We start from the raw sequence: 55,145 nt of genomic DNA, 5'->3' as shown, positions 1-55,145 counted from the left end.
GGATGCTCGCGCCCGCCCCGTGCACCATCAAGGTCGACGGCAGGCAGGTGGCCGACAACCAGGGCGGCAAGTCGGCCGCGCCCTGCACGTACAAGCTCACGGACTGACGGCGCAGCGGTGGCGGTGCGGCGGAGCGGGCAGGCACCTGCTCTGCCGCGTGCCGCCACCGACTCGGGCCGGCCCGGACGCGGGCGGTCAGCCGGTGCCTTCGATGATGCGGAAGTCGCGCTGCACGCCGTCGGGGAGAGCCGTCAGCGCCTTCTGGTATGCCTCGCTCTCGTATGCAGCGACGGCCTGTTCAAAACTGTCGAACTCGATCAGGACGACGCGTTGCGTGATACCGGTCTCGTGGGCGACGACTCGGTCGCCACGGGACAGGAGGCGTCCGCCCGCAGCCCGGACGGCCGGACCGGCCAGTTCGTCGTAGGCGCTCAGCCCCTCAGCGGCGGAAACGGCGGGGTAGACACTGACCCAATAGCCCTTGACCATGGAAAACCTCCTGTATTCGGCCGGACCCCATATGCGCAGGCTAGGGCCTGTTCCACGGCCGGGGGAAAGACCGGTACGGGATAGGCTCAGAGCGGATCGCTATCAATCGGCGGGGAGGGCACGTGGCGCCGGATACGGTGAGCCTGCGGTACTTCCTGGTGCTGGCGCAGGAGTTGAACTTCACCCGCGCGGCGGCACGGATCGGTATCGCACAGCCCGCACTCAGCGCCCGGATACGCCGATTGGAGGCGGAACTCGGCACGGCCCTGCTGGTCCGCAACACGCGGAGCGTCGTATTGACCACGGCCGGTGCGGCTTTGGCGGAGTCCGCGCCGCCCGCACTGGCCGCACTGGACCGGGCGTGGGAGACCGCCCGTAGCGCGGCGGCCGGTCAACTGGGCACGCTGCGCATCGGATCAGCCTCAGCGCCGGGGCCGAGACGGCGCCGGCCCTGGTGGACAGGCTGATGCGCGACAACAGCGGACTTGAGGTCGGCGCGGTCCCGATGGCGACACCGGAGATCTCCCCGGCGGTCGCCGACGGCCGCATCGATGCCGGGATCACCCGTGGGGAACAGCCGGGCCGTGGCGTGCGCCGGTTCCTGCTGCGCCGTCAGCGCGTCGGGGTCCAGCTGGCGCAGCACCATCCGCTGGCCGAACACCCGGAGGTCGAGATCGCCGACGCGGCCGCGTATCCGCTGCGGCTCCCGGACCGTGCGGCCAACCCCGTGATCCACGATCAGCTGGCCGCACTGTTCCGAGACACCCGGCCGCACCCCCGGTTCCACACGCCCGCGGTCTCTTTCGACATGGCCCAGCGCGACCTGCGCGACGGGGTCACCCTCGCGCCGGCCGGAGAAGCCGCGGCCGCGGCACAACCCGCCGGTCTCACCTGGCGACCGCTGCGGGGCGCGCCCACCCTGACGATCCACCTGGTCCTCCCCCGCGAGCAGTCGCCGCTGCACCGCCGCCTCCGCACCGTCGCCACAGCCCTGGCGCACGACCTGCACTGGCTACCGGACTGATCCGCAAGAGGCCAAACGGCACGGGCGCCTGCGGCGGCCAGGCCGAAGACCTTGCGCCGACGCCCGCTGTCCGAGCGGCCGTCGCGGACAACTCCCGCGGGGAGCACCTCGCCGAGGTGCTCGCCGCGTCCGCGGCCGCCTCAACGAGCCGCTCCCCATCGGGGAGCCGGGCCTCCGCGCTCGTCGGCGTCAGGTTGGCCGGGGTTGGCGGAGGCCCTGGAGGAGGAGGGCGATCAGGCGGCGGGGGTCGTAGCGGGGGTCGTCGTCGCGTCCGATGCAGAGGTTGCCGATGCCGCGCATCAGCTCGTACGGCTGCGTGCCGGGCCTGATCTCGCCGGCCTCGGCCGCGGCGTCGAGCAGGTGGGCGCAGACGGGCAGCAGGCGGTCGAGGAAGTGGGCGTGCAGCGTGGCGAAGCGGTCGCTGTCGGACTGCAGGGCGTCGGCGAGGCCGTGCTTGGTGACCAGAAAGCCGGCGAAGAGGTCGATCCACCGGCGCAGTGCGTCGAACGGGGAGTCGGTACTGGCCAGCAGGTTCGGGCCGGCTTCGGCGCATGCCTCGATCTGGTGCCGGTAGACGGCGGTGACGAGGTCCGCCCGGGTCGGGAAGTGGCGGTAGATCGTGGCCATGCCCACCCCCGCCCGGGCCGCGATCCGGCGGATCGGCGCGTCGACGCCGGAGGTGACGAACTCCTCGGCGGCGGCGGCGAGCACCGCCTCCCGGTTGCGCTGGGCATCGGCCCGCTTGCTGCGGGACGGCGAATCCCCTGCGGGACCCTCGGCGGCCATGACGTCTCCTTCGGCACCGGTTGACAAAACGGAGCACCGCTCCGGATAGTAAATGGAGCAGCGATCCGTTTCAGCTTAGCCGACGGCCTCGTCCGCCCGCCGGGCGGCAGGCTCCACCGAAGGGGAACCCGCACCGTGAACACCTCCAGCACCGCCGAAGCCCTGGGCGCGCCCGCCCCGGTCCTGTCCCTCAGCCCCGTGGTCCTGTCCGTGCCCGGACGTCCGGTGGATCTCCAGGTGCGCGTCTCCGCACCCGTCACCGGCACCGGCCTCCCCGTCATCCTCCTCTCCCACGGCCACGGCCCCTCGAACAACCTCTCCTCGCTCAACGGTTACGCACCGCTCGCCAACTTCTGGGCGGCACACGGGTTCGTCGTCGTCCAGCCCACCCACCTCACCTCCAGGACACTGACCGACCTCGTCGCGGACGCCCCCGGAGCCCCCGACTTCTGGCGCTCGCGCGCCGAGGACATGACCCACGTCCTCGACCGGTTCGAGGTGATCGAGAACGCCGTGCCGCAGCTCGCCGGGCGGATCGACGCCGCAAAGGTCGCGGTCGCCGGACACTCGCTCGGCGGCTTCACCGCCGCCCTCCTGCTGGGAGCCGGAGTCACCGACCCCGACACCGGTGACCTGGTGCACCTCCTCGAACCGCGCATCAAGGCGGGCGTCCTGCTCGCCCCGCCCGGCAGGGGCGGCGACGTCTTCAACGGGCCCATGGCGCGGCAGTGGCCGGTCATCGGTGCCGTCGACTTCTCCACCATGACCACACCCGCGCTGGTCGTCACCGGTGACAAGGACGACCCCCGGAACTTCACGGACATGGGCCCGGACTGGCACGCCGACCCCTACACCCTCGCCCCCGGCCCCAAAACCCTGCTCACCCTGTTCGACGCGGAGCACGGCCTCGGCGGGATCGCCGGATACGACGCCGCCGAGACCACCGACGAGAGCCCGGAGCGGGTCGCCGCCCTCGGCCGGCTCACCGCGGCCTATCTCCGCACCCGGCTCCACCCCGGCGACGACGCCTGGCAGACCACCTGTGAGGCGCTCACGACCCGGCCCGACCTGGTGGGACGCGTCGCATCCAAGTAGCTCCGCACAGCCGGCCGCCGCGGCGTGACGCCGAAGCTTTACCCGGCCCGCCGCACGAACGGGCTTCCCGTGGGTAGGTGTCCGGCAGACCAGCCTGGTCTGGTGGGAGACCCCGCACCACCGGGCGGCTACGCGACGTGGCCGGTGGAAGGTACGGGTGGTCTCGCTCGGCTGTGCGCGGCACGACGTCGCGCGCTTGACGGCCCTTGAACCGCGTGTGCCGCGGGACGCCGACCGTGATGGGCTCCATCCCGGAAACGGCGAAACACCATGCACCTCACCGTGGGCGTGGACGTCACCCCGCGCACCCGTCACACCGTCGTCACCGTGTCGGGCGAACTCGACACCGACACCTCTCCCCTGGTCGCGCAGGCCACCAAGGAGCTGGTCCGGGGCGGCCGGACCCTCGTCCTCGACCTGGAGGCCGTGACCTTCATCGACGCGAGCGCCCTCAGCATGCTCCTCGCCCTGCGCCACCGCGCCCGTGCCCACGGCACGACCCTGCGGCTGCGCGCCGTCCCCGCCCAGGCACAGCACCTGCTGGAGCTCACCGGCACCGGACACCTCTTCACCTACTGTCACTGCCCCGCTCCGGCCCGCAGCGCCTGACCGCGATCGTCCGCGAACGCGGCGGGGGCGCGGGCGCGGGCTCAGTCGGAACCAGCGGTACGGGGGCTCACGCCGGGAACGTGTGCGTGGACCGTCTTGCCGCCCGCGGCCGCGGGCCGCACCTCGACCTCGGAGGCCAGCAGGTTGACCAGCGGCCAGCCGAACCCGCCCCCACCGCTCGGATCGGGCGGGCGCGCTCGCGGGGGGTGCGGGCTGCTGTCGGTCACGTCGATGTCGACCCCGTCGCCCGCCCAGGCCAGCTGAAGGGTGCACGGGCCACGGGTATGGCGGATGGCGTTGGTCACCATCTCCGAGGCCACCAGCAGCGCCGCCTCCCGCACGAACTCCGACACCATCCGCCCACCGGCCACACCGTCCGCGACGAAACGGAGCACCTCGGCACGCGCCCGCGCCGCGGCACCGACGCCACCGCAGACGCAGCGACGCCGCACAGGATGCCCCATCACCACTCCCGGCCCTGCTCAGCCGACCCCTCAGCCCACCCCTCACCTCCCTGGCCCCTACCCCCGCCGGCACCCGGCATGCGCCGCACCGCAGCCGAGCTCACCAGGGGACGACGCCGGCGTCCTCGAAGAACGAGCCGGTCGGTCCCCCGTCGGGCAGGGTGGCGAGCCGGATCGCCGTGGCCGCGCCCTGTTCGGGAGTGCGGGGCCCCTGGAAGCCCGTGAAGTCGGTCGCGACCAGGCCCGGGCAGGCGGCGTTGATCAGGATGTCCGTACCGGCGAACTTCCGGGCGTACTGCACGGTGACGGCGTTGAGGAACGACTTCGACGGCGCGTAGGCCGCCATGATCGGGCCGATCTCGATGTCGGGGTCCGCTTGCCGGGTCAGGGAACCGACGCTGCTGGAGACGTTGACGATGCGGGGCGAAGCCGAACGCCGCAGCAGGGGCAGCATCGCGTTGGTGACGCGGACGACACCCATGACGTTGGTGTCCACGACCCTGCGGAGCACCTCCAGGTCGAGCACGGTCGGGTCCTGGACCCACCCCGGGTCCATCTCACCCGAGATGCCGGCGTTGTTGACCAGTGCGTCCAGGCGCCCGGCCAGCCGTCCGACCAGCTCCGCGGCCTCGGTGACGCTGCGGTCGTCGGTCACGTCCAGCGGTACCCCGAACGCGTCCACGCCGGCGGCGCGCAGCTTCCCGACGGCGGTCTCGCGCCGCGTCTCGTCTCGGGCTCCCACGCCCACGCGGTACCCGAGGCCGCCCAGCCCGGCCGCGATCTCGTACCCGATGCCCTTGTTCGCGCCGGTCACCAGCGCGATCATCTTTTCGCTCATGCCGACGATGGTGGCTCGCGGACCGGTGGCGCGGCCAACACCGATGCGGTGCCCTGTCATACCTGCCGGGTATCACCGCGTATGCTGCGGCCGTGGACACCCTGGAGACCCGCGAGTTGAGGTACTTCGTGGCCGTCGCCGAGGAACTGCACTTCGGGCGTGCCGCCGAGCGCCTCGGCATGGCCCAGCCGCCGCTGTCGCGGGCGATCCAGCAGCTCGAACGGCGCCTCGGGGTCTGCCTGCTGGAGCGCAACCGCCGCGGTGTCCGCCTGACCGGTGCCGGAGAGGTGCTGCTGCACGAGGGACGGGCGGCCCTCGACGCGACCGCCGCCGCCGCTCGCCGCACCCGGCGCGCCGGCGGCGGTGACGGCCCCGGCGGTCCCGGCAACCGGCTGGTCCTCGCGGTGAAGGCCGCGGCCTCCCACGAACTGCTGCGGAAGCTCCTCGACGCCTACGCGGCCGAGCCCGACAGCGCCGAGGTCGAGGTGCTGCCGTGCGGCATCTCCGAGCAGGAGGAACTGCTGCGCGACGGACGCGCCGATGTCGCGCTCATGCACACGCCGTGGAACTCCCTCGCCGGGTTCGACAGCGAGGCGCTGGCGACCGAGGGGCAGGTCGCCGTCCTGCCGGCCGGGCACCCCCTCGCCGCCCGCGCGACCTTGTCCCTGGCCGAGGTCAGGGACGTCCCCGGTCTGCCGCTCGCCCGCTGGCCCAGCCACGGCACCTACGCACCCGGCCCGGGCCCCGAGATCCACAACCAGACGCAACTGGCCCAGCTGATCGCCCTCGGACGCACCGTGGCGGTCGTACCCGACTCCGCCCGCTCCTGGCTGTGGGCCGAGCACACGGCCGTCCCCCTGACCGACGCGCCTCCCGTCGTGACCCACATCGCCTGGCCCGCACACAGCCGCTCCCTCACCCTGGCGGCCCTGGTCCGTACGGCCGTACGGCTGTGACGGGGTCCTCCCTCCCTGGTTCGGCCCGGCGCACGCCCCGTCCCGTGCGCGCGGGGGCGGGGCCGGGACTCGCCGTCCCGCGCTCCGAACGGGCCGGATAGGCTCGCGGGATGCCGGACACCGCCCTGCTCGTCATCGACATGCAGACTGCCTTGTTGAGCGACGCCCACGACGTCGACACGTGCCTGCGCAGGGTCGCCCGCCTCACCGGGCGGGCTCGCTCCGCCGGCGTGCCGGTCGTCTACCTGCGGCAGCGGCTCCCCGGCCTGCCCGCCGGCCTCGGCGACGTCCACCCGGCGGTGGCGCCCCGGCCGGGAGACACCGTGCTGGACAAGGACAGCGCGGACTCCTTCCTCGACACCGGCCTCGGTGACCTGTTGAACGAGCGGGCGGTGCGCCGTGTGGTCGTCACCGGCTTCGCCACCGAGTACTGCGTCGACTCCACCAGCCGCAGCGCGCTTTCGCACGGCTACGACCTCGCCCTGGTCTCCGACGGACACACCACTCCCGAACGCCCGGCGGGCGCCGCGCCCTCGGCCGCTCAGGTCGTCGCCCACCACAACGCGACGTTCGCCGGCATCCAGTACGCCGGACGCACCATCACGGTCACGCCGGCCGCGCACATCCGCTTCGAGGCGGCCCCGGCACGCTGAGCCACGTGCCCGGTCGCGCGGGTCGGGATCACGGAGGAGTGAACGCAGGTCCGGGCTTCCGCGGGCGGGACGATACGAGGTCAGGCGGTGGGCCCCCCGGTGCGGTGGACGCGCAGTGCCCACAGGACGAGGGGGACCTGGAGCGGAAGCCGGGCGAGGGCGGCCGCCCGGAGCGGGGCGGGCCGGTGGCGCCAGTCGTAGGCCATCTTCACGTTCGCGGGGAACACGGCGGCGAAGAGGCCCGCTGCGGCCAGCGCGCCGGCCCGTCGTGTGCGAGGGGCGGCGACCGCGGCGCCGATCGCGATCTCCGCGAGCCCGCTCACGTGCGTCCACATGCGGGGCGTGCCGGGCAGGGCGCGCGGCACGATGGCATCGAACTGTCGCGGCGCCGCGAAATGCGCCGCACCGGCCGCTATCAGCAGGCCGCTGAGCAGTCGAGCGGAAGATCCGGATGCAGGCATGTCTCGTTCCCTCGTGTCGACCCGGTGTAGAGGACAGGCGGACTGGCTACTCGGCGGTAGCTTACGCTGCTCGGGGCCGATCGGGACCCTCAGCCCGAACCGGCGACCAGGGCCTCGCCGAGCGGGGTGCGCCGGTAGAGCACCGACCGTCCGGACCGGGCGCGGACGAGCAGGCCCGCGCCCCGCAGGATGGCGAGGTGGTCTCCCACCGCGCCGGGTGTCATGGCGAGGCTCCGGGCGAGGTGGCTGGTACTGGCCGGGGCGTCCAGCGCGACCAGCAGCCGGGCTCGGGCCCGGCCCACCAGAGCCGTCAGCGCGTCCGGCCGGGGGGCGGTCTCCTCTTCGCCCCACAGGGCGGCGGTGCCGCGGGCGCGGTAGACCAGGGTCCTGGGCCAGGGGTCCTCCATGTGGGCGGCGATGTTCCCGACGAACACCGACGGGATCAGCAGCAGCCCGTCGCCGGCGAGGCGGATCGTTCCGCCCCGGAAGAAGCCGATCTCGATACCGCCCGCGTGCCAGTCGATGCCCGGGTGCAGGCTCTCGATGGCCGCGGCCCAGCCGTGTTCGCCGATCACCCCCACGCGGTGCACGACGTCGCGCTCACAGATCGCGCGCAGTTGCGGCCAGTCCGCGGCGAGCAGCTCGTGCCACGCCCGGTCCATCGCCTCGGCGATCCTGGAGACGGCGTCCGGCGAGTCCAGCACCGCGCGTACGCGGGGATCACGGGCGGACGGGCCGGTCGCCGTGGCGGCGAACTCGTGACGGGCCGCTTCCAGTGGTGTGGCCCGGATCGCGTCCAGGTCGTCCGCCCAGGTCTGGTTGAGGCCGCGCGGGGGCGGGGCGACGAAGTTCGGTCCGCCGTGCCGGTTCTGCAGGGCGAGGGCGGCGTCCAGTTCGGTCTCGCGGCGAAGCCGTTCGAAGGCCGGCATGAGGCGGGTGGCCCAGGCTCGCGGCAGCGGCCGGTCCCGGCCGGCGAGCGAGCGCAGCAGCAGGCAGAGGTCCAACGCGGGCGACAGCGCGAAGCGGCTGCGCAGCAGGTCCTCGACGGAGACTTCGAAGCGCAGCACCCCGCCATGCTACCGGGGGCGTCCGTTTCGATTCGTCCAGCGACGAATCATTGGTGGGTGACGCGGGCGCACGGCGAGGCTCGGCGGCATGACCCCCACCGCCGCGCCCGTACGGCGCAACCACCGTGCCACCTACCGGGAGGTGCTGGCCGAGCCGCGATTCCGGCTGCTCTTCTCGGCGCGGACCGTCGCGATCACCGCGGGCTCGCTGCGGATCACCACGTTCTCGGTCCTGGTCTTCGCGGCCACCGGGTCCCCGCTGTTGAGCGCCCTGGCCTTCGGCATCGGCTTTCTCCCGCAGTTGTTCGGCTCGCTGCTGCTGGGCTCACTGGCCGACCGGCTGCCGCCCCGCGCGCTCATCGCCGGCGGCTACGCCCTGGAGGGCGCCGCCGCCGTGCTGCTCGCCCTGGTGCGGATGCCGATCGCGGCGAGCCTGGGCGTCATGGCCGTGGTCGCCCTCGTCACGCCGGTCTCCGGCGGCGCGTCGGGTCGGCTGGTCGCGCAGTGGCTGGAGGGCGACGCCTATGTGCTGGGCCGTTCACTGAACAACATCGCCTCCTCTGGCGCGCAGTTGTCCGGTCTGGCGCTGGGGGGCGCGGTCGTCGCCGTACTCGGCCCGCAGCGGGCGCTGGCGGTGAGCGCGGCGCTCTACCTCGGCTGCGCGCTCGCCGTCCGGGTCCGGCTGCCCCGGCTGGAGCCGGGCGGGTTCGGCGGCGCGCCCGGCGGCGCCCGGGGCGATGGCGGGGCCGTCCGGGCGAGCCTGCGCGGGGCCGGACTGCTGCTGCGCGGACGCACGGTGCGACGGCTGATGCTGGCCCAGTGGCTGCCGCCCGCGTTCGTAGCGGGCGCGGAGGGTCTGATCGTCGCCTACGCGGGTGGACGCCACTTCGCGCCCGGCTGGTACGCGGTGCTGATGGGCTGTCTGCCGGTCGGCATGCTGGTCGGTGACCTGCTGGTGGGCCGCCTGCTGGAGCCGGCCGCCCGGGAGCGGCTGGTCGTCCCGCTGGCCGCGCTGACGGGGCTGCCGCTGGCCGGCTTCGCCGCCGAGCCCGGAGTGGGCGTCTCGTCCTGTCTGCTGCTGCTCTGCGGCTTCGGGTTCGCCTACGCCCTCGGCCTGCAGCGTCCCTTCCTGGACGCCCTGCCGCACGACGGCCAGGGCCAGGCCTTCGGTCTGCTCGGCTCCGGCAGCATGACGTTGCAGGGCATCGTGCCGGTCTGCTTCGGCTCGGTGGCCGCGGCCACCGGAACGGGCGGCGCGATCGCCCTGGCGGGCGGCGCGGCGGTGCTCACCGCCGGCTGGATGCTCGCCTGGCACCCGCCCACCTCGCCGGTTCCCGTCCCGGCCCCCTCGACAGGGTCGTGAGTCCACCGACCCACCCACCCACCCACCTATGGAAAGGTTCCTGCCACATGCTCGACGAGGCCGCCAAAAACCACCTGCACGGGAGACTGCGCAGGGACCGCGAGGCGCTGCTCTGGAAACTCGACGGCCTGTCCGAATACGACGCCCGCCGCCCCTTGACCGCGACCGGCACCAACCTCCTCGGCCTGGTCAAGCACGTGGCGACCGTCGAGGCCCGGTATTTCGGCGAGGTCTTCGACCGTCCTTCGCCGGAACCGCTGCCCCGGTGGCAGGACTCCGACGGCAGCGATCAGTGGGCGGCCGGGGACGAGACCCGCGATCAGATCATCGCGTTCTACCGGCGCACGTGGGAACACTCGGACGCGACGATCACCGCGCTTTCCCTCGACTCCCCCGGCCATGTGCCGTGGTGGCCCCAGCCTCATGCCGACACGAACCTGTTCGCCGTCATGGTCCACGTCCTCGGCGAGTCCATCCGGCACGCCGGGCACGCCGACATCCTGCGCGAGGGCCTCGACGGCCGGACCGGACTGCGGCCCGAACACGAGCAGCCGATCGACGAGGCGGCCCGTGCGGCCCATCGCGCGAAGATCGAGCGGGCCGCGCGCGGTACGGGGCGTTGACGGCCGGTCGCATCAATCCGTGACGGGCAGGCACTCGGTGAGCAGGGCCACGATGTCACGCCAGGCCCGCTGTGCGTGCCGTGCGTGATAGCCGACGCCGGGAGGCGTGGGGTGGTCGACCGGTGGGTGGTGGAAGGCGTGGAGGGCTCCTCCGTAGACCACGAGGCGCCAGTCGACGCCGGCGGCCTGCATCTCCGCGGTGAACGCCTCCCGTTGCGCGGGCGGCATAATCGGGTCTTCCGAGCCGACCCCGGCCCATACCGGGCAGCGGATGCGTGCCGCCTCGCCCGGTCGGCCCGTGGTCAGTGCGTTGACCGTCCCGATCGCGCGCAGGTCGACGCCGGCGCGACCGAGTTCCAGTGCGACCGCGCCCCCGGTGCCGTAGCCGACGGCGGCGGTCCGTTCAGGGTCGGCCCGTGGTTCGGCGCGCAACACGTTGAGCGCGGCGTGACCGATTCCCCGCAGGCGGTCGGGATCGGCGAGCAGCGGCATGCACCGGCCCAGCATGTCCTCCGGGTCTTCCAGATAGCGTCCGCCGTGGAGGTCGAAGGCCAGCGCCACGTATCCCAGCTCGGCCAGGGCCTCGGCCCGCCGCCGCTCGACATCGCCGAGCCCCATCCCCTCGGGCCCGATCAGGACGGCGGGCCGGCGCCCGGCACCCGCCGGGAGCGCGAGGTGTCCGATCATCGTCAGGTTGTCGGCCGGGTACGCGACCGTACGGGTGGTGACCGTCGTCATACGACGGCACGGTAATGACCGTCGCGCCCGCCCGGGATGGTGTTCACCGACGGCAGACGCCGGTCCGCCCCGACGGCAAGGGCAGCCGACACCCCGCGGCGCGGGCGCCGTCAGGGTTCCTCGGCTGCTCGTTGGGTTGCCGCGCGGGCGAGTTGGAGGAAGTCGGATGCGGCGACGGCGGCGAGGGTGGCGGTCGCCAGGCGGGTGGGGCGCGGGGCCAGCACGGTTCCGGCCGTGATGCCCGTGGCGACCCACAGGCCGGTACAGAAGGGGCAGGTGAGCAGTTCGCCGATCGCCTTGCGGGCGCCCGTCCCCCGGACCTCTTCCCGCAGTTCGGCGGGCCCGGAGGTGCCCTCGAAGCGGGTGAACGGCGCGCGCAGCGGGCTGGTGACGGGGTCCTTGGTGATCAGACGGCTCAGCTGGTGGGTGGCCACGGCGTTGAGGACGACGTCCCAGGGGCCGGGTCGTGGCAGGGGGCGGCGGCCGGCCCACGCCGCGGCGCCGATGCCGAGCACGGTGCCCGCGTAGAGGCCCATGAGGCCGGCATAGGCGGCGAGCGGCCGGTCGGCGTCACCAGCGTAGGCCCGGGCCTCGCGGTGCAGGTTCATCGGCCGGGTCCCTCACCGTGCGGGACGTGCGGCTTCGCATTGGCGGACATCGGTCGGTCCTTCCCCCGGATCGGCGGATCACCCTGGTCTTCGGCCCCTGCCCTGCTGCGGGCCGCTCAACCGCGAACGCGCCGTACCGGCTCGCCGGGGTGACGGCGGCCCGCGGGCGGCGCCCCAGGAGGAAGGGGGCGCCGCCTCGCGGTCGCCTCCCGCGAGGGTCACCGGGACCGGGCGGGTGTCAGGCGGCGTGCTGGGGGCGCAGGAGCTGTGCCTGGCCGAAGAGGAGGGCCCAGCCGTCGGGGAGCTGGTCGAGGAGGCGGTGCAGGAGGTCCGGGCCGGCGAGGCGGGCCAGGACGCTCAGGACCGTTCCGGCCTCCCAGCGGGCGGTGGCGGGGGTGGCGTTCGTGCGGGTGGCGAGGTCCTTGACGAAGGCCCAGCCGGTGAGCTGCTCGGCGTCGGGGAGCTGGGTGTTGAGGGTGAGGGCAGCTTCGAGCGGGAGGCGGTCGGTGAGTTCGGCGCGCACTTCCCCGGTGAGCTGCCGGCCGAGCGCGGTCAGGACGTTGCGGACGGCTTGTTCGGCGCGTTCCCGGGTGGGGTAGGCGCCTTCGTACCTGACGGTTTCCAGCATGTGCCCGTACGTCATCTGCATCTGCGGGACCTGCGGGAGCGGTTCGGCGGGGTGGTGGGACACGGATGCCGCTTGCCTTTCGTGTCGGGGCCGGGGCCGTCGTGGGTTCAGGGCGACTGGGGGCGGCCGAAGAGGAGGTCGTAGCCGGCGGGGAGCTGGAGCAGGATCCGGCGGGTGAGGTCGTCGCCGGCGGCGTCGGCCGCCACGCTGAGGACCGCGCTGACGTCCCATGCCGCCGTGGCCTGTGAGGCGCCTTCGATCCAGGCTGCGGTGGCGCGTACGAAGCGCTCCGGGGAGAGCGGTTCGGCGGCCTGGAGGGGGTTGAGCAGGATCAGGGCGTAGGCCTCGGGGAGGCGGGCGGCGAGTTCGGCCCGGTCGGTGCCGACGAGGTGGGCGCCGAGGAGGCCGAGGACCACGCGGCACACGCGGTCGGCTTCTTCGGCGGTGTCGTATTCACCGCGTTCGCGGACGTGGTCGAGGAACGTTTCCCGTCGCAGTGTCATCGCGCGGCCCCCAGTGGGTGGGGGCGGAGGACGGGCTGCCGGAGGGGAGGGTGCGGCGGTTCGTCCTCCGCCCGTTCGGGCGGGATCGGATACGGGTCAGCCGGAGAGCTGCTTGCGGTCGTCGACGCCGCTGATGGTGATCTTGCGCGGCTTGGCGCGTTCGGCGATAGGGATCCGCAGGGTCAGTACGCCCGCCTCGTAGTCGGCGTCGATGTGCTCGGTGTCGAGGGTGTCGGCCAGCATGATCTGGCGGGAGAAGACACCCAGCGGCCGCTCGGAGAGCTCCATCTGGGCCTGGTCCGACTTCGCGGTCGGCCGGCGTTCGGCCTTGACGGTGAGCATGTTCCGTTCGACGTCGATGTCGATCGCGTCCTTGGCGACGCCCGGGACGTCGAAGGCGATGACGTACGTGTCGCCGTCGCGGTAGGCGTCCATCGGCATCGCGGACGGCCTCGACCAGGTTCCCGTGCCCGTCAGCTGCTGGGCGAGGCGGTCGAGCTCACGGAAGGGATCGGTGCGCATCAGCATGGAAACCTCCTGATGTGTCTGCAATGGGTGCCAGTGCGCTTCAGGTACCACCGTTGTAGCACGTCATCGAAACGATGACAAGCATGTGTGGCATCCGATGGATGACAGGCCTGTCAGTCGCCCTCGGCGCCGGGCGGCCGGTGCATCGCCCAGCGAATGGTGCGGGTCACCGCCGCCCCGGCGGGAGCGGCGCACCACCGTTCGGTCCGCGGCAGCAGGGGCAGGCCCAGGGGGTGCCGGGCCCAGGGCGGCAGCAGGGCCACCGCGGCCGCCGCGAGCATGGCGTACGGGGGCCGCGCCGGCCAGGGCAGCGGCGGCCGGAGCAGGATGAAGCGGGCCGCGGCACGGGCTTCCCGCGTGCCTCGCAGCTCCGGCCGGAAGGCTTCGATCCGCTCCGCCAGTTCCCGCGCCGTGCGGGGCGGCCGCCCCACGCCCAGGGCCCGGCCGACCCGGGCCGCCGAGGCGACGTAGGCGTCGCATTCTCCGGCGTCCAGGCGGCGGGCGCCGTACCGCTGGTGGGCCCGCAGGAAGCTGTCGACCTCGGCGACGTGCACCCACTCCAGCAGGTGCGGGTCATCGGCGCGGTACGGCTCGCCGTCGGGGCTGCGGCCCCGGACGCGGGCGTGCACCGCCCGTACGCCGTCCACCGCGCGCTGCGCGTCCTCGGCGGTGCCGTACGTGGTGACGGCCAGGAAGGTGCTGGTGCGCTGGAGACGGCCCCAGGGATCCCCCCGGTACCCGGAGTGGGCAGCCACCGCGGCCATCGCGCGCGGGTGCAGGGACTGCAGGAGCAGCGCGCTCAGCCCCCCGACGAACATCGAGGCGTCGCCGTGGACACGGCGGATCGGCTCCTCGGGCGCGAACCACCGGGGGCCGGGAGTGTCGTGGATCCTCGCCCGGTTCTCCGCGCCCGACGGACCGGCGACATGCCGGAAGAGGGCGTCGCCGAGGCGCTCGCGGGCCCGTGACGGCGCCAGCCGGTCCAGTCCTGCCAGTCGGTTCACCGTTCAATTCTCACGCCGCCGCCCGGTTCGGGGCAGCCCGTCGGCAGCCGGGGCGCGAGCGGTCGCGGCGCGCCCTCGGGCGCGCCCGCTTCGGCGGCACGGACGGACCTGGGCGGTCAGCGTGCGGACGGGACGTGCGGTCGTCCGCCCGGGGCCGGTGCGGCCGGCTCGACCGTCATCGTGATGCCCGTCGCGGTCAGCGCGCTGACCAGGGCGAGGCCGATGGCCAGCCGGCGCGGACGCGAGGGCCCCCTGTGTCGGGCGTTCCTCCGTCGGCCCGGCGGGCGCGGCCCGGCGGGGCGGTGAGCGGCGGTCTCGGGGGCGGGCGCCCCAGGGGCGGCGTGCGGCTGCGGCGACGGCGCCGGCGGCGGGTGCTCCCCGGGGTTCACGGGCTGGTTCATCGCCAGGATCAGGTCCTCGGTCTCAGTGGGTGAAGCACTCGGAATGGATCCGCCCGGCGGGCACACCCGCCCGGACCAGCGCCGCCGTCGTGGCGTCCGTCATGCCGGGCGGCCCGCAGAGGTACACGTCGTGGTCGGCCAGCTCGGGCACGAGCGAGCGCAGGGCCTGCGGGGCGAGCGGGTCGTACGCCTCGTCGGAGCGTCCCACCAGGTAGTGCAGGACGGCTTGGCGCTCCGCGGCGATGACCTCCAGCTCGTCCCGCAGAACCAGCTGGCCGGCGTCACCGGCCCGGTAGAGCAGCGTGAGGTCACCCGGACCGGCGGGCAGCGCCTCGAACAGGGCCCGCATCGGTGTGATCCCGATGCCTCCGGCGATCAGCAGGACCTTGGAGCGGGTGCGCCGCCACCGGGTGAGCGCGCCGAACGGGCCGGTCGCCAGCACCCGGGTGCCGGGGCGCAGCCTCCGCACCCGCCGGGAATGGGCGCCGAGCGCCTTGACCGTGATCCGCAGGCGGTCTTCGTGGACGGGCGCGGAGAGCGAGAACGGCAGGGCGGTGTGCCACAGGCCGCGCCGCAGGAAGCGCCAGCGGAAGAACTGGCCCGGCTCGGCACGCAGCTCGCGGAGCCGGCCGCCGCGGATGGTCACGGAGACCACGTCCGGGCCCTCGCGTTCGACGGCGGCGACGCGCAGACCGTGCCGCAGGGCCTGGCGTACGGGGACGACACCCCGGTACCAGACGAGCAGGACGGCGACGACGGTGTGCAGCAGGGCCCAGAACCAGGTGGCCACGAAGGTGACGGCGACATCGGGGCCGGCCAGCTGGTGGACGAAGCCGAGGGCGGCGGCGACGTAGGCGAGCAGGTGGATCCCGCGCCACGTCTCGTGCGGGATCCGGCGGCGTACGGCCCTGGCGGACACCAGGCCCACGCAGGCGAGGAGGGCGGCTCCGGCGTAGGCGGCGGCCACGGCCGGGTACCCGAGCAGGTCCCTGTTGGCCGTGACCAGGTCGGTCCCGCTGCGCAGGGCGTACACGAGGAGGGCGAGCAGGCCGTGGGCGGCGCAGAGGGACAGCGCCCAGCGGCCGCCGAAGGCGTGCCAGCGGGCGAGGCGGTCGGCGCCGACGCCGTGTTCGACCGCCGGGACGCGCGCCATCAGGAAGAGCATGACCAGGATGCCGTAGCCGGCGAGGAGTCCGGTGAGGTGCGCGCCCGCGCCGATGAGGTCGTCGGGACGGGCGGACGGCCTCACCTGGGCGGCCCACAGCAGGACGACTGCGGCCGCTCCGGCGGCCAGGCCGGCGCGCAGCCGCTGGGGAGCGGTCTTCATCGGCGCACGTCCCTTCCCCTGGGTGGTCGGCGTGGTCTCCGACCGTGGCGCGGGATTCCCCTGATCGGCCGGCGGGAGCGATAGCAGTGGCAACTATGTGCAAATTCGCTCACGCCAGGCAATGACGATCTCCGCGCAATGACTTCTGTCACGCGCACCAATGGGGGTTAAGTGTCCCGTTATGCGGAGTTATGGAGCCCTCCCGTCGTACCCCGCCCGTGTACCGTCCTCGTCCCTTGGGCTTTGCGTTTCCGCAGGACAGGCACATCGGGGCAAGGCGTCTACCACGCCCCGACGGGCCGCTTTGGGGAACTCTTTACGTTTCGGGTGCCCGTTCTCCCAGCCGGACGGCGGCATCGGCGGACCGGTGGGCTGCCGCGGCGTCCGTGACGTCCAGGAAGACCTGGTCCAGCTCGGGCCAGCGCCGCTTCAGCTCGGTGCGCACGCGGACCATCGCGTCCTCGACGGTCTCGCTGTCGTACCCGGCCGTCAGATCGATGCCGGCGGCGAGCAGCACCGCGTCGGAACCCAGGCGCATGGTCAGCAGGGCCGTCACCGAGTCGATCTCGGACTGCCCGTCGAGGAAGGCGCGGACCTCGTCCCGCAGGCGCGGGTCGGCGGCCTCTCCGATCAGGTGGGCCCGGGCGCCCTTGCCGAGCACGTACGCCACGTACACGAGCAGGACGCCGATGAGGATGGAGGCGCAGGCCTCGTACGCCACCTGCCCGGTCGCCAGGTGGAGAGCCATCCCCGCCATCGCCAGGAGTACACCCACACAGGCCGTGCCGTCCTCGGCGAGCACGGTCCGCAGGGCCGGATCGCGGCCTGCCCGCACCTCCTCGGCCATCCCGTGGCCGGCGTCCCGTGCGGCCCGCCGTACCTGGAGGACGGCGCGCAGCAGTGAGCCGCCTTCGGCGAGGAGGGCGACGAACAGGACCGTCAGGCCGATGACGTACCCCTCGTGCGTTTCCCCGCCGCCACCGCGGAAGGCCTCCACCCCCTGGAACACCGAAAAGCACCCGCCCGTGACGAAGATCCCGACCGCGGCGAGCAGGGACCAGAAGAACCGCTCCTTGCCGTAGCCGAAGGGGTGCCGCTCGTCGGCCGGACGCCTGCTGCGGCGGACCGAGGCCAGGAGGAACACCTCGTTGAGGCTGTCGGCCACCGAGTGGGCGGCCTCCGAGAGCAGGGCCGGCGATCCGGCGATCACCCCTCCGACGGCTTTGGCCCCGCAGATCACGAGGTTCGCGGCGAGGGCCACCCACACCGTGACCCGTGTCTCGCCGTCCCGTCCGGCGTGCGCGTCCGGGGGCGCCGCCGGGCGCCGCGGGTCGCGGACACGGGCGTCCGGGGGGCCGGCCACAGCCGTACGACGGTACGAACGTTGCGCCATGATCCGCTCCTTCGCCCCGACCGCGGGCGCTCGGCCGCCTCCGCGCGTCCCTCTCGCCGGTGCTCGCTGGGCCCCGGTTCAAACCTCCGGTACCGCGGCCGGTGGTCGCCGCGTTCCGGTGGCACCGCGCCCGGGACGGCGGCGGGCGTGGCGGGATCGCGGACGGCAGACACCGGCGGCCGCCGCTACCGCAACGGATGCCCCGTCAGTTCGCGGCCGTACGGACGCGGTTGTGTCCGCGCGGGGTGCGTCGGCCCCCTGCGGCGGGGTACACGCGCCTGCACGGTACGAAGCCGGTCACGGAGGGAGCGGTCGATGGACGTGCGCGGAAAACCCGCCGCGGTGCGCTGGACCAAGTGGAAGCGGTGGACGGAGGGGGCGGGGGCGGAGCGGACCCGCACGGCGGAGACGGCGGAGACGGTGGCGGGGGCGGCGGGGGCGCGGGAGCCCGCCCCCGCCGTACGGCCTCCCGCCCGCCCCGTGCCGCGCGCACTGGCGATGCTGGCCGCCTTCGCCGGAACGGTGCTGTTCAGCCTGGTCCTGGCCCACCTCACCCTGGAGCCCTCGGCGGCCTCGGCCGGGCTGGTGCACAGCAACACCCGCCCGGGCGCCTCCATCGGCCCGTACCTCGACCGCGCACCCCTCAGGGAGGCCGCCGAGCAGCTCGGCGGGAACGTCCTGCTCGGCGTTCCCTTCGGGGTGCTGCTCCCGGTCCTCCTCCCGCAGGCCCGCGGGCTGCTGAGGGTGGCGGCGGTGACGGCCGTGGTGATGACGCTCGTCGAACTGATCCAGGGCGCCCTGGTCACCGGGCGCGCCTTCGACGTGGACGACGTCATCCTCAACACCGCCGGAGCACTGCTCGGCTACCTCCTCCTCGGCCGCCGGATGGGCCGGGCCGTCCACCCGCGCCGCCGCCACTGGTGGCACCGCCTGACCCGCCGCGGCGGCCGCGTCGGCGGGTCGCCGGCACCGCCGGCCGGATAGGGCCCACCGGGTTCGAAGCCCGCCGGCGCCACCCGATCGGCCCCACGGGCGGTGCGTACTCTCGGGTGGCTCCTTGAACGGGCCGGGCCCGCGAGGTCGGATCTATCCTGGAGACGGCGGCCGGATGTGCGAGCGGCCTCTCGGCCGCCGGGCCCGGGCACGCGCGCGCACCCCTCTCCGTAACACAGCGCCCGCGTGCCGGCTCAGCACCCCGGCGACCAGGCGGCCGTCCCCCGGAGTCGGCGCAGGCGGGAGGATTCGGACCGTGCCGGAACAGAGCGCAGGCGAGCGCCGGATGGTGCTGGTCAGGCATGCCAAGGCGGTGCCCAAGCACGTCACGGAGGACTTCGACCGCGCGCTCTCCGACCGCGGCTCCCACGACGCGCCCCTGGCGGGTGAGTGGCTGGAACGGTCCGGCTTCGCCGTCGACCTGGCCCTGTGTTCCCCTGCCCGACGGACCCGCCAGACCTGGCAGCTCATGCTGCCCCGGCTGAGCCAGCCGCCGCCGACCCTCTACCAGGACCGCCTGTACGAGGGCGATGCGGACGATCTGCTTTCCGCCGTGGGGGAGGTGGCGGCCGAGGTGACCGGCCTGGCGCTGGTGGGCCACAACCCGGCGGTCCACGACCTCGCCAAGAGCCTCTGCGGCGGCGGCCCGGAAGAGCTCGTGGAGCATCTGCGGACCGCTTTCCCCAAGTCCGCCGTCGCCGTGCTGGCCCTGGACGGCGGCTGGGGCGATGTCGCGCCGGGCACGGCGCGCCTGGCCGCCTTCTGGACGCCGGGCGACGACGACTGACGGCTCAGGCGACGAGCAGGCGCAGCCCGAGCTCGGCCGCTCCGAGCGCGACGAGGTCGCAGACGGGCGGCGGGGAGCAGGGACCAGGCCGAGGCGGGGACCTTCCCCACTCAAGCCCCGAGGCCGGGTTCCGGGGTGTCGGGGGCGAGCTCACGGGCTGTGGCGCCGAGGTGGTGGCCGAGCGCGCGGTAGGCGTCGAACTGGGCGTGGTCGAACCACTGGTCGAAGGTGGCCTGGCGGGGGAAGGCCGGCTCGCGCAGGGCGTAGCTCAGCAGTTCCTCCGGCATGTCGGGGGTCAGGGTGGCCTTCATGAAGATGATCGTTCCCGTCGTGGTCTTCGGGGTGCCCGGCGAGAACTCGACCTCCTCCGGGTACTCGATCGTGCCGCGCACCACGCACGCCGCGGAGAAGCGGGCGTTCAGGGCGGCCATCGGTGTCTCGGGCGAGAGCGGTTTCCCGCTGCCGGGCACCAGGTCCAGCAGGTTCCGGCCCTGTTCCCTGTTGAACGTGATCTTCACGCCGAGGTCCTCGTAGGCGAGCGTCACCGCCTGTGCGAGGGTCGTGGCCAGGGGCGGGGTGTCCCCGGAGGCGTCGACGACGTAGACGGTCCGGCAGCGGAGCCGCAGCATCTCGACCAGGCCGAGGTTGTCGAAGTGTCCGCCGTCGGTGCACAGCAGCAGGGGTGTGGTGTCCGAGAACCAGCCCACCAGTTCCTGGAGCTGGTACCGCAGCCGTCGTACGCGCGGCAGCCGCGGCATGATCCGGTCGGGCCCGTACTTCGCCAGCTCCGCGATGTAGAGGGGATTCGGAATCCAGGCGCCCAGCCGTACGTTGGTCAGCGCGAGCAGCCGCTCCATGAACATCGTCTGGGATCCCATCGCCGAGGCGAAGGCGGCTCCCGACACGGCGACGGCGGACTGCACGGTCAGGTCGCGCCCGATCAGCTCCGGGACGGTCTTCTGCAGGGTGTCGGTGCGGACCCAGCCGATGTCGGGGCCGCCGCAGTAGTCGGAGGCGAAGGTGAAGGGCACGGCCGGGCGCCCGGGTGCGGTCCGGTTGCGCAGTGAGACCGCCGCCGACGCGGCGAAGACGACCTGGGGGAAACCGGCCACCCGCTCCGCGTAGGGGGACAGCGGGGTCGGCTCGTGGTTGTAGTCGTACGGCAGGGCGCCCACCGAGCCGCCCTTCAGCACCGCGCGGCGGACGGCGAAGGCCCCGGCCAGCCGCTGGCGGTAGAAGGGGTGCAGGCTGAAGGTGGTCTGGTCGATCACGAGCGACAGCACGATCAGGGCGATCGGGATCCCCGCCTGCCACCAGATGCTCCACGTGCCCGCGTAGACGGCCGTCCAGGTCATGAGGGCGAGGTAGAAGAACGCGACCAGGAACAGCACCAGCCAGCACACCACGGCCTTCACCCAGCCGCCGCCGACCTGGACGACGAGGGACGGTCCGCCCTTGCGGAAGAGGCCGGTCCGTGCGCCGTCGGGCGTCAGCTGCTTCACCGTCCTGTGCACGACGGTGAACCAGGTCCCGAGCGCCGCCGCCGCCCCGGTGAGCGCGGCGAGCAGGGACAGCCCCCTGCCGTCCCCGTACACCACGCCCTGCTCGTGAGCCAGCCAGGCGAAGAACCAGATCACCGCCGGGAGGACGATGGACAGCACGGCGACCACCAGGGCCGTCGCCACGATCGCCTTGACGATGCTGCGCAGCCAGGCGGGACGGGACGCCTTGGTCCAGGCTCCGGCGAAGGCGAAGGCCACGGACACCAGGCCGGCCAGGCCGAACAGGGCGAGGACGGGCTGCCAGGCGTTCGGGTACAGGTGGAAGGGCGGCAGGTACGTCTCCGGCGGCCCGGGACACACCGGGAGCGCCGGGTTCCGGCAGGTCGGCACGAACACCTTCGGCCGCGGGACGAAGCGGTGGAGGTCGGTCAGCGGGAGCCGCGAGTAGAACGCGTTCAGGAACTGGCCCGCCACGGTGAAGACCAGGGCCAGCATGCCGAAGGAGACGGCCATCCCCCGCAGCACCGTCCCCGCGGCGTGCAGCCTCTCCTTGGGGGCGTCGGCCAGGTATTTCGCGTGCCGGCGGATGTGGTCCTCCTCGGGGCTGCCCGGCGCGAAGGCGTCCGCGGGCTGTGCGAGACCGGGCCGCCGCACCGAGGGCATGCCCGTCGCGTCCACGAACCGTGCGTCCGTCAGGGCGAGTTGGAAGGCACCGGCGGTGTACCCGCCGCCGGAGACCGAGACCAGGTAGTCCGCCCGGACGAGTTCGGCGCGCAGCGCCTGCAGAGCCCCGAGGGTGACCGACGCCGACCGGATGCCGCCGCCGGACACGCAGAAGCCGAGCTCCCCCGGTTTCCGGGTGGGCGGCTGGTACCGCCGATCGCGCCAGCGGGCCGACGCGGTGTCCTGCGGGCTCGCGGTCAGGCGTGGTCTCGCCGGGTCGGGAGCGGTCCACTCGGACAGGGGTTCCCAGTCGTGGGGCGCGGCGGGCGGGAGGATCACGTCCGGCAGGCCGGTCCGGTCCGCCGCGGGCTGATCGGCGAACTCCACGACGGGGCGGCGGCGGTCCTCGGTCGTGCTCCGCACCAGGGAGGGGGCCGCCACGCGGCGGGCGCAGAGGGTGGCCACGATCAGGAGGGCCGCTGCCACCAGCGGGATGACGAGCGCCCATTTCAGCTGGGCGAAGTGGCTCGCCCACTGGAGATCCCGTTCCGGATCAGGACCGGTCGGGCCGGCCTTCATGCGGTCCAGGGCCTTCCAGAGGAAGACGTTCTCCATGCAGTCCGCCGCCACCGCCACGGGGGTGAGGAAGAGGGCCCGCAGGGCCCACAGCCGCGTGGCCTTCCGGTAGAGCAGCAGACGGCCGAGTCCGAACGCCCCGGCGAGGGCCGCCGCGTACCCGGGGACGAACCAGCACCAGTCCAGTACGAGCCCTTCCCGGAAGAGCTCCGGTCCGCCTCCGGCCCTCACGATGGCGCGGGCCGCCTCGGCGGTCCCGGGGAACTGCAGCAGCAGCTCCCCGTCCCCCGGGGGCCTGTCCCCGAACGGCGGTGCCGCCATGTACCAGAGCACCATCGAGAGACCGGCGGCGAGCCCGAACAGGCACAGCCCGACCGCCCAGCCCGGCACTTCCCGCAATTTCAACTGCGCCTGAGCATTCGGCATGCACGAAGAGTAATGATCCGGATGCGCCCGGTGCCGCCACCAGCGGCGGTCAGGGGGGAACAGGACCCGCTCGGCCCCTCCCGGGAGGAGGCGCGGCGGGCGGGATCGGACGCCACCCGTCTGCGCCGTTCCGCGCGACGCCGCCGCACCGCTGCGTCAGGGTTGCCGTGGGTAACGGAGGTGCCCGCAGGCCCGGTCCCCGGCCTCGGGCAGCCGCGCGGCGCCACCCCCGGCACGGCCACCGGTTTCACGTTCGGCCGACGGGTGCGCCTTGGCGAAGAGGCACACATGGACGAGATCGGCCGGTACGAACGGTACGTGGGCGGGCACCCGGACGTGGAACGGCTCCATTTCGAACGGCTCGCCCGTGACCTCATGCGGGTCCAGCTCACGTCCCGGAAACGCAGTGGCGCCGCCGACATCGCGCGGACGTTCCACGCCAAGGGGATCCTCGGCGTGGAGAACGCGCGCCTGCGGTTCGGCGACGACCTGCCGCCGGACCTGCGGACCGGGTTCGCGCGCCCCGGCGCCGAGTATCCCGCCACCGTACGGCTCTCGAACGCGAGCGGCACCCGCCGGCCGGACCACGCCCCCGATCTGCGCGGGGCGGCAGTGCGCGTCGCGGCAGGGCCGGACGAGGCACACGACCTGCTCATGGCGAGCCATCCGGTCTCGCACGCACGCGACGCGCGCGAGTTCGTCGCCTTCGCCAAGGCGACGGCGGGCGCCGACTCCGCACCGCGCGAGGCCTTCGCGCTGTTCGTCACGCTGCCGCTCGCGGTCGGATGGTCCACCGCCGCGCGCATGCGCCGCACCGTGCGTGCCGGTACGCGCCGCACCGTGCGCAGCCTGGCCCTGGAGACGTACTGGAGCCCCGGGGCCATCCTGTGGGGCAGCGCGGGGCCGGTCCGGTACCAGCTGCGCCCGGCCGGGGACGCCCCGCCGGCCCCGGACCCCTCCCCCGGCGACCCCGACCACCTGCACCACGAACTCGCCCGGCGGCTGAAGGAGGCGGACGTCGTCTTCGAGCTGTACCTCCAGCGCTACGTCGACGCCCGCCGCACACCCGTCGAGGACGGCACGGCCGAATGGAAGGAGCAGGACACCCCGCCCGTCCGCGTGGCCACGCTCACCGTCCCGCGCCAGGACATCGACTCCTCGGGGGCCCGGGCCGCGGCCGCACGGGTCGAGCAGCTCGCCTTCAACCCGTGGAACAGCACCGGGGCGTTCCGGCCCCTCGGGAACCTCAACCGCGCACGCAAGGCCGCCTACGAGGCCGGCAGCGCCCACCGCCTGGGCCAGCGGTTCCCCCATGTCCAGCCCAGGCGCAACACCGTACTGGGCGTGCCGTTGCGCAGCGCCTTCCGCGGCCTCAACCGGTTCGTCCCCTGGCACCGGCTGCCCGTGCCCCTCGGCCTGCTGAACCTCGTGGCCCTGCGGCAGCAGCTGCGGCGGTCCAACCTGATCGACACCGACCCGCACGAGGCTCCGCCCAGGACCCGGCCCGTGCCGGCGGCCATCGACGAGGACATGCGGGTCGCGCGGAGCTACGACGGCACCTACAACGACCTGTCCGCGCCGCAGATGGGCGCCATCGGGGCCGCCTTCGGCCGCAACCTGCCCCCGGTGTACCGGCCGGACCTGTTCGACGTGCCCAACCCGGTCACGGTCAGCCGGGAACTGCTGCACCGCGACGCCTTCATCCCGGCGCGTTCGCTCAACATCCTGGCCGCCGCCTGGATCCAGTTCCAGGTCCACGACTGGGTCAACCACAAGCGCCACCCGACCGGTACGAAGACCGTCGACGTACCGCTCCCGTCCGGGGTCACCTGGCGGAACACCCCGGGCGGACCTCCGGAGCGGGTGATGCGCTTCGCCGAGAACGAAGGGCTGCACCCGGCCGACGGCGGCGGACCGCCCACGCTCTTCGCCAACGCGGCGTCCCACTGGTGGGACGGCTCGGAGATCTACGGCGGCGACATGCGAACCGGCATGTCACTGCGGGAACCGGACGGTGGCGCCAACCTGCGGCTCGACGACGGTCACCTTCCGGTCGGGCCGAACGGCCTCCCGCTGACGGGGTTCGCGGAGAGCTGGTGGTTCGGGCTCAGCGCCATGCAGACCCTCTTCGCCCGGGAGCACAACGTCGTGTGCGAGGCGTTGCGGCGGGAGTACCCCCGCCTCGGCGAGGAGCGCGTCTACCAGACGGCGCGCCTGGTCGTCTCGGCCCTCATCGCGAAGATCCACACGGTGGAGTGGACTCCCGCGATCCTCGCCACCGAAGTGATCGACATCGGGCTGACGGCCAACTGGCAGGGACCGCCGAACAAATGGCTCGACCGCCTGGGGCTGTGGCTCTTCGAATCGCATGCGCTGACCGGCATTCCCGAGACCCTGCCGGACCACCATGCCGCGCCGTACTCCCTCACCGAGGACTTCGTCACCGTCTACCGCATGCACCCGCTGCTCCCCGACGACTTCGAGATCGTGGACCACCGGCTCGGGCGGCACCTGGACACCCTCGGCTTCGACGACGTCCAGGGCACCGCCACGGAAGCGCTGATGCGCAAGACCGGTCTGGCCGACTCGCTGTACTCGCTCGGCACGGCCCACCCCGGTGCGATCACCCTGCACAACTACCCGCGGGCGCTCCAGGCGTTCGAGCGGGACGGCGAGATCATCGACCTGTCCGTGGTCGACCTGGTGCGGACCCGGCGCCGCGGGGTTCCCCGGTACAACGACTTCCGGGCCGGCCTGCACAAGCCGCGCCTGCGGCGGTTCGAAGAACTGTCCTCCGACCCCGAGACGGTCGCCCGGCTGAAGGAGGTCTACCGCGAGGTCGATCACATCGACACCATGGTGGGGCTCTTCGCCGAGAACCCGCCGCACGGCTTCGGCTTCAGCGACACGGCCTTCCGCATCTTCATCCTGATGGCGACGCGACGCCTTCAGAGCGACCGCTTCCTCACCGTCGACTTCAGGCCGGAGGTGTACACGCCCCTGGGCATGGACTGGATCGCCCGCAACGGCATGACCAGCGTGGTGCTGCGGCACTGCCCCGAACTGGCGGGCTCCCTGCCGCGCGCGGCGAGCGCTTTCGCGCCCTGGCGCGTGGCTCCCGCGAACGGCGCCACGGGCGGCCACTCCGGATGACCACGTGGCGCACGCCCGCCCTCGGCTCCGTCGGCGGCGCCCTCGCGCCCCCGTTCGACCTGTCTCCGGTGGCGGGGACGGCCCGAGCCTGTTTGGCTCGGGGTGCTCACATTCCCCCACCACACGAGGACCGGTCATGAGCGACGACAGCGCGCCGAGCGAGCGAGCCCGCGAGATGCGGGACAAGGCCCAGGAGCTGGAACAGGCGGCGCAGCGGGCGACGGACCCCGCCGAACGGCAGCGGCTGCAGGACAAGGCCCTGCGCATCCGTGAGAAGAGCGAGCAGCTGAACGGGCCCGGCAGCGGGACCATGGACCCCATGTAGACCGGCGGCCGGCCGCGGCGCCGGGCCGGGCCGCCCGGTCCGGCGCCGGGCACGGGCCCGTCCTGCGGCCGCGGGCGCTCAGCCCAGGACGGCCTGGCCCAGCAGGCGGGCGGTGTCGGCGACGAGCTTGCTGTCGTTCGGCCCCTGCGGTGCTTCCGGCCTGGTCGTCTGGACCGCCATCACCACCGGCGTGCCGGCCGGGCTCCAGACCACGCCCACGTCGTTGGCGACGCCGTAGGCGTTGCCGCCACCGGTCTTGTCGGCGAGGGTCCAGCCGGGCAGGCCCTCCTTGAACCGCTGGGTGTTGGTGGTGTTGGCGAGCAGCCAGCCGGTGAGCCGGTCCCGGTCGGTGCGGGGCAGTGCGTCGCCGAGCAGCAGCCGGACGTAGGTCTCGCCGATGGCGCGCGGGCTGGTGGTGTCCTCGGTGCGCCAGGGTTCGGCGGAGTTCAGGGTCGGCTCCCACCGGTCGAGCCGGGTGACGCGGTCGCCGAGGGACCGGGCGAAGCGGGTGATCGCGGTCGGCCCGCCCAGCTCGCGCAGGAGCAGGTTGCCCGCGAGGTTGTCGCTCTGGCTCACCGCGGCCGCGCACAGGGCCTCGACCGTCATCCCGTCGGCCACGTGGTCCTTGGTGACCGGGGCCCACTCGGCCGCCGTGACCTCGTCCTGCGTGTAGTGGATCCGGCGGGCCAGGACCTCCCCGTCACGGTCCAGGTCCCGCAGGACGGCCGCCACGGCCAGCGGCTTGAACACCGAGCAGATCGGGAAGAGTTCCTCCGCGCGGTGGACCACCGTACGGCCGGTGACCAGGTTGCGGGCGTAGACGCCGATGCGGGCGCCGTGCTCGCGTTCCATGTCCTTCAACCGGCGCACGGTGCCCGGGCCGGCGGCCGGCCGGGGGTCGGCGGACGCCCGGCCGGCGGCGCCGAGAGCGAGGGCGGCCAGGCCCCCGGTACCGACGGTCAGGACCGTCCGCCGGGACGGACGGCTCGTCACGTGCTGCACATCGTCTCCTCACCATTGATCATCTCTATGGGAGGAAACACGCGAACCGCCCCAGGACGGTTGCACCCGCCCTCAGGTGCCGGGGGCGCTCCCGCGCTGGGCGGGGGCCGGGGCGCTCGCGCCCGGCTCCCAGGGCGGAGGGGTTTCCTGTTCGGTCCAGGCGGCCAGCGCCTCGCCGTCGACACGGACGATCCCGCAGGTGTCGGCGTATGCGGCGGCGGGCGCGGTGAAGGAGCTGGTCGTCACGAGGACGGCGACGTCGGCCTCGTGGACCGCGAAGCAGGTGCCGCCGAAGCGCTGGAGGTCCTGCGAGCCGACCCGGTGGTCCTGCGCGTAGTGCTTGCACTGGATCACCACGCGCCGGCCGTCCGCCGCCGTCGCGACGACGTCGGCGCCCAGGTCGCCCGCCCCGCCGACCACCTCCACCGCGGTGCAGCCGTCCCGGGCGCACAGGGCCGCCACCGTGTGCTCGAAGCCGTCGGCGTCGGCCCCGGCGTGGTCGATGGCCTCGCCCCCCAGGTCGGGGAGGTCCGCGGGTGAGGGTGCCTCCGCGCTTCCGCCGGGCGGCGGGGTGCGGCGCCGGCGCCGGGCCGGTGCCAGGCTCCACCTCGCCAGGAGCACGCCCAGCAGCAGGAGGGCCAGGGCCACGACCGGGGCCATGGGGAGCCGGATGCCGTCCGCGGACACGGCCTTCAGGAAGGCGGCCACGCCCGCGACGGCGGTCCCGAGCAGCCCCAGCGCGAGCACCGCGTCGCGTCCCGGACCGGGGCGCCGCGCGGGTCCGGCGCCGCGTACGGTCAGCGGCCCCTCGTCCTCGACGGTGGTCATGCGGTCCCCCTCTCCCCCGGCAACACGGCTGTCCCCGAAGCCTGTTGGACCCTCGTATGGCCGGGGGCGGGGATTTCAAACCGGCCGGTCCCCGCGGCGCGCGGGGAGCCGGTCAGTCCAGGAGCTCGACGTACCCGTCGGTTCCGTGGACGCGGATCCGCCGGCCGTCACGGATCAGGCGGGTGGCTCCGGCGACGCCCACGACGGCCGGCAGACCGTACTCCCGGGCGACGACGGCGCCATGGGTCATCAGGCCGCCCACCTCCGTCACCAGGCCCTTGATCCCGACGAACAGGGGCGACCAGCTGGGGTCCGTGAAGACCGTGACCAGGATGTCGCCGGGCTCCAGGTCGGCGTCGGCCATGTGGTGGACGACGCGGGCCCGTCCCTCGACGGTCCCGGCGGAAACGGGCAGGCCGACGAGTGCGCCGGCCGGTGCGTCGTCGCGCCGGTACGATCCGCTGAGGGCCTCACCGTCCGACGTGAGGACGCGGGGCGGTGTGAGCGCCCCGTACGACCGGAACGCCTCCTTGCGCTGCCGGATGAGCCGGTGGTCCACCCGGTGCGAGCGCACGACGTCGCGCAGCTCCTCGAACGTGAGGTGGAAGGCGTCCTCCCGCTCGGCGAGCACGCCGGCCCGCACGAGCCGGTCGGCCTCCGCCACCAGGGCCTGCTTGTAGACGAAGAAGCGGCTGACCATGGCGTACTTCGGGTACTCCCGGTACCCGATGAAGGTTCTGACGCGGTCGATCATCCGTCGGGTCTCGTCGGCCTTACGGTCCCCGTCCGGCAGTGCCCGCAAGCGCGACAGCACCTCCTGCCGCTTCTGACGCGCCGTCCGCAGCCCCTGCTCGAAGCGCCGTCGGGCGGCGCCCGGCCCGGAGTTCCTGACGTGGTCGAGGAGCACGGGCACGAGCGTGGCGGGGTGCTCGCGCCAACGCGGCCGCGTGATGTCGATCTCGCCGACGCAGCGCATGCCGTACCGGCTGAGGTAGGCCTCGATGGCGTCGCGCGCCTCGGGTCCGCCCGGGAGCTCATCGAGCCCGTCGAGGAAGCCGTCGTCCTCGACTCCCTGGAGGAAGGCCACCACCTCCGGCCGGGGGCGGACCACGTCCGCGACGTCGAGCAGCGCCAGTCCCATCTCGGACGTGACGTTGCCGGGGGCGGACAGCGTCAGCGTGTCGGCCGCGTTCTTCTCGCCCAGCCACGCCCGCAGGTGGTCGTTGAGCCACCAGGTGGCCTCCATCCCCGCCATGACGACCTGGAAGCTCAGCGGATCACGGAGGAGCCGCTTGTGCTCCTGGAAGGCGTCCGACAGGAAGTCGAACAGTTCCGGTCCGGTCTTGGTGCGGACGTCCCGCTCCAGGGCGGCGAGGGACCGCCGGCTGCGCTCGATCAGCTCGGTGACGACGGCCGGATCGGTCTCGATCGGGGCGGGCGCCGGGCCGGCCGGCGGCCTGCCGGGAGCCGGATCGAGGGGCTCGGGCAGCGACGGGAGGAAGCCGTCGCGGGCGAGGAGGGTCTCCAGGGCATCCCTGACCAGCGGGTCGCCCCGGCCGACGACGTCCAGGAGGCCGGCGCGGGTCGCGGGCGAGGCCAGGCGCCGGGTGACGTCGACGAACAGCCGGCCGCCTGCCTCGTGCATCGGCGCCATGGCGGTCAGCTGCCACACGGAGAGCCCCAGGGGCTTCATGGGGTCGGTCATCATCTGCTGGTGGCCGACGGAGAGGTAGACGCGCTTCCCGTGCTCGCCGCTCTCTGGGCCGGTCCCGGGCGCGGGGGCGGGGACGGGGAAGAGCGTCGTGATCGGCCGGCTCTGGACGACGTGGAAGTCGCCGTCGGCCAGGCACCATTCGATGTCCTGCGGGCGTCCGAAGTGCGCTTCGATCCGCCGCCCGAGCCGGACGAGCCGCACGGCCTGCGCGTCGGTCAGCGGGGGCCGCTCCTGCCGCCGGGCGAGCGCCCTGGCGACGACTTCGCCGCGGCGCACCGTGAAGACGTCCGGGTTCACCAGCCCGGACACCAGGGCCTCGCCGAGGCCGGAGGCCGCCTCCACGGTGGCGGCCTTCCGGTCGCCCGTGACGGGGTCGGCCGTGAACAGGACCCCGGCCGCCTGAGGGAAGACCATCCGCTGGACGACCACGGCCATGTGGACCGTCCGGTGGTCGATGCCGTTCTTCTGGCGGTACGTCACGGCCCGCTCGGTGAACAGCGAGGCCCAGCACCGGCTGACGTGCCGGATGACGGCCTCCGGCCCGAGGACGTTCAGGTAGGTGTCCTGCTGGCCCGCGAAGGAAGCGGACGGCATGTCCTCCGCCGTCGCGCTGGAGCGGACGGCGTAGGCGGTCCGCTCGCCGAACCGGGCGAGCGCTCCGGTGATCCGCGCCGCGAGGGCGTCCGGGACGGGGACCCCCGCGATGGCCCGGCGGACGTCCCCGCTGAGGGTGCGGACGGCCTCCCGGTCGCCCGGCTCCACGCGTCCGAGCCGGGCGATGCCCTCCTCGATGGCCGGTGCTTCCCGCAGGATCCGCCGGAAGGCATCCGTCGTCACGCAGAAGCCCTCCGGGACGCGGACGCCGTCGATCCGCGCCAGCTCGCCCAGGTGCGCGGCCTTGCCGCCGACGGCGTCGACCTGTGACGCGCCGACCTCTCGGAGATCCACCACGTACCGTCCGGTCATCGCGCTCCCTCCGCCGCGACGGTGGTCCTGCGCTCCGCGGGCCTGAAGGCCCCGCTCGCCCGGTATGTCGACAACAGCAGTACTCGCACGCCTGGTCCCCATTGATCGCGATCCGTGGCTCCGGCCGACGATTCTGCGCCGGGACGGGGGCCTTGCCGCAAGCCCCCCAGTGCGCTATAGCTTGGAAGTGGCAGGGAGAGCGCTCTCCCTGCCTTTTGCATGTGCGCACCGACGGCCCCCTACCGCGGAGCGGCGTTCTCGGTCTCCGGCAGCGCCAGCAGTTCCAGCAACGGCGCCCGGTGGAGGGCGGCGACCGGTTCCAGCAGGTCGGGGTGGCGCAGCAAGGGCGCGGCGGCGTGTTCGTGCCCGCCGGGGCGGGTGAGACGGGTGACCTCGCCGACCCGGCCCCGGCCGGCGAGGCGGTGGGCGTCGGCGGCGAGGGCGGGGGCCGCGAGGAGGCAGGCGGCCCAGCTGACGACGGTCTCGTCCACCCAGGACCGCCACCCGGCCTCGTCATCGGAGTCGTCCCGGTGATCGGCGCCCGTCAGCCAGTCGAGCCGCGCGCTCCCGCCCGGACCGAGGAGGCGCACGAGTTCCGCGTCGAGCGGCGTCGGGTACCGCAGGGCCGCGGCGAGGGCGACGGCCTGCCGGGCCTGGGCCTCGGCCAGGGCCCGGTTGAACGCGCCCGCGGAGGGCGGGAAGGCGGTCAGCAGCCAGCGCGCGCCGGCGGCTGTGAGGGGTGCGAGATCGGCGGACACGGCGGCTTCCTCGGTGGCGTGCTCGCCCCGGCCCGTGCCGGGTCCGCGAGCTGCGGGGCGAAGCCGCGCTGCTCCGCTCGTGGACGACCAGCGTAGCCGGGGGCGACCGGCGTGCGGCATGACGCACGTCACCGGCCGTGCGGTCATCCGCTCGGAGGCGTGGTCGGCCCTGCGGGTGCCGGGCCGCCGGTCAGGGCCGAGCATGGGCACATGGACGAGGAGAACGGCTTCGGGCGGGCGGCGGGCGGGAGCGGCGAGGCGGTGCGCGCGGTCGCGGAAGCACGCCGGATGGTCGCGTCCCGCGGCTGGTACCTGATGCCCCCGGCCGTGCTCTCCCGGTGCCTGGGCGTGGCCCCCGCGGAGTGGGCGCGGCTCGACGGGCACTGGGAGGACCTCGCCGCGGACCCCTACGCGGCCGAGAAGGGGACGAGCCGGCTGCGCCGGTACGGGCAGTTCCTGCTGTCCCGGCAGGCCGGCGGCATCACGCCCCTGCCGCACGGGGTCTTCGTGCAGCCCGACGACAGCAACCCGCTCTACGTGGACGTCGAGCGCCGCTTCGAACCGCTCACCGACGCGTTCCGGGCCGAGCCCGTGCTGGGTGCCCTGATCCGGCTGCTCGGCGACGTCGCCGCGGGGCTGGACGACGCCGACGAGTGGATCGTACGGGTGCACCCGTTCCGCGTCGTCGCCCGGTCCGGCAGCCTGGGGCAGCCCACGCCCGAGGGCCGCCACAAGGACGGTGTCACGCTGGTGTCCTCGCTCCTGGCCGGCCGCCGGAACGTCACCGGGGGCCGCAGCACCGTCTACGACGCCGAAGGCAGGGAGATCGCGGCCACCACCCTCAGCGAGCCGGGAACGCTCCTGCTCAGTGACGACCGCGCGACCTGGCACGCGGTGTCACCCGTCCGGCCCGAGGACCCCGGCGGGCCCGGCCACCGGGACGTCCTGGTCACCACTCTGGCCGCCCGCTGACCCCGCCGCCGCCCGTCCCGCGTGCCGTGGCCGCCACGAGCCGGTCCACCACCGCCGCGGGCCCGGCTCCCGCGGCCGCGCAGGCCCGCTGCCGGGTCGCGCCGTCACCGCGCTCGGCCAGCCGGTCGAACAGGCCGGTGGCCTCGTGCAGGTCCCCGGCCTCCTCCAGCGCGGGGCGTACGAGGTCCACCAGCTCGCCGGCGATGTCCGCGACGGGGCGGGAGCGGCCCGTCGCGGGATGGAAGGCGTCACCGCTCCATCCGTCCCGGGCGGCACGCCAGCAGGCGGCACGCAGCACCTCCGCCTCCCAGCGCGGCCCCGGGTCCCCCGCCCGTCCCCGAGCGGCGGCGGTCCGTACGAGGGCGCGCAGGAGGACGGCGAAGGCGACGGTGTCGTCGAGGTCCTGCAGGACGTCCATCGCCCGCACCTCCAGGGTGGGCAGCCGGGGGTTGGGGCGCAGGTCCCAGAACGGCGTCCGTGCGTCCAGCATCGCCTCGGTGCCGGCGATCGTGACGGCCAGGCGCTCGTGCTCCTGCCACGAGGCGGCGTAGGGCGGGGGACCCAGGCAGGGGAAGCGGTGGCGGATGACCGTGCGCCAGCTGGCGTACCCGGTGTCGAGGCCGCGGTGGTACGGCGAGTTGGCCGTCGCGGCGATCAGCAGGGGCAGCCAGGGGCGCAGGTGGTTGGCCGTCCGCACGGCGAGTTCGCGGTCGGGCAGGTGGACGTGGACGTGCAGGGCGCTGACGGCGAAGTCGTCCATCATGCTGCGGTACTGCAGGCGCCCCGCCCGGTAGCGGGGGTGCTCGGCCACCTGGACCGGCCCGGCCTCCTGGAGCACCGCGGTGCCCGACGCGCACAGGCGGACGCCCTCGGCGCGGGCCGCCGCGACGAGTGCCCCGCGCACCTGCTCCAGCTCCAGGCGCAGCTCGCTCGCGGACCGGCAGGGGCGGGTGCGTCCCTCGACCTGGCAGAGGGCGAACTCCTGTGTCGCCCGGTCCCCCGCGTAGCCCGCGGCGCGGGCGGCCACGGCGGGTCCGGCCGGCACGATCAGGCGGCTGTCCGGGTCGACGAGGAAGAACTCCTCCTCGACCCCGATCGTCGGGACCGTTCCGGCGGGGTCTCTCATTCCTTCAGCATCCCCACTACCGGCGGGTACGACCGGTCAGGGCCGCGACCGGCCCGATTCGCGCCGCATGACGGAACGGAAGTCGCGGGCGGGACGCCCGGTGACCGACCGGACGGTGTCGGTGACCCGGTCCTCGGCCCCCTCGGCGATGGCCTCGTCCATGTCGGCGAGGAGCGTGGCGAACCGTTCGGGCATCAGTGCCGCCAGACGGGACGTCAGCTCTTCGCGGGGCAGCGACCGATGGACCACGGGCCGTCCGGTGACCTCCGCGACGACGGTGGCGACGTCGTCGTAGCCCAGGGCCTCGGGCCCGGTGAGCACGAGGCCGGTGTTGGGAGCACGCAGGCCGGTCAGGGTGCGGACGGCCACGGCCGCGATGTCCTCGGCGTCGACGAAACCGACCCGGCCGGTCCCGGTGGCGGTGCGGATGACCCCTTCGGTACGGATGCTGTGCGCGTGCAGGTGCCTGCCCGTGAAGTTCTGCATGAACCAGGACGGCCGGAGCACCGCCCACTCGTCGAAGATGCCCGGCAGCGCCTCGTGCACCTTTCCCACGGCCGGACCGCCCTGCGGAACGGAGGAGGCGCTCAGCAGCACCGCGCGCCGCACTCCGGCGGCCCGGGCCCGGCGCAGGAAGGGCAGGACGACGGCCGCGGGGTCGGGATCGCCCACGGGCGGGACCACGTACACGCGGTCCGCTCCGGCGAGGGCGGCGTCATGGGTGGCGGCGTCGTACCAGTCGAAGGCGACGGCTTCGGCGCCCGGCACCGGGGTGGCCCTGCGGCTGGCCGCCTTGACCGCGTGGCCGGCGGCCGTCAGCTGCGCGCAGGTGCGGCTGCCGGTGGTGCCGGTGGCACCGGTGACGAGCGTGGTGCCGGTGGCGGGGGTGGGGGCGTGGGCCGTCATCGGCTGCCCCCGGCACCGTCGGCACCGGCACCGGCACCGGCACCGGCCGTCGGCTCAAGGGCGGCGAGCGGGTTCCAGTAGTCGCGGTAGGAGGTGAACCTCCCGTCCTCGACGGTGACCACGGCGATGTACGTCATGTCGAAGGGGCGCCCGGACCTCACCTGCCGGCCCACGCCGCGCATCTCGGCCACGATCGTCCGCGGATCGGCGGTCTCGTGGATCCGCAGGTCGGCCTCGGGGAAGTCGTGGAGATCGATGCGCTCCGGGTAGGGCTCCATGTACGCGGCGACGGCCTTGCGCCCCTCCAGCCGCCGGGGCCATTCCGGGGGCGCGAACGGGAACTCCATCACCCCGTCCCGCGCCCACAGGCCCACCCAGCCCGCGATGTCCTTGTCGAGCAGGAGCCGCAGGCCGTGGCGGTAGAAGTCCGCCGGCGAGATCGACACGGGTACGGACATGGGTATCCTCTCCTCCAGGAAAACGGACCTTGAGTCCGCTTCCAAGAACGATACGGACCCCAGGTCCGTTTTTCAATCCGCCCGATGGGAAGGAACGGCGTGACCGAGCGCAAACCCCGCAAGGACGCGGCCCGCAACCGACAGGCCGTCCTGGAGGCCGCCGACGCCCTCTTCGGTCGTTCCGAGACCCCCGAGGACCTCACGATGGCCGACATCGCGGCAGCGGCCGGCGTCGGCAAGGGCACCCTCTTCCGCGCCTTCGGCGACCGCGCCGGCCTGCTCCGCGCGCTGTACGAGGCCCGGCTGGAACCCGTTCGGGAGGCGGTGGAGACGGGCCCCCCGCCCCTCGGGCCCGCCACCCCGCCACAGGAGCGGGTGCCCGCCCTCCTCGACGCCCTCCTCTGCTTCAAACTCGACAACCGGCGCCTCGCGCTGGCCCTGGAGGAGGCCGGGAGCAGCAGCCCGTACCAGGCCGGCCACTACGACTGGTGGCACGGCGTGCTCCGGTCCGTGCTGGAGCAGGTCCCGGGCCTGACCGACGCCGGCTTCGCCGCGCACGCCCTCCTGGCCGCCACCCGGGCCGACCTCGTCGAGCGCCTGACCGGCCCGGAGGGCCTGCCGCGCGAGCGGCTGCGGGGCCAACTCGCGGAATACGCCGCCAGGGTCGCGACCGCCCGCTGAGGAGGCCGGGGGCACCGGGCGCCGGCGTTGTCAGTGCCCTTTGACAGCATGGCCCCATGAGCAAAGTGGTGAACTACAGCATGGCCAACCGGGGTCGGGTCCTGCGGTTCGTGCCCGCCGAGGACCTGAGCGCCGACGAGTCACGGCGCCTGGACAACATGCGCAGGACGGCGCGGGCGCGTCAGGACGACCTCGATTACCAGGGCGTGGACTGGGGGTTGTCGGTCCCGGACGCCCTGGAGGAGCTGACGGCCGGCCGGGCCGGCTCCTCCGCCGCCTATGCCGGGAGCGCCTACTACGCGGCCCTCCAGATCATCATCGACCACAACGCGAGCGACTCCGACACCCTGGGGAGTTACCGCAGCCCCTTCACCCTCTTCTCGGCCCTGGACGACGCGCTGGGCGCGGTGGGCGTCCCGGCGGACCTGCTGCCCCGCCAGTACGTCTTCAGCGGCCCGCCGTCGGAGATCGGGTTCCACATCCCCCACCCCGTGGACGGTTCCCCGGAGATCGGCTGCTGGCCCCTGGCGAAGGCCGTGCCCGCGGTGGAGGCCTACCGCGCGGTGCTGGACCGGATCGATCCCGATCTCCGGTACGACCTGGAGGAGCTCGTCAAGGCCCTCGACGGCTGGGCCTCGGAGTGGAAGGAGGGACAGGGGGCCTGGTGGTGGGCGGAGGACGGCTCGGTCTTCTTCTCGATCACCGGCTGACCGGTCCGGGCCGAGGACGGCCCGGACCGCGGTCGCGCGCGGCGGGCCGGCTCCGCGACGGGGGCCGGCTCGCCGTGCGCCGGAGGGTCACGCGTTGAGCGTCGACCAGAGCCACTGGCCGCCGACCCGGACGTAGAGCCGCTTGTTCGCGGAGTCCACGGCGAGGGTGCCGTCGAGGGGCTGACGGGTGAAGGAGGCGTCGCTGACCGGGCCGGGCACCAACCGCAGCGGCGGGTTCGGCGCGTTCTTCACCGGAATCGTTCCGGTCGCCTGGGCACCGAGGCTGCCGTAGCTGTTCTCCACCCGGAAGTCGCCGGTCGACGACTGCTCGTAGTAGATGTGCGTGCCGGTCGGCGCGGTGGCGTAGAGCCCGACGACGTTGCGCAGCACGGCGGTGGAGCCCGGCCCGGAGTAGAGCGCGACGCCCGCGTTGACGGTGGCCTTGTCCCGGTTGGCGATGACCACGTTCTCCAGCGCGCTGGCGCTCGCCGCCCAGCTGATGATGTTCCGCGCGGTGGCCGGGGTGCCGGCGGCGAAGTCACCGGCGTAGCAGTAGATGTTGGTGGCGTAGACGTGCCTGCAGCCGGCGTCGGTCTTCAGGTGCGGTCCGCCCTGCATGCGGGAGGTCTCGAACTTGCAGTCGGTGATGTAGACGCCGTTGGGGTTGTTGGTGGTGACGGCACCCTGGCCGATCCACAGCGCGCCGGTGCCGAAGGCCTCCAGGCGGCAGCCGATGAAGTGGATCTGGTTGATGTTGTCCTTGCTGTGGCCCCAGGCGCCCTCGGTGGCCGAGGAGGCGTTGCGCAGCCAGATGTTGGGCTGGGTGGTGCTGGCGGTGGTGCCGGTGCAGTCCTCGATGACCAGGTTGTAGAACCGGGAGTCCCAGAACTCGACGGCGTCTATGCACATGTCCTTGTTCGAGGTCATGAAGACGTCGCGGAAGTAGGAGTTGTTGTTGTAGTAGAGCTCCAGCAGCAGGCCGGTCTTGCCGTTGCCGTTGAAGCCGAGGTTCTCGACGGAACAGTAGCGGCGGTGGGTGGCGCCGGTGGAGTAGGCCGCTCCCGTGCCGGACATCCGGAGCAGGATGCCGTCGCCGCCCTTGACCAGCATGGAGGCCTTCGCCCCGGCGCCGGCCAGGCGGATGCCGTCGGCCTTGACGGCGAGCGCGGGTGCGCCGGCCGCGGGCTTGACGAGGTACTTCCCGACGGGGAAGTACACGGTGCCGCCGCCCGCCGCGGCTGCCGCGTCGAGTGCGCGCTGGACGGCGGCGGTGTCGTCGGCGGAGCCGTCGCCGACCGCGCCGTGGGCCTTGACGTCGAACCAGTCCGGTGTTCCGGCGGCCGTGGTCGCCGCGGCGGCCGTGGCGGTGCCGGATGCCAGCGCGGTCCCGGTGAGCCCGGCCACCGCTCCCGTCAGCAGTGCGCGGCGGGCTGTCTTCCGCTGTTCGGTCACGCTCTCCCCCTTGTGATGATCGGACAACGGGGATGATCTTGCCACTCGGTCCGTGGGCCTGGCGACGACGGGCGACGGGGGCGGCGGGTTGCCATGATGGTGGGGAGGTCACGGCTCGGTGGGTGGCGGCCGCGAAACGAGGTGGTGCGGATGTGCCGGTGGCTCGCCTACTCGGGTTCGCCCGTCTTGCTCGACGCCGTGCTCTACCGTCCGGAGCACTCGCTGATCAACCAGAGCCTCCGGGCGCGGATGGGTGTCGAAGCCACCAATGGCGACGGCTTCGGCGTCGGCTGGTACAGCACGGACGGGGACGGCAGACCGACGGTCTTCCGCGACACCGCGCCGGCCTGGAACAACCGCAACCTGCGGGAGATCGCGGCGCACGTCCGTTCCCCGTTGTTCTTCGCGCACGTGCGCGCCTCCACGGGCTCGGCCGTGCAGCAGACCAACTGCCACCCGTTCCGTCACGGCCGGTGGCTGTGGATGCACAACGGAGCCATCGCGGACTTCCACCGGCTGCAGCGGGACCTGTGCATGGCCGTCGATCCGGTGCTCTTCCCGTGCATGGAAGGGTCCACGGACTCCGAGGTGATGTTCTACCTGGCGGTGACCTTCGGGCTCGACCAGGACGTTCCGGGCGCGGTCGCCAGGATGGCCGGGTTCGTGGAGCGGCTCGGCAAGGAGCACGGCGTGCTGGAGCCGCTCCAGATGACGGTGGCGGTCAGTGACGGGCAGCGGGTCTGGGCGTTCCGGTACTCCAGCTGCGGCGCGTCCCGGTCGCTGTACTACAGCAGCCGCGCGGAGGCCGTCCGCCGCCTGCACCCGGATGTCGACTACCTCCGCGAGATCTCCGACGACACCCGGATCGTGGTGTCCGAGCCGCTCGGGGACCTGCCCGGGATGTGGAACGAGCTCCCCGAGGCGAGCTGCGCGGTCGTCCCGTCCGGACCGGAGCCGGACTACTTCCCCTTCCTGCCCGACCCGGGCTGACGCCGCCCGCCGCCTGACGCCTCACAGCCGGGTCCCCTGGCTGTGAGGCGTCCCGGCCGTGTGAGGCGTTTCTCTCCCGTCGTCGTGGCGCGGGCGGCCCGGGAAGGCCGACGATGGGGGCATGACCTCCTCGCCCCGCCCGCCGCGCACCGGCGGCCGACCGGATCCGGCGGACGCTACCGCCGCGTTCAGGGAAGAGCCGGATCCCTCCCGCGGGTACCTGCTGGACAACGCGCGTGCCGAGGCGGGCGAGCGGTTCGTCTGGCTGGCCGAGCTGTTCGACGGCGTGACGCGCGGGCACTTCGAGCGGCTGGGGGTGAAGGCCGGCTGGCGCTGCTGGGAAGTGGGGGCCGGTGGTCCCGGTATCCCGCAGGCACTCGCGGCGGCCGTCGGTCCGACCGGGCACGTCCTGGCCACGGACATCGACCCGTCGTGGCTGGAGGCGGGCGGCGGGTACGAGGTGCGCCGGCACGACGTGGCCGCTGATCCGCCCCCGGAACCGGGGACGTTCGATCTGGTGCACGCCCGGCTCGTACTGGTCCACGTACCCGACCGGGCGCGCGCGTTGGCCACGATGGCGGCGGCGCTGCGCCCCGGTGGCCTGCTGCTGGTCGAGGACGCGGACACCGCCCTGCAACCGCTGGCCTGCCTGGACGACAGCGGCCCCGCGCAGCGGCGGGCCAACCGGCTGCGCGACGCGGTCCGGGAGCTGCTGGCGCGCCGCGGCGCGGACCTGCGCTACGGCCGGACGCTGCCGCGGGCCCTGCGCGAGGCCGGCTTGGTGGACGTCGCCGCGGCGGGCTCCTTCCCGGTCGGCGGGCCGGCCTGCGACCGGCTGGAGGCGGCGACGATCCGGCACGTGCGCGGCGAACTGCTCGCGGCCGGCCTGACCGACGACGCCGAGGTCGACGCGCACCTGGCCGCCGTCGAGGCGGGCGAACTCGACCTGACCCTCGCACCGCTGATCTCGGCCTGGGGCCGCCGCCCGGCCGAGTAGCCCCCGGCCCCCGGCAACCCCGCGGCGACGACCGCGCCGCCCCCGTCGAGTGGGCCGTTGTCACAGGCGGCGGTTACGTTTCGGCCGAGGGCATGCACGAGGGCGAGCGGGAGCGGGGAGCTGCCATGGTGGTCGAGGTGGGGTACGCACAGGCTTGGGACCCGGAGGCCCGCCTGCCCTGGCGCCCGGTGTCGGTGGGCGAGGCACGGGAGCGGGACGCGGCCGGCCTTCCGTACGTGGTGGTGTACCGGGCGGCGGGCCGGGAGGCACCGCTTGAGGTGCGGCTCGTGTCCTGGCGGGACCACTACGTGGGGCTGTGGGTCTACGACGCCCAGGGTCGCCGCACCCACGAGGTGGACATGCGGCTGCTGGACGACCCGACGCGGCTGCTGCGCCGGCACACCGTCCGCTGGACCTACGCCGGCCCGGAGACGGCGGAACGCGACGAGGCGTGTCCCCGCGTCACCGTGGAGCTCTTCCCGGACGGGAGGGGGCGACGGACGGAGGAACTCCGGGGCAGGGGCGGCGGCGCGTACGTGACCGTGCCCGAGGTCCCCGAGGAGGAGCGCTGGACGGACCGGCCCGCCTTCGGGGAGTGGCCGCTGTTCTCGGCCCGGGTCCACGGGCTCGCGGAACCCCTGCGCTTCGAGACCGCCGGGGCGGACGGCGACGGCAGCGGCCTCGCCCCGGCGACCTGCTGGCGCCCGCCCCGGCCCGCGCGGCCCGGGCCGATCAGCGAGCTGTTCCGGCCCGGCGTGCGCGTGACCGACGGGTACCACCCCGAGATGACGGTCGTGGAGCCGCGTCGGATCGGAACCGTGCGCGTGCCCAGCGGACTGCTGGCCGTCTCCGGCCCGGACAGCGACGACGCCGGGCCGCACATCACGGTCCCCGTCCCGCCGGGGGAGTACGTGCTGGAGGAGGCGCAGGTTCGTCACACCTACCACTGCGAATGGCGGGGGAGCCGGGTCACGCGCACGGACACCACGGCCGTCCGCGTGCGCGTCGCCGACCTCCCCGCCGCGAGCTGGGAGATGGCCTCCCGGCCCGACGACGACCCCCGCCTCCTCCCGGAGGACGGCGTCTTCGGCTTCGACACCGACGGTGCGACGGGATGCTTCGCCGACGCGGGGGCCTGGGAGCAGCTCCTCACGCTCTTCGAGCGAGGTCTGATCCAGGGAGACCCTGCCCTGGGCCCGGACGAGTACGCGGACATCAACGACTCCATGTACCTGCTGCGGACCCGGGACCGGGTGTCCGGCGGCGAACTGGTCGCCTTCGCGACCACGGGTGACGGCACCTGCCCCGTCTGGGTGGGCCGTTCCGAGGCCGGCGAGGTGGTCGGCGTCGTCGTGCTGGTGGCGGGGACGCCCGAGCTGCTCCAGGGCAGCCAACGCCTCCCGGTCACCTGCGTTGGGCCGTTCGGACCGGCTCCGGTGTAAAGAGCCGGAGCCCACGGAACACTGCCAGGCGGCAGCACGCACCCGCCCTGCGGGAGTTCGCGACCGGAGGTCATTCATGCATGAGCACAAGGACGCCGACGGGCTGCCCCGGCGTCGGTTCGTCGCCCTGTCCGGCGCTCTTGGCGCGGCAGCGCTCCTGGCCGGCGCGGGAACGGGCAGGAGTAGGGCCGCGGCGGCCCAGGCCGCGTACAGCGCGCCCTCGACCGATCCGTGCCCCCCAGGCACCCCGCCTCCCGGGACGAGCCCCTGCCCGCCTTCTCAGCTGCAGTCGCTCTGCGGTAGGCCCGGCGACAGCGATCCGGTGTGGAACGACGTCCAACATTGCGTCCGGAACCCGCAGGATCCTCAATGCCTGCACGTCACCTCGGACTACGTGGTGCTCCACGGCAAGCCGGAGAGTCCGCGCAATTTCCTCCTGTCTCCCACGTGCCGCATCACGGGTATCGAATGCCCGTACCTGGAGAGCACCCAGGCGCCCAATTACTGGAGCGACGCGTGGGACAACGCGAGGCCGGGAGGACGTGTCCCCGTGCAATCCGACTTCATCGGACTGGGAATCAACTCGCAGGCCGCCCGCCGGTTCGATCAGCTGCACATTCACATGGCCGGAGTGGAGGACAACACGCAGAAGCAGCTTCAGGACCTCGAAAGGGCACACAGCATCGCGACCAGCGTCGGGGCATGGGCGCAGGCCCAGGTGTCCGTCACAGGGTTCAAGGGGAGACGCACGTACCGGGCACTCCTGCGCCGCAGCCTGGACGAGAACCTCTTCGCCCTGCTGGCTGACCATGTGGTGCATCCACCCCAGACGGGCGGGATGGCGCAGCAGACGCTGATCGTCGTACCGAAGAAGGTGAACAACGCCTATACGGGGGACTTCTACGTCCTCAACAGCGACACGTCGCTCCACGACGGCACGGACACCTGCGACGAATTGCTCGTGTACGCATAGTCCCCCTGACCGTTCGCAAGCGTCTCAGAGCGCCATGGCGCGGCCCAGCTCGCGTGACTTCTGCCGGAGGGCGGCCGCCCAGGCCTCGGCCGGGGCCGCCGGCGGCCATGTCACCTGGACACCTGCCCGGTCCGCCAGGACCAACACCGTGGCGACGAATCCCTCGGACAGGGAGACCACGACGGCGTGCCGCGTGCCCCGGTGCCATGCGAGCAGGGCGTCGACGAAGGCGCTGAACACCAGGGGGTCGATCCGGCACTCGTCAGCCTGCATGGGGCCGATGCCGGACGGGAGACCCAGCTCGGCCTCGTAGAGGCTCACCTGGTTCGTGAAGAGCCGGGAAGCTCCGTTGGACGGGTTCCACAGGGTCCGGTCACCCAACGCGTAGTACTGGCTCAATGCCGCCCCCTCCTGCCGGCCGAACGGGCCGGGTTGTGCGCCCATGACATCACGGGTGGCCAGGTCTCGGGAAACCTCTTGCGGAATGGTCAAGAAACGTTGACCATTGGGCCATGCCAAACGATGATCTTCCCGAGGCGTTTCACGTCACCACGGACGAGCAGCTGCGCGCCGTCTCCAACCTCACCCGTCACCGCATCATGGCCGTGCTCCGCTTCGAGCCGGCGACGATCACTCAGATCGCCGCGCGGGTCGGCCTCGCGAAGGGGAGCTCCAGCTACCACGTGCGGCTGCTGGAGCGGGCCGGCCTGGTGAAGGTGGTGCGGACGCGGAAGGTGCGGGGGGTCAACGAGCGGTACTACGCGATGGCCGCGCGGTCGATCGTGCTGCCCGATCCGGGCGAGGGCGGCCCGGACGTGCTGATGCGGCACGCGGTGGCGGACCTGGAGGCCGCGCCCGCGGACACCGAGCGGCACGTGCGGATGGCGCACCTGCGGCTCACCGACGAGCAGTTCGCGGAGCTCGGGGCGCGGCTGGATGCGCTGGCGGACGAGTACCGGGCACTGTCCGACCCGTCGCTGCCGGACGCGTCGCTCGTCTTCGCACTGTTCCACCCGGGATCGCACGCGCAGGCCGAAGGAGACGTCAAGTGACCACAGGGGTACGGAAACTGCCGGCCGGGTTCGGACGGCTGTGGACCGCGCAGACGGTGTCCTCGCTCGGCGACGGCGTGACGCACGCCGCGCTGCCGCTGCTCGCGCTGACGTTGACGCGGGATCCGCTGGCGCTCGCCGTCGTCACGGCCGCCGGAACGCTGCCGTGGCTGCTCTTCGGGGTGCTCGGGGGTGCGCTGGTGGACCGCTGGGACCGCCGCCGCACGATGTGGGTCGTGGACGCGGCGCGTGCGGTGCTGCTCGCGATACCCGCTGCGGCGGCCGCACTTGACGTGCTGAGCATCGCGCTGCTCGCGGCCGTCGCCTTCCTGCTGGGCCTCGGCGGGCTCTTCTTCGACACGGCCGCCACGGCCTATCTGCCGGACCTGCTCGGCCGCGACCCCGCGCTCCTGGAGCGTGCCAACTCCCGTCTGCGCGGCACGCAGACCGCCGCGTCCGGCTTCGCCGGGCCGCCCGCGGGCAGTGCCCTGCTCGCGCTCGGACGGGCGGTGCCGCTGCTCGCCGACGCGGTCTCCTTCGCGCTCTCCGCGCTGCTCGTACGATCGCTGCCCGCCGCGCCCCGGCCGGTGCCGCAGGCCCGCGAGTCGCTGCTGCGGCAGGCGCGGGCCGGGGCCTCGTACGTCTTCCGCGACCGGTTGCTGCTCGGGCTCGCGCTGCGTCCGGCGGTCGGGAACGTCGCCTTCCTCGCGGTGGAGACCGTACTGGCCCTCTTCGCGCACGACCGGCTCGGGATCGGCAGCTTCGGCTTCGGCCTGCTCCTCACGGCGGAGGCCACCGGCGGTCTGCTCGGCGCGGCCATCGCCTCCTTCCTCGGCCGACGACTCGGCACCGGCACCGCGCTGACCTGCACGGCCGCGGTCGAGGGCCTGGCCGTCCTGGGCCTCGCCGCCGCCCCGAACCCGTACGTCGCCGGTCTCGCGCTCGCCGTCTGCGGGGCGGGCATGGGCGCCACGATGGTGCTCGCGCCCTCCCTCCGGCAGTCGATCGTCCCGCCGCAGCTGATGGGCCGGGTCGCCTCCACCTCCCGCATGCTGGCCATGTGCGCCGCTCCGTTCGGGGCCTTCCTCGGCGGCTGGCTGGCCACCGCCTACGACGTCCGCACCCCGCTCTACGCCGCCGGCGGCCTCCTCCTGGCGATGACGGCGGTCACGGCGACCATGACCGGCAACCGCCGGGTCGAGGCGGCGCTGCGTGCCGCCGCGCCGGCCGACGAGCCCGCCCAGCCCGACCAGCCGGTCCTGCCGGCAGCCCGGGAAGCCGTTCAGGAGCGGGCCGTACAGGGGCAGTAGCCCATCGGGGGCGCGCAGCCGCGTGCGGCCGGGGGACCGGTGGGCGGCCCCCCGGGCCGCCTCAGCCGGCGGCGGGCCGGGATGCCGTGCGGGCCCGAAGCTGGTCCGGCGTCAGGTAGGCGTCGGTGTGTTCGAACTCGCGCAGGGTGGGCGGCTTGGAGGCGCGCAGGCCCATGCGGACGAAGTCGTCCCCGGCCACCGCGTTGAGCAGCCAGTTGGTCAGCACGCGCGTCTTGGCGACGTTGGTGCGCAGCGCGGACCAGTGGTAACCACGGGCCACGGCCTGCGCCGGGAGGCCGCGCAGCGGGACGCCCAGCGGCTTGGACACCGCGTCGGTGCCGCCGAGATCGACGACGAGTCCCAGGTCCTTGTGCACGTACGGCCGCAGCGGCTGGTGACGCAGCGTCGCGATCAGGTTGTCCGCGAGGGTGCGGCCCTGGCGCAGGGCGTGCTGTGCGGTGGGCGGGCAGATGGCGCCCTCCTGCCCGGCGGCGAGGTCGGGGACGGCCGCGGCGTCGCCGAGCGCGAAGACCCCGGCCGCGCCGGGGACCGTCATCTCGGGGGTCACCAGGAGCCTGCCGCGGACGGTTTCCGCGCCGAGCGTGCCGATCAGGGGGCTGGCGGCCACCCCCGCCGTCCAGATGAGGGTCCTGCTGGGCAGCACCCGGCCGTCGGTCAGCGTCACCTCCGTGGGTCCGGCCTTGGCGACGCTGACGCCGAGGGAGACCTCGATGCCGCGGCGGCGCAGGACCTCCAGGGCCGTCCGCCCCAGGGGGTCGCCGAGTTCGGGCATCAGGGTGGGGGCGAGGTCGATGAGGTGCCAGCGGATCTGCCGGTGGTCCAGCCGGGGGTAGCGCTTGACGGCGTGGTGGGTGAGCCGCTGTAGGCAGGCCGCGGTCTCGGTGCCGGCGTACCCGCCGCCGACCACGACGAAGCACAGCCGCGAGGCGCGTTCCGCCTCGTCCTCGCTCGCGTCGGCCAGGTCCAGCTGGGAGATGACGTGGTCGCGCAGATACGTGGCCTCGGCGAGGGTCTTCATGCCCCGGGCGTGCTCGGTGAGGCCGGGGATGTCGAAGGTGCGGGTGATGCTGCCGGGAGCCAGCACCAGGTAGTCGTACGCCTGGTCCGTCAGCTCGCCGGTGATCTTGCGGATGACGCAGACCTTCGCGCGGGTGTCCACGCCGACGGCGCCGCCGGGGATGATCCGGGTGCGGTAGCGGCTGCTGCGCCGCAGCGACACCGCGACGGACTGCGGGGTGAGCACTCCCGACGCCACCTGGGGCAGCAACGGCAGGTACAGCTGGTAGGAGTTGGGGGTGACCAGGGCGATGTCCGCCTCGGCGGGCGCCAGCCGGCGCTCCAGCCGGCGGACGCACTCCACGCCGGCGAATCCGGCTCCCACCACGAGGATCCTCGGTCGTTCCACGGTGTCCGTCCCTTCTCGGGCCTGCCAGGTCTCCCCCGCACCTTCCCCGCCCGGCGCGCTCTGCACGCGCGGACGCCCAACCGGGGCGGAGCAGGAGGGGCCGGGGCGGATCGCCGCGTCCGGGTGGGTCGGCGGGGCGGACGCACGTGGGGACGGACTGAGTACGCGGCCCCCGCCGTCTGAGTAGGCGGACGGTGCCGGTCGGACGGCCGGCCGGGTTGGCTGAGGGCATGAACGCATCCGACCCGGCTCCCCCGGCCCCCGCCATGACCCCGCCGCGGGACCGCACCCGCCGCTGGGCGACCCTGGCCGCCTTCCTGTTCCTGCCCGCGGCGGCGGCCGCCGGTGTCCTGACGCTGGCCTCGGAGCGGGCGTCGCGGTGCCTGACGTACGGGGAGCGGTGCGCCCCGGGACTGCCCGGGTGGCTGTTCGGGTGGAGTGCCGCGCTCGGCGCCGTCGCGCTGGTCGTCGCCGTGGCCGCGCCGGCCGTACGGATCCGGCGGGCGGCGCTCGCGGTCCAGCTCCTGGCGGAGTGCACAGCGCTGCTGGTCATCCTCAGCCATGCCTGAAGCGCGCTGGTCCCGGTGACGACGCGGGGGCGGGTCAGGGGGCGGCGGGTTCGCCTCGCCCCCGGACGCGTCCCCGCGCCGGGCGTCGTCCCGCCGCGGTGCCCGGGGACCGCTGTACGGTCAGTGGTCGCCGGGGGCTTGGCCGGGCCGCGTCCGCGGGGAGGCGGCGACGCGGCCGCGGGCGGTGCCTGCGGCGGGACGATGCGGTGGTGCCGTTGACGGTGGCCCGCCGACGGCGTCCCAGGGGGAAGAGGATGCCGCCGACGGTCACCGGCCGCGAGATTCGCCGGCCCGGTGAGACGTACCACCGTCATGGCGCGTGTGTCCCCGATCGACGGCCTCAAACCCGGTGCGCGGCAACGGCTTTGGAGGCGTCGGACGGGCAGGTTCCGGGCCCGGTTCCGACGGCGCCCGGCGGTGGGCCCGTACCCGCACCCCTCGATAGTTGAGCGGAAAATCTTTTCGATCGAGGCCGTACTGGCCGAAAATATTGTGCCAATTTGGTGATCGGCGCACTGATGTTTCATCATCGTGACTGAGCGTCATGTTCTGGCGCACATCGAGCAGGCGAGGGCACCGGGGGGTCCCTCGTCCACCCCGGCCGCACCGGCCGGAGCGTTCCCGCTCCCGCCGCGCGCAGCCGCGGCCTCCGTACCGATCCACCACCTAGGCAAAGGCCCATGTCCGCCCAGCAGCTCTCGGACCTCATACGTTTCGCCCGCCACAACTCACCCTTCTACCAAGCGCTCTACGCGTCCCTGCCGCCGCACGCCGACCGCCTCACCGACCTGCCGGTGGTCGACCAGCAGGCGTTCTGGGCGGCCAACACCCTGCACGACAGCCGCGTACTGACCGGCCCGCTCAGCGAGGCCACCGTCTACAAGACCGGCGGCACCACCGGCTCCCCCAAGTTCTCCGTCTACACGCGCGACGAATGGCGCACGTTCGTCACCGCCTTCGGCCAGGGACTCGTCGACACGGGCCTGCGCCCCGGGCACCGCGTCGCCGACCTCTTCTACGCCGGGGAGCTGTACGCCAGCTTCCTCTTCGTCCTCGACTCGCTCGCCCACGCGCCCGTGGACAACGTCCGCCTGCCCGTCGGCGGCGGCGCGCCGCCGGAGTCGACGATCCCCACGCTGCGCGACCTCGCCGCCCAGGTGCTGGCCGGGACACCGACCACCCTGTGCCGGCTCGCCGAGCAGGTCGTCTCGTCCGGTGTCCGGCTCGACGCGGTGGAGCTGCTGCTGTTCGGCGGCGAGGCCCTCTTCGACGACCAGCGGCGCCTGCTGGCCGCCGCGTTCCCGCGCGCCGAGGCCCGTTCCGTCGGATACGCCAGCGTCGACGCGGGCCTGCTCGGCCGGCCCGTCCCGGGCTCCGACGCCCGGGTGCACCGCGCCTTCACGCCGTATTCGGTCGTCGAGATCCTCGACGACGCCACCGGTGAGCCCGTCACCGAACCGGGCCGGCCCGGCAGGGTCGTGGTCACCAGCCTCTTCCGCCGCCTCATGCCGATCATCCGCTACCCGGCGGGCGACCTGGCCGAGTGGACCGGCACGGGGCCCGGGCACTTCCGGATCCTCGGCCGCGCCGAGGAGGGCGTACGCGTGGGCCCCGTCTCCCTCTACACCCAGGACGCCCAGGACGCCGTGGCCGCGGCGGACACCGCCGGGCAGGTGGTCGGCGTGCAGCTCGTCGTCCGCCGCTGGGACGGCCGCGACGGGCTCGTCCTGCGGCTGGCCACGGCTCCCGGCGAGCACGGCCGCGAGGAGCTGGCCAAGGCCGTCGTCACGGAGCTGGAGAACGCCCGGCCGCTGTATCCGGACAGCGTGCGCGCAGGGTTCGTGCACCCGCTGTCCGTGGAGTGGGTGCGCCACCGCGACCTCGCCGTCAACCCGCGCTCGGGCAAGCTCGTCCGGGTCCTCGACGAGAGGCCGACCGCATGACCACCGCCCCGCCCCCGGTACGCACCGGGGCCGACCGGCGGCGCGCTCCGCTGGTGCTGCGCAACCGCGCCTTCGGCGCGGTGTGGCTCGGCCAGGTCCTCACCCAGGCCGCCGTACGGATGTTCCAGGTCGGCACGGCCTGGTGGCTCGTCGCGTACGCCGTGCACGACGCGCGCGGGCTCGCCTCCGGGCTGTTCATGGCGGCCTGCACCCTGCCCGCCGTGGCGCTGGCGCCCGTGGTGGCCGCGGCGGTCGCCCGGTTCGCGCACCGCTCGGTGCTGCGGACGGCCGCCGCCCTGGCCGGGGGTGCCTCGGGGGCCCTGGCGCTGTGGGCGTCCGGCGGTGGCCCGCCGCTCGCCACCGTGTACGCCGCCGGTCTCGCCCTGGCGGCCTGCCAGGCGTTCTTCGACCCCTGCCTGACCACCTCGGTGCCCGAACTCGTCGACGACGCCGACATCGAGACCGCCACCGGCTTCGAGCTGTCCACCCAGTCCCTGGCCGGCCTCGGCGGGGCGCTGCTCGGCGCCCTGACCGTGGACCGGGCCGGTGTGGCCGGGCTGGCCGCCGGCTGCGCGGCCGCCTACCTCGGGGCCGCACTGCTCGTCGCGAGCGCCCGTTTCCGTACCGTCGAGCCGGGCGCCGGGGCCGACGTACCGGCCCCCTCCCGGCCGCGCCCGCTGCGCCGCATCCTCGGGGAACTCCCGTACGTGCGGCGGATCCTGGTCTGCTTCACCGCGGCGAACCTCTTCACCACCGCCGTGTTCGTCGTCATCCCCCTCTACACCCGCTCGGTCCTCGCGGGCGGCGGCGGCACCGTGGCGCTGCTGGAGGCGTCCCTGGGCACCGGCGCGCTCGTCGGCTCCTTCACCGGCGCCCGCGTGCCCGGACGCCCCACGGTCGCCGGTGCCTGCTGCCTGGGTCTGATGGCCGTCGCCCTCGCGGTGCCGGGTCTCGTCGGGCAACGCCCGGTCGTCGCGGGCGCTCTGGCGGTGGCCGGATGGTGCGCCGGTGCGGTCGGCGTCCGCTTCGTGGCCCTCTTCCAGCGGCTGGTGCCGCCGGCCGACAAGCCCGGGTTCTTCGCCGTGATGCAGGCCGTGCTGGGCGCCTCCCTGCCGGTGGCGTCCCTGGCGTTCGGCTTCGCCGGCGACTTCCTGTCGCCGCAGGTGCTGTGCCTGGTGCAGGGTGTCGGACTGGTCCCCGCGGCCTGCGCGCTGGCCCTGCTGGAGTCCCCCGCGGCCGAACCCGCCGGAGGCGCGCGGTGAGCCCCGTCATCACCCCCGCCGCGTGCGCGGACATCGCCGAGCTGCGCCAGCTCTACTACGCCGTCTACGGGCCCCACTACCCCGTGGCCCTCGGCACCGACCCGGCCGAGATGGCGCGGCTCATCGAGGACCCGCACTCCCTGTGGCTCGTCGGCCGCTGCCCCGACACGGGGGCCCTGACCGCGTCCGCCGCCATCCACGGCGAGGCCGGCAGCCGCATCGGCCGCCTGGAGGGCATCGCCGTGCACCCCGAGCACCGCTCGGCGGGCCTGGCCGCCGCCCTCACCGGGGCCCTGTGCGCGGGCATGCTGGACACGGGCCGGCTGGACTCGGTGTACGCCACCGTGCGCACCGTCAGCGCCGGCCCGCAGCGCGTCGTCGCACGCAACGGCTTCCGCCCGCTGGGCATCCTGCCCAACGCGGTGGACCTCCGCAGCCGCGAAAGCCTCGCGCTCTACGCGCGTCACTCCGCCGGGGTGCTGGAGCGCCGGATCCCCGTCACCGAAGTGCCCGCCCCGCTCCTGCCGTTGCTGCGCGCCGCCGAGGACGCGCTGGGCATCGGCTACCCCGGAGTGCGGGCCGCCGCCCGCCCGCACCCGGCGCCTCCCCCGGCGCGGGGCGGCGGCGACCGGCTGGAGATGATCGAGGCACCGGCCTTCGTACGCCGCCGCTTCCGCGAGCGCTTCCCGAGCGCCGAGGGCTGGTTCTACCCGCTGCACACCCCGAACGTGCTGCTCACCCCCGAGGACGGCCGGTTCGAGGTCTACGCCTACCTCAACCGGGCCGGCGGCTACTGCTCCCTGCTGACCGCCCACCCCGACCCGGCCGCCGCTGCCGCCTGCCTCGAACCCGTCACCCGGGCCCTGGCCCGGGCGGGGGCGGGCTACGTCGAGGCCCTGGTGCCACTCGCGCACCAGGAGGTCCTCGCGGCGTTCCTGTCCGAGGGGTTCGTCGCCGGGGCCGTCTACCCGGCGATGCGCGCGGACGGCGACGGCTTCCACGACTACGCCGTCCTGTCCCGCTCCGGCGAGCGCGTCGACTTCCGCGGCGTCGCCGTCGAACCGCCCCTCCAGCCCTATCTGGACTGCTACGTGTCGGCCTGGGCGTCGGCACACCTGCCCACATCATCCGAGGTTGCCCCATGAACCCCCATCTCGCGCCGGTCGCCGTACCCGACCCGGCCCTCCTGCCGCACGTACAGCAGCTGTGCGACCTGACCGACCCGTACGCCTTCGGGCCGCGGGAGGACGAGCTGTTCGCCGCCGCCATGGCGGAGACCCACGCCTGGCACGTCGAGCGCTCCCCCTTCTTCCGCTCCCTGTACGAGGCCACTCCCCCGGCGCGGCCGTACCGGACGCCGCTGGTCCACGCGAACTTCTTCAAGCGGCACGAGGTCCTCTCCATCCCGCGCGAGGACGTCGAGCTGCACCTGACCTCCTCCGGCACCACCGGCCAGAAGTCGCAGATGTTCTTCGACCACTGGACGATCCGTTCCGCCCAGCGGATGGTCGCCCGGATCTTCGAGCGCAACGGCTGGATCACCCCCGACCAGGAGGTCAACTACCTCCTGTACAGCTACGAACCGGCCCCCTCCCTCAACCTGGGGACCGCCTTCACCGACAACTACCTGTGCGATTTCGCCCCGGCCCGCAGCGTCGCGTACGCCCTGCGCAACACCGGCGGCGACCACGAGTTCGACCCGTTCGGCTGCATCGCCGCGCTGCGCCGCTTCGAGCGGGAGGACGCGCCGGTGCGCATCCTCGGCTTCCCGGCCTTCCTCTTCTTCACCCTGGAGCGGATGCGGGCCATGGGGCTGCCGCCGCTGCGCCTGCCCGAGGGTTCCCTCGTCGTCCTCGGCGGTGGCTGGAAGGGGCACTCCGACCGGCGCATCGAGAAGGAGGAGCTGTACCGCCGCGTCACCGAGCAGCTCGGCATCCCGGGTGAGCGGATCCGGGACACCTTCGGGTCGGTGGAGCACTGTGTCCCGTACGTCGAGTGCGACCACCACCGGCTGCACGCCCCCGTGTGGTCGCGGGTGACGATCCGCTCCACGCGCACGCTCGAACCCCTGCCGTACGGGGAGCGGGGCTACCTGCACCTGGTCTCGCCGTACATCACCTCGGTGCCGGCGCAGAGCGTGGTCATGGGCGACCTCGCCTCCCTCCAGCCGGGCGACACCTGCGGGTGCGAGCTGAAGACCCCCTGGTTCACCGTCCACGGCCGTGCCGGGGTGAGCCGCAACCGCAGCTGCGCGGTGGCCGCAGCGGAACTGATGAAGGGCATGGCGTGACCGTGACGCAGACGACGACCGAGGCCGCCGCGTACGAGGAGTACGGCGACGGCGGCGCGCACCACTACTGGCAGGGTGCCTTCATCGGCGACGAGGAGGCCGGGCGCCGCCTCGCCTCCCTGCCGGCCGCCGTCGAGGCCGCGCTGGCCACGGTGGTGGAGACGGAGACCGTACTGGCCGCCTGCGACGCCCTCGCCACCGCGCTGTGCGACCCGGCGCACCCGGTGCGCGCCCGGCTCGCCGCGCACCTGCCGGCGGGCGAGGACCCGGCCGTGCTGGCCGAGCTCGGCGGCCTGCTCGGCCGGCGGGAGCTGACCCGCAAGCTGCGCCGCGAACTCGGCGGCACGAGGCCCGGCCGGCTGGACCGGGCCGATCCTCGCGAGACCGTCTACGAGGCGTGGGCGCCCGTCGGCCTGGTCGCGCACATCGCCCCCGGGAACGCCGCGACGGTCGCGCCGCTGAGCATCGTCGAGGGGCTGCTCGCCGGCAACGTCAACGTCCTCAAGACCAGCAGCGACGACACCCTCTTCACCCAGCACCTGGTGGCCGAGCTGGCCGCCCTCGATCCCACCGGGGCGCTGGGCGCGCGGGTGGTCGTCCTGCGCTTCCCGTCGTCCCGGCAGGAGTGGCTGCGCCTGATGTGCGCGCCCGCGGACGCCGTGGCCGTGTGGGGCGGGGAGGACGCCGTCCGGGGGGTGGCGGCGCACGTGCCGGCCGGATGCCGACTGGTGGAGTGGGGGCACCGGATCTCCTTCGCCTACCTGACGGGTGACGCCTGGTCGGATCCCGCGACGCTCGAAGCCCTCGCGGACGACGTGTGCCTGCACGAGCAGCAGGCCTGTTCCAGCCCCCAGGTGGTCTACCTCGACACCGAGGACGAGGCGGAGGTGTTCGCCTTCGCCGGGCGGTTCGCCGACGTCCTCGCCGCGCGTCCGCCGGCGGCGGGCGGCGCCGCGGCGGGCGACGCGGACCCGGCCGAGGCCGCCGAGCTCACCACCACGGAGCTGGTGGCCCGGCTGGAGGAACACCTCGGCCTGACGCGTGTGTTCGCCGCGCCCGACGGCTCGTGGCGGGTCATGGCCGACACCCGCCCGCCCCTCACGGCCTCGCCGCTGCACCGCAGCGTGTGGGTCAAACCGCTGCCCCGCGAGCGGATGATCGCCACCCTGCGCCCGATGCGCCGCTACCTGCAGACGGCGGGCATCGCGGGCAGCCGGTCCGACGTCGCCGAGCTGGCCCGCACCGCGCTGGCCGCGGGCGTCACCCGCGTCACCCCGGTCGGCGCCATGCTGGAGAGCTACGCGGGCGAGCCGCACGACGGGGTCTACGCCCTCCAGCGCTACAGCCGCCGTGTCGCGGTCCAGGCCGACCCGGCCGGCTTCGCCACCACCGCCTGCCTCGACGACCTGGTCCGGCCCGTCGTCCTGCCGCCGCCGGCGGGCCCGCTGATGGGCAAGGAGGACGTGCAGGGACCGGCCCGGGAGCTGGCCCGGGCCGATGCCGAGCTGTACTTCCACAGCGGCGGCAGCACGGGCGCGCCCGCCCTGTCGGTGTTCAGTTACGACGACTACGACACCCAGATGCACGCCGCCGCCCGCGGCCTGCTCGCCGCCGGCTACGACCCGGCCGGGGACCGCACCGCCAACCTCTTCTACTGCGGCGGCATGTACGGCAGCTTCATCAGCTTCTTCTCCGTACTCGAACGGCTCGGCGGGGTGCAGCTGCCACTGGCCGCCGGCCCGGACCACCGGGCCACGGTCCGGGCCCTCGTCGAGCATCGGGCCGACACCCTGTTCGGCATGCCCTCCTACCTGTGGCAGCTGCTGCACGCGGAGGAGGACGCGCTGCGGGCGTACGGCGGCCTGCGCAAGGTCTTCTACGGCGGCGAGCACTTCACGGCTGAGCAGCGGCGCACGCTGACGGAGAGGTTCGGCATCGAGGTCATCCGCTCGATCACCTACGGCAGCACCGACCTCGGCCCGCTGGGCTACCAGTGCGCCGACAGCTCCGGCGGGGTCCACCACCTGCACGCCGACCTGCACACCCTGGAGATCGTGGACGTGGCCGGGGACCGGCCGGTGGCCCCGGGCGAGACGGGCCGGCTGGTGTTCACCACGCACGCGCGGCGCGGCCAGCGGCTGGGCCGCTACGTGATCGGCGACCTCGGCCGGGAGGTCCCGGGCCGCTGTCCGTGCGGCAGGCTGTCGCCCCGCTTCGAGCTGATGGGGCGCACCGGTGACGCGATGCGGGTGGCCACGTACTTCCTCAACCACCGCCGCTTCGTGGCCCTGGCCGAGGAACGGGGCGGGCACCGCGGCGAGCTGCAGATCAGGCTCGACGGTGCGGACGCGCGCGAGCGGCTGACCGTACGGGTGGAGCGGACGCCGGCGACGGAGCCGGAGCGGCTGCGGGAGGTCTTCCTGTCCGGCTACCCGGAGCTCCGCTCGGCGGTCGCGGAGCGGCTGCTGGACCTGGTGGTCGAGGCCGTCGACGGCGCGTCCCTGGACCGCAGCCCGACCAGCGGCAAGCTCCTCGCGGTGGTGGACGCGCGCTAGGAGGCGGGCGCCCTCCGGCCCCGGTTCGCGGGCGGCGCCGGGGCCGGAGGGCGCCGGTCCGTGTCGTCGGCACCCGGCCGTCAGCGGTCGAGGGGCTGGTGGGCGCTTTCCGGCAGCCGCAGGTACACCGCCGAGGAGCACAGGCACAGGACGGCGACGTACCAGGGGAACAGGCCCGGCCTGCCCAGTTCCTGGAGCAGGGTGCCGAGGTAGGGGGCCGTGCCGCCGAAGAGGGCGACGGTCAGCGAGTACGGGAAGCCGATGCCCGCCGCCCGCACCCGGGCCGGGAAGACCTCCGCGTTCACGGCCGCCGAGATCGAGGTGAAGCCGGTGAGCAGCACCATGCCGGCGCATTGGACGAGCAGCAGGGAGAGGAACGAGCCGTCCAGGGCGTGGAGCAGCGGGACGACGAACAGGGCGAAGCCGAGCCCGAAGCACAGCAGGAGCGGCTTGCGGCCGAAGCGGTCGGAGAGCAGGCCGCCGACCGGCTGGAGCAGGGTGAAGAACGCCAGCGACAGCGTCCCGGCGAGCAGGGCGTCGCTCTTGGCGAGGCCGGTCCGGAGCTCGGCGTAGGTCGGCAGGTACGAGGTCCACGTGTAGTACGCGAGGGTGCCGCCGGCCGTGATGCCGGCGATCAGCAGCGAGGCGCGGGGGTGGTGGCGGAGCGCGTCGAGGAGTCCGGGGCGGGGGGCCGCGGCGGGGTGGGCGGTGAGGGTCTCCTCGGCGCTGCGGCGGATCCAGAACCCGGCGAGGCTCAGGAGGGCGCCGAGGAGGAAGGGC

The 55,145-nt window shown here is 73.9% G+C and carries 54 protein-coding genes (2 of these 54 cut by a window edge); 28 read left to right on the top strand and 26 right to left on the bottom strand.

Features of this window, described 5'->3' with window-relative positions; all coding sequences use genetic code 11:
• A protein-coding gene (locus WDV06_RS05880) for a hypothetical protein (protein ID WP_395508558.1) crosses the window boundary here: on the top strand, positions 1-107 show its 3' end. Its footprint begins 352 nt before the window's first position; 107 of the gene's 459 nt are visible here — the last part of the coding sequence; the start codon falls outside the window, past its left edge; the stop codon is at positions 105-107.
• Positions 108-195: 88 nt separating this feature from the next.
• Here WDV06_RS05880 and WDV06_RS05875 read toward each other — a convergent pair whose 3' ends face one another.
• Complete coding sequence (locus WDV06_RS05875; RefSeq protein WP_395508557.1) at positions 196-489, bottom strand: DUF1330 domain-containing protein; 294 nt, start codon at positions 487-489, stop codon at positions 196-198.
• A gap of 122 nt (positions 490-611) precedes the next feature.
• Here WDV06_RS05875 and WDV06_RS05870 point away from each other — a divergent pair, with 122 nt between their 5' ends.
• Positions 612-956 carry a LysR family transcriptional regulator gene (locus WDV06_RS05870; protein WP_395508556.1) on the top strand — a complete coding sequence of 115 codons (345 nt, stop codon included), beginning with the start codon at positions 612-614 and terminating at the stop codon, positions 954-956.
• On the top strand, positions 956-1,513 hold the full coding sequence (locus tag WDV06_RS05865; RefSeq protein ID WP_395508555.1) for a LysR substrate-binding domain-containing protein: 558 nt from the start codon (positions 956-958) through the stop codon (positions 1,511-1,513). Before WDV06_RS05870 ends, WDV06_RS05865 begins: the two co-directional genes overlap by 1 nt.
• Positions 1,514-1,702: 189 nt before the next feature.
• On the opposite strand, the gene WDV06_RS05860 is transcribed toward WDV06_RS05865, so the two are convergent.
• The gene (locus tag WDV06_RS05860; protein WP_395508554.1) at positions 1,703-2,299 is read right to left on the bottom strand and encodes a TetR/AcrR family transcriptional regulator; all 597 of its coding nucleotides are present in this window, start codon (positions 2,297-2,299) and stop codon (positions 1,703-1,705) included.
• A 135-nt stretch (positions 2,300-2,434) separates the two neighbouring features.
• Here WDV06_RS05860 and WDV06_RS05855 point away from each other — a divergent pair, with 135 nt between their 5' ends.
• Positions 2,435-3,394, top strand: coding sequence for an alpha/beta hydrolase family protein (locus tag WDV06_RS05855; RefSeq protein ID WP_395508553.1), 960 nt, complete (start codon positions 2,435-2,437; stop codon positions 3,392-3,394).
• A gap of 270 nt (positions 3,395-3,664) precedes the next feature.
• Entirely contained in the window at positions 3,665-4,003 is a 339-nt protein-coding gene (locus WDV06_RS05850) for an STAS domain-containing protein (RefSeq protein ID WP_395508552.1), read from the top strand.
• 41 nt (positions 4,004-4,044) lie between these two features.
• Here the strand turns inward: WDV06_RS05850 and WDV06_RS05845 are convergent, their stop codons facing one another.
• Entirely contained in the window at positions 4,045-4,467 is a 423-nt protein-coding gene (locus WDV06_RS05845; protein WP_395508551.1) for an ATP-binding protein, read from the bottom strand.
• A gap of 100 nt (positions 4,468-4,567) precedes the next feature.
• The gene (locus WDV06_RS05840; protein WP_395508550.1) at positions 4,568-5,305 is read right to left on the bottom strand and encodes an SDR family oxidoreductase; all 738 of its coding nucleotides are present in this window, start codon (positions 5,303-5,305) and stop codon (positions 4,568-4,570) included.
• 92 nt (positions 5,306-5,397) lie between these two features.
• Here WDV06_RS05840 and WDV06_RS05835 point away from each other — a divergent pair, with 92 nt between their 5' ends.
• Both WDV06_RS05835 and WDV06_RS05830 read left to right on the top strand, forming a co-directional pair.
• The gene (locus tag WDV06_RS05835; RefSeq protein WP_395508549.1) at positions 5,398-6,261 is read left to right on the top strand and encodes a LysR family transcriptional regulator; all 864 of its coding nucleotides are present in this window, start codon (positions 5,398-5,400) and stop codon (positions 6,259-6,261) included.
• Positions 6,262-6,371: 110 nt separating this feature from the next.
• On the top strand, positions 6,372-6,914 hold the full coding sequence (locus WDV06_RS05830) for an isochorismatase family protein (RefSeq protein ID WP_395508548.1): 543 nt from the start codon (positions 6,372-6,374) through the stop codon (positions 6,912-6,914).
• 80 nt (positions 6,915-6,994) lie between these two features.
• Here the strand turns inward: WDV06_RS05830 and WDV06_RS05825 are convergent, their stop codons facing one another.
• Together WDV06_RS05825 and WDV06_RS05820 are read right to left on the bottom strand one after the other, a co-directional pair.
• Positions 6,995-7,375, bottom strand: a complete 381-nt coding sequence (locus tag WDV06_RS05825; protein ID WP_395508547.1) for a DoxX family protein — start codon at positions 7,373-7,375, stop codon at positions 6,995-6,997.
• Positions 7,376-7,464: 89 nt separating this feature from the next.
• Positions 7,465-8,442: an ArsR/SmtB family transcription factor gene (locus WDV06_RS05820; protein WP_395508546.1), complete on the bottom strand. Its 978-nt coding sequence runs from the start codon at positions 8,440-8,442 to the stop codon at positions 7,465-7,467.
• Between the two features lie 88 nt (positions 8,443-8,530).
• Between WDV06_RS05820 and WDV06_RS05815 the strand changes: the two genes are divergently transcribed.
• Both WDV06_RS05815 and WDV06_RS05810 read left to right on the top strand, forming a co-directional pair.
• Complete coding sequence (locus WDV06_RS05815) at positions 8,531-9,805, top strand: MFS transporter (protein ID WP_395508545.1); 1,275 nt, start codon at positions 8,531-8,533, stop codon at positions 9,803-9,805.
• 47 nt (positions 9,806-9,852) lie between these two features.
• Positions 9,853-10,428, top strand: coding sequence for a DinB family protein (locus WDV06_RS05810; protein WP_395508544.1), 576 nt, complete (start codon positions 9,853-9,855; stop codon positions 10,426-10,428).
• A 12-nt stretch (positions 10,429-10,440) separates the two neighbouring features.
• Here WDV06_RS05810 and WDV06_RS05805 read toward each other — a convergent pair whose 3' ends face one another.
• The 8 genes from WDV06_RS05805 to WDV06_RS05770 form a co-directional block, all read right to left on the bottom strand.
• Positions 10,441-11,166, bottom strand: coding sequence for a dienelactone hydrolase family protein (locus tag WDV06_RS05805; protein WP_395508543.1), 726 nt, complete (start codon positions 11,164-11,166; stop codon positions 10,441-10,443).
• Between the two features lie 110 nt (positions 11,167-11,276).
• The gene (locus tag WDV06_RS05800) at positions 11,277-11,774 is read right to left on the bottom strand and encodes a DUF1360 domain-containing protein (RefSeq protein WP_395508542.1); all 498 of its coding nucleotides are present in this window, start codon (positions 11,772-11,774) and stop codon (positions 11,277-11,279) included.
• 238 nt (positions 11,775-12,012) lie between these two features.
• Entirely contained in the window at positions 12,013-12,417 is a 405-nt protein-coding gene (locus tag WDV06_RS05795) for a DUF2267 domain-containing protein (RefSeq protein ID WP_395508564.1), read from the bottom strand.
• A gap of 92 nt (positions 12,418-12,509) precedes the next feature.
• Positions 12,510-12,905 (bottom strand): DUF2267 domain-containing protein, encoded by a 396-nt coding sequence (locus tag WDV06_RS05790; protein WP_395508541.1) that lies wholly within the window; start codon positions 12,903-12,905, stop codon positions 12,510-12,512.
• A 96-nt stretch (positions 12,906-13,001) separates the two neighbouring features.
• Complete coding sequence (locus WDV06_RS05785) at positions 13,002-13,433, bottom strand: Hsp20/alpha crystallin family protein (RefSeq protein WP_395508540.1); 432 nt, start codon at positions 13,431-13,433, stop codon at positions 13,002-13,004.
• 113 nt (positions 13,434-13,546) lie between these two features.
• Positions 13,547-14,419, bottom strand: a complete 873-nt coding sequence (locus WDV06_RS05780; RefSeq protein ID WP_395508563.1) for an oxygenase MpaB family protein — start codon at positions 14,417-14,419, stop codon at positions 13,547-13,549.
• A 441-nt stretch (positions 14,420-14,860) separates the two neighbouring features.
• Positions 14,861-16,165, bottom strand: a complete 1,305-nt coding sequence (locus tag WDV06_RS05775) for a ferredoxin reductase family protein (protein WP_395508539.1) — start codon at positions 16,163-16,165, stop codon at positions 14,861-14,863.
• Positions 16,166-16,481: 316 nt separating this feature from the next.
• Positions 16,482-17,558, bottom strand: coding sequence for a cation diffusion facilitator family transporter (locus tag WDV06_RS05770; RefSeq protein WP_395508538.1), 1,077 nt, complete (start codon positions 17,556-17,558; stop codon positions 16,482-16,484).
• Positions 17,559-17,873: 315 nt separating this feature from the next.
• On the opposite strand from WDV06_RS05770, the gene WDV06_RS05765 reads away from it, so the two are divergent.
• Both WDV06_RS05765 and WDV06_RS05760 read left to right on the top strand, forming a co-directional pair.
• Positions 17,874-18,542 carry a VanZ family protein gene (locus WDV06_RS05765; RefSeq protein WP_395508537.1) on the top strand — a complete coding sequence of 223 codons (669 nt, stop codon included), beginning with the start codon at positions 17,874-17,876 and terminating at the stop codon, positions 18,540-18,542.
• A gap of 265 nt (positions 18,543-18,807) precedes the next feature.
• Positions 18,808-19,338, top strand: coding sequence for a SixA phosphatase family protein (locus WDV06_RS05760; RefSeq protein WP_395508536.1), 531 nt, complete (start codon positions 18,808-18,810; stop codon positions 19,336-19,338).
• 110 nt (positions 19,339-19,448) lie between these two features.
• Here WDV06_RS05760 and WDV06_RS05755 read toward each other — a convergent pair whose 3' ends face one another.
• A complete protein-coding gene (locus WDV06_RS05755) occupies positions 19,449-22,505 on the bottom strand; it encodes a patatin-like phospholipase family protein (RefSeq protein WP_395508535.1) in 3,057 nt (1,018 codons plus the stop codon).
• 288 nt (positions 22,506-22,793) lie between these two features.
• Between WDV06_RS05755 and WDV06_RS05750 the strand changes: the two genes are divergently transcribed.
• Together WDV06_RS05750 and WDV06_RS05745 are read left to right on the top strand one after the other, a co-directional pair.
• A complete protein-coding gene (locus WDV06_RS05750; protein WP_395508534.1) occupies positions 22,794-25,658 on the top strand; it encodes a peroxidase family protein in 2,865 nt (954 codons plus the stop codon).
• 136 nt (positions 25,659-25,794) lie between these two features.
• A complete protein-coding gene (locus WDV06_RS05745; RefSeq protein ID WP_395508533.1) occupies positions 25,795-25,983 on the top strand; it encodes a DUF6381 family protein in 189 nt (62 codons plus the stop codon).
• A 78-nt stretch (positions 25,984-26,061) separates the two neighbouring features.
• Here the strand turns inward: WDV06_RS05745 and bla are convergent, their stop codons facing one another.
• From bla to WDV06_RS05725, 4 genes are all read right to left on the bottom strand, one after another.
• Positions 26,062-26,985, bottom strand: coding sequence for a class A beta-lactamase (gene bla, locus WDV06_RS05740; protein ID WP_395508532.1), 924 nt, complete (start codon positions 26,983-26,985; stop codon positions 26,062-26,064).
• A 72-nt stretch (positions 26,986-27,057) separates the two neighbouring features.
• Positions 27,058-27,813 carry a restriction endonuclease gene (locus tag WDV06_RS05735; protein WP_395508531.1) on the bottom strand — a complete coding sequence of 252 codons (756 nt, stop codon included), beginning with the start codon at positions 27,811-27,813 and terminating at the stop codon, positions 27,058-27,060.
• Positions 27,814-27,925: 112 nt separating this feature from the next.
• Positions 27,926-30,493 carry a rifamycin-inactivating phosphotransferase gene (gene rph / locus WDV06_RS05730; protein WP_395508530.1) on the bottom strand — a complete coding sequence of 856 codons (2,568 nt, stop codon included), beginning with the start codon at positions 30,491-30,493 and terminating at the stop codon, positions 27,926-27,928.
• A 239-nt stretch (positions 30,494-30,732) separates the two neighbouring features.
• Complete coding sequence (locus tag WDV06_RS05725) at positions 30,733-31,251, bottom strand: hypothetical protein (protein ID WP_395508529.1); 519 nt, start codon at positions 31,249-31,251, stop codon at positions 30,733-30,735.
• A 210-nt stretch (positions 31,252-31,461) separates the two neighbouring features.
• Between WDV06_RS05725 and WDV06_RS05720 the strand changes: the two genes are divergently transcribed.
• On the top strand, positions 31,462-32,223 hold the full coding sequence (locus WDV06_RS05720) for a 2OG-Fe dioxygenase family protein (protein ID WP_395508528.1): 762 nt from the start codon (positions 31,462-31,464) through the stop codon (positions 32,221-32,223).
• Here WDV06_RS05720 and WDV06_RS05715 read toward each other — a convergent pair.
• The 3 genes from WDV06_RS05715 to WDV06_RS05705 are packed head-to-tail and all read right to left on the bottom strand — an operon-like array spanning position 32,201 to position 34,713.
• Complete coding sequence (locus tag WDV06_RS05715; protein ID WP_395508527.1) at positions 32,201-33,349, bottom strand: carboxylate-amine ligase; 1,149 nt, start codon at positions 33,347-33,349, stop codon at positions 32,201-32,203. The two genes, WDV06_RS05720 and WDV06_RS05715, sit on opposite strands and share 23 nt — an antisense overlap.
• Positions 33,350-33,385: 36 nt before the next feature.
• Positions 33,386-34,255 (bottom strand): NAD(P)H-binding protein, encoded by an 870-nt coding sequence (locus tag WDV06_RS05710; RefSeq protein WP_395508526.1) that lies wholly within the window; start codon positions 34,253-34,255, stop codon positions 33,386-33,388.
• Positions 34,252-34,713, bottom strand: coding sequence for a nuclear transport factor 2 family protein (locus tag WDV06_RS05705; RefSeq protein ID WP_395508525.1), 462 nt, complete (start codon positions 34,711-34,713; stop codon positions 34,252-34,254). Before WDV06_RS05705 ends, WDV06_RS05710 begins: the two co-directional genes overlap by 4 nt.
• Positions 34,714-34,812: 99 nt before the next feature.
• On the opposite strand from WDV06_RS05705, the gene WDV06_RS05700 reads away from it, so the two are divergent.
• Together WDV06_RS05700 and WDV06_RS05695 are read left to right on the top strand one after the other, a co-directional pair.
• Complete coding sequence (locus WDV06_RS05700; RefSeq protein WP_395508524.1) at positions 34,813-35,394, top strand: TetR/AcrR family transcriptional regulator; 582 nt, start codon at positions 34,813-34,815, stop codon at positions 35,392-35,394.
• A gap of 56 nt (positions 35,395-35,450) precedes the next feature.
• Positions 35,451-36,104, top strand: a complete 654-nt coding sequence (locus WDV06_RS05695; RefSeq protein ID WP_395508523.1) for a DUF7691 family protein — start codon at positions 35,451-35,453, stop codon at positions 36,102-36,104.
• An 87-nt stretch (positions 36,105-36,191) separates the two neighbouring features.
• Here WDV06_RS05695 and WDV06_RS05690 read toward each other — a convergent pair whose 3' ends face one another.
• Entirely contained in the window at positions 36,192-37,556 is a 1,365-nt protein-coding gene (locus tag WDV06_RS05690; protein WP_395508522.1) for a glycosyl hydrolase family 28-related protein, read from the bottom strand.
• Between the two features lie 150 nt (positions 37,557-37,706).
• Between WDV06_RS05690 and WDV06_RS05685 the strand changes: the two genes are divergently transcribed.
• The 4 genes from WDV06_RS05685 (at position 37,707) to WDV06_RS05670 (ending at position 41,958) form a co-directional block, all read left to right on the top strand.
• On the top strand, positions 37,707-38,546 hold the full coding sequence (locus WDV06_RS05685; RefSeq protein WP_395508521.1) for a class II glutamine amidotransferase: 840 nt from the start codon (positions 37,707-37,709) through the stop codon (positions 38,544-38,546).
• Positions 38,547-38,667: 121 nt separating this feature from the next.
• Entirely contained in the window at positions 38,668-39,543 is an 876-nt protein-coding gene (locus tag WDV06_RS05680) for a methyltransferase domain-containing protein (protein WP_395508520.1), read from the top strand.
• A gap of 125 nt (positions 39,544-39,668) precedes the next feature.
• A complete protein-coding gene (locus WDV06_RS05675) occupies positions 39,669-40,985 on the top strand; it encodes a DUF4241 domain-containing protein (protein ID WP_395508519.1) in 1,317 nt (438 codons plus the stop codon).
• Positions 40,986-41,061: 76 nt separating this feature from the next.
• Positions 41,062-41,958, top strand: a complete 897-nt coding sequence (locus tag WDV06_RS05670; protein WP_395508518.1) for a CDP-diacylglycerol diphosphatase — start codon at positions 41,062-41,064, stop codon at positions 41,956-41,958.
• A 24-nt stretch (positions 41,959-41,982) separates the two neighbouring features.
• Here the strand turns inward: WDV06_RS05670 and WDV06_RS05665 are convergent, their stop codons facing one another.
• Positions 41,983-42,357, bottom strand: coding sequence for a DUF6086 family protein (locus WDV06_RS05665; protein WP_395508517.1), 375 nt, complete (start codon positions 42,355-42,357; stop codon positions 41,983-41,985).
• Between the two features lie 113 nt (positions 42,358-42,470).
• Between WDV06_RS05665 and WDV06_RS05660 the strand changes: the two genes are divergently transcribed.
• Both WDV06_RS05660 and WDV06_RS05655 read left to right on the top strand, forming a co-directional pair.
• Complete coding sequence (locus tag WDV06_RS05660) at positions 42,471-43,010, top strand: ArsR/SmtB family transcription factor (RefSeq protein ID WP_395508516.1); 540 nt, start codon at positions 42,471-42,473, stop codon at positions 43,008-43,010.
• Positions 43,007-44,320, top strand: a complete 1,314-nt coding sequence (locus tag WDV06_RS05655; RefSeq protein WP_395508515.1) for an MFS transporter — start codon at positions 43,007-43,009, stop codon at positions 44,318-44,320. The genes WDV06_RS05660 and WDV06_RS05655 overlap by 4 nt, the downstream gene beginning before the upstream one ends.
• A gap of 61 nt (positions 44,321-44,381) precedes the next feature.
• On the opposite strand, the gene WDV06_RS05650 is transcribed toward WDV06_RS05655, so the two are convergent.
• Positions 44,382-45,746 (bottom strand): NAD(P)/FAD-dependent oxidoreductase, encoded by a 1,365-nt coding sequence (locus tag WDV06_RS05650; protein ID WP_395508514.1) that lies wholly within the window; start codon positions 45,744-45,746, stop codon positions 44,382-44,384.
• A 230-nt stretch (positions 45,747-45,976) separates the two neighbouring features.
• Between WDV06_RS05650 and WDV06_RS05645 the strand changes: the two genes are divergently transcribed.
• The 6 genes from WDV06_RS05645 to WDV06_RS05620 all read left to right on the top strand — a co-directional run bounded on the left by WDV06_RS05645 (position 45,977) and on the right by WDV06_RS05620 (position 54,365).
• Positions 45,977-46,315 (top strand): hypothetical protein, encoded by a 339-nt coding sequence (locus WDV06_RS05645; RefSeq protein WP_395508513.1) that lies wholly within the window; start codon positions 45,977-45,979, stop codon positions 46,313-46,315.
• Positions 46,316-46,995: 680 nt separating this feature from the next.
• A complete protein-coding gene (locus tag WDV06_RS05640; RefSeq protein ID WP_395508512.1) occupies positions 46,996-48,258 on the top strand; it encodes a phenylacetate--CoA ligase family protein in 1,263 nt (420 codons plus the stop codon).
• Positions 48,255-49,520 (top strand): MFS transporter, encoded by a 1,266-nt coding sequence (locus WDV06_RS05635; RefSeq protein WP_395508511.1) that lies wholly within the window; start codon positions 48,255-48,257, stop codon positions 49,518-49,520. The genes WDV06_RS05640 and WDV06_RS05635 overlap by 4 nt, the downstream gene beginning before the upstream one ends.
• The gene (locus WDV06_RS05630; RefSeq protein WP_395508510.1) at positions 49,517-50,665 is read left to right on the top strand and encodes a GNAT family N-acetyltransferase; all 1,149 of its coding nucleotides are present in this window, start codon (positions 49,517-49,519) and stop codon (positions 50,663-50,665) included. The genes WDV06_RS05635 and WDV06_RS05630 overlap by 4 nt, the downstream gene beginning before the upstream one ends.
• Positions 50,662-51,810: a LuxE/PaaK family acyltransferase gene (locus WDV06_RS05625; protein WP_395508509.1), complete on the top strand. Its 1,149-nt coding sequence runs from the start codon at positions 50,662-50,664 to the stop codon at positions 51,808-51,810. The genes WDV06_RS05630 and WDV06_RS05625 overlap by 4 nt, the downstream gene beginning before the upstream one ends.
• Positions 51,807-54,365 carry an acyl-CoA reductase gene (locus tag WDV06_RS05620; RefSeq protein ID WP_395508508.1) on the top strand — a complete coding sequence of 853 codons (2,559 nt, stop codon included), beginning with the start codon at positions 51,807-51,809 and terminating at the stop codon, positions 54,363-54,365. Before WDV06_RS05625 ends, WDV06_RS05620 begins: the two co-directional genes overlap by 4 nt.
• 80 nt (positions 54,366-54,445) lie before the next feature.
• Here the strand turns inward: WDV06_RS05620 and WDV06_RS05615 are convergent, their stop codons facing one another.
• On the bottom strand, positions 54,446-55,145 hold the 3' portion of the coding sequence (locus tag WDV06_RS05615; RefSeq protein WP_395508507.1) for an MFS transporter. The gene runs 587 nt beyond the window's last position; 700 of the gene's 1,287 nt are visible here — the last part of the coding sequence; its start codon lies off the right edge, out of view; the stop codon is at positions 54,446-54,448.

The sequence above is a fragment of the Streptomyces racemochromogenes genome (genome assembly GCF_044129415.1).
In the GTDB taxonomy this organism is placed as follows: domain Bacteria; phylum Actinomycetota; class Actinomycetes; order Streptomycetales; family Streptomycetaceae; genus Streptomyces; species Streptomyces racemochromogenes_A.
The sequence above is the reverse complement of the archived record's forward strand: the minus strand, read 5'-3'. Positions and strand labels throughout refer to the sequence as shown.

Coding starts and splice junctions, on each gene's coding strand:
- WDV06_RS05875 (WP_395508557.1), bottom strand. CDS start 489: ATGGTCAAGGGCTATTGGGTCAGTGTCTACCCCGCCGTTTCCGCCGCT.
- WDV06_RS05865 (WP_395508555.1), top strand. CDS start 956: ATGCGCGACAACAGCGGACTTGAGGTCGGCGCGGTCCCGATGGCGACA.
- WDV06_RS05860 (WP_395508554.1), bottom strand. CDS start 2,299: ATGGCCGCCGAGGGTCCCGCAGGGGATTCGCCGTCCCGCAGCAAGCGG.
- WDV06_RS05850 (WP_395508552.1), top strand. CDS start 3,665: ATGCACCTCACCGTGGGCGTGGACGTCACCCCGCGCACCCGTCACACC.
- WDV06_RS05845 (WP_395508551.1), bottom strand. CDS start 4,467: ATGGGGCATCCTGTGCGGCGTCGCTGCGTCTGCGGTGGCGTCGGTGCC.
- WDV06_RS05840 (WP_395508550.1), bottom strand. CDS start 5,305: ATGAGCGAAAAGATGATCGCGCTGGTGACCGGCGCGAACAAGGGCATC.
- WDV06_RS05830 (WP_395508548.1), top strand. CDS start 6,372: ATGCCGGACACCGCCCTGCTCGTCATCGACATGCAGACTGCCTTGTTG.
- WDV06_RS05825 (WP_395508547.1), bottom strand. CDS start 7,375: ATGCCTGCATCCGGATCTTCCGCTCGACTGCTCAGCGGCCTGCTGATA.
- WDV06_RS05815 (WP_395508545.1), top strand. CDS start 8,531: ATGACCCCCACCGCCGCGCCCGTACGGCGCAACCACCGTGCCACCTAC.
- WDV06_RS05810 (WP_395508544.1), top strand. CDS start 9,853: ATGCTCGACGAGGCCGCCAAAAACCACCTGCACGGGAGACTGCGCAGG.
- WDV06_RS05805 (WP_395508543.1), bottom strand. CDS start 11,166: ATGACGACGGTCACCACCCGTACGGTCGCGTACCCGGCCGACAACCTG.
- WDV06_RS05800 (WP_395508542.1), bottom strand. CDS start 11,774: ATGAACCTGCACCGCGAGGCCCGGGCCTACGCTGGTGACGCCGACCGG.
- WDV06_RS05795 (WP_395508564.1), bottom strand. CDS start 12,417: ATGACGTACGGGCACATGCTGGAAACCGTCAGGTACGAAGGCGCCTAC.
- WDV06_RS05790 (WP_395508541.1), bottom strand. CDS start 12,905: ATGACACTGCGACGGGAAACGTTCCTCGACCACGTCCGCGAACGCGGT.
- WDV06_RS05785 (WP_395508540.1), bottom strand. CDS start 13,433: ATGCTGATGCGCACCGATCCCTTCCGTGAGCTCGACCGCCTCGCCCAG.
- WDV06_RS05775 (WP_395508539.1), bottom strand. CDS start 16,165: ATGAAGACCGCTCCCCAGCGGCTGCGCGCCGGCCTGGCCGCCGGAGCG.
- WDV06_RS05770 (WP_395508538.1), bottom strand. CDS start 17,558: ATGGCGCAACGTTCGTACCGTCGTACGGCTGTGGCCGGCCCCCCGGAC.
- WDV06_RS05765 (WP_395508537.1), top strand. CDS start 17,874: ATGGACGTGCGCGGAAAACCCGCCGCGGTGCGCTGGACCAAGTGGAAG.
- WDV06_RS05755 (WP_395508535.1), bottom strand. CDS start 22,505: ATGCCGAATGCTCAGGCGCAGTTGAAATTGCGGGAAGTGCCGGGCTGG.
- WDV06_RS05750 (WP_395508534.1), top strand. CDS start 22,794: ATGGACGAGATCGGCCGGTACGAACGGTACGTGGGCGGGCACCCGGAC.
- WDV06_RS05745 (WP_395508533.1), top strand. CDS start 25,795: ATGAGCGACGACAGCGCGCCGAGCGAGCGAGCCCGCGAGATGCGGGAC.
- WDV06_RS05735 (WP_395508531.1), bottom strand. CDS start 27,813: ATGACCACCGTCGAGGACGAGGGGCCGCTGACCGTACGCGGCGCCGGA.
- rph (WP_395508530.1), bottom strand. CDS start 30,493: ATGACCGGACGGTACGTGGTGGATCTCCGAGAGGTCGGCGCGTCACAG.
- WDV06_RS05720 (WP_395508528.1), top strand. CDS start 31,462: ATGGACGAGGAGAACGGCTTCGGGCGGGCGGCGGGCGGGAGCGGCGAG.
- WDV06_RS05715 (WP_395508527.1), bottom strand. CDS start 33,349: ATGAGAGACCCCGCCGGAACGGTCCCGACGATCGGGGTCGAGGAGGAG.
- WDV06_RS05710 (WP_395508526.1), bottom strand. CDS start 34,255: ATGACGGCCCACGCCCCCACCCCCGCCACCGGCACCACGCTCGTCACC.
- WDV06_RS05705 (WP_395508525.1), bottom strand. CDS start 34,713: ATGTCCGTACCCGTGTCGATCTCGCCGGCGGACTTCTACCGCCACGGC.
- WDV06_RS05695 (WP_395508523.1), top strand. CDS start 35,451: ATGAGCAAAGTGGTGAACTACAGCATGGCCAACCGGGGTCGGGTCCTG.
- WDV06_RS05685 (WP_395508521.1), top strand. CDS start 37,707: ATGTGCCGGTGGCTCGCCTACTCGGGTTCGCCCGTCTTGCTCGACGCC.
- WDV06_RS05680 (WP_395508520.1), top strand. CDS start 38,668: ATGACCTCCTCGCCCCGCCCGCCGCGCACCGGCGGCCGACCGGATCCG.
- WDV06_RS05675 (WP_395508519.1), top strand. CDS start 39,669: ATGGTGGTCGAGGTGGGGTACGCACAGGCTTGGGACCCGGAGGCCCGC.
- WDV06_RS05670 (WP_395508518.1), top strand. CDS start 41,062: ATGCATGAGCACAAGGACGCCGACGGGCTGCCCCGGCGTCGGTTCGTC.
- WDV06_RS05660 (WP_395508516.1), top strand. CDS start 42,471: ATGCCAAACGATGATCTTCCCGAGGCGTTTCACGTCACCACGGACGAG.
- WDV06_RS05645 (WP_395508513.1), top strand. CDS start 45,977: ATGAACGCATCCGACCCGGCTCCCCCGGCCCCCGCCATGACCCCGCCG.
- WDV06_RS05640 (WP_395508512.1), top strand. CDS start 46,996: ATGTCCGCCCAGCAGCTCTCGGACCTCATACGTTTCGCCCGCCACAAC.
- WDV06_RS05635 (WP_395508511.1), top strand. CDS start 48,255: ATGACCACCGCCCCGCCCCCGGTACGCACCGGGGCCGACCGGCGGCGC.
- WDV06_RS05625 (WP_395508509.1), top strand. CDS start 50,662: ATGAACCCCCATCTCGCGCCGGTCGCCGTACCCGACCCGGCCCTCCTG.